The following is a 54,365-nucleotide window of genomic DNA, read 5'->3' as shown; positions in this document are numbered from 1 at the left end:
GGCAATCGGCGGGCGGCGTGCCTATCTGTGATCCGATCGTTCGCTCCGGAGATTGGAACATATGAAATCGGGACCCGTCGCCTTCCTTTTATGGCTTTTGTGCCTCGTCGGCTTCTGCGGCCTTCACCGCTTCTATACCGGGCGCATCTGGACCGGCCTGCTCTGGCTCTTCACGCTCGGCCTTCTCGGCATCGGCCAGATCATCGACCTGTTCCTGCTGCCCTCGATGGTGCGCCAGGCGAATCTGGAACGCCGCGTCGAAACGATGGAGGCGACGCGGCTGCGCTGATTTTTGATGAAACCATCGGGGCGAGCACCCGTTGGTTCCCTGACCGTTCAACGAGCAGAAGGGGATCATCATGTCCATCAGCCGTCGCGACGAAGAGCGCGCTCTCACCAGGGACGAGCGCGAGATCGTCACCAAGACCCATCACCCGGCCCTGCAGGAACTGGACGACAAGGAACTGTCCTCCGTCATCAAGCTCCTGCGTGAGCGCCGCGACAAGGCGAGCGGCGAAGTCCAGCGCCGCAAGCGCGAGATGCGCGGCAAGGCCGCTCCCAAGGGAAACGAGGCCGCGACGTCGGCATCCGGCAACAAGCTCAAGCTGGAGGTGCTGGCGACCGCCATGCGCCGGCTCAACGCCGAGCGCACCCGCCGGGAGGAAATGGGATCGCAGATCGAACTTGCCAGACGCGCGCTGACGCTGAAGCAGGCATCCGACGCCAAGGACGCGCCGAAAAACACTCGCCACGCCCGTAAGGGCATGCGCAAGGCAGCGTCCGAGCGTCGCCAAAATCTGGTGCGGCCGATGGAAACGGGCCGCCAGCGCAAGGCCGGCGCGGTCGCACAGGCCAAGCGCGACAGTCGCTGAAAGATCGGACTATCCGAAACGAAAAGGGCGCCGAAAGGCGCCCTTTTCAATTGGACTGGAGCGGGCCGTCAGAAGCGGTTGTCGTCGTCTTCGTCGGTATCGGTCGATTTCAGCGACGACAGCTTGGCGAAGACGGCATCGGCGTCCAGTTCGTCTTCGTCCCTGTTTTCGCGCACTTCCAGCGTCTCGGTCTCGCGTGCGGGAAGCAGCGTGCCGCCGGTCGGCTCGGCTGCCGGCAGGCCGCGCGAGGCTTTCTGGACCTCGAGGTCGAGATCGATCTGCGAGCAAAGGCCGAGCGTCACCGGGTCCATCGGCACCAGATGCGCCGAGTTCCAGTGCTTGCGCTCGCGGATCTGCTCGATCGTCGCCTTCGTGGTGCCGACGAGGCGCGAAATCTGCGCGTCCTTCAGTTCGGGATGATTGCGCACCAGCCAGAGGATCGCGTTAGGACGATCCTGACGCTTCGACAGCGGCGTGTAGCGCGGCGTGCGACGCTTGGTTTCGGGCACGCGAACCTTGGGTTCGGCCAGCTTGAGCTTGTAGTTCGTGTCGGCCTCGCCCTTGGCGATTTCCTCGCGCGTGATCTGGCCCGTCATCACCGGGTCGAGGCCCTTGATACCCTGCGCGGCCTCGCCATCGGCGATCGCCTTCACTTCGAGCGGGTGCAGCGTGCAAAAGGCGGCGATCTGGTCGAAGGACAGCGCGGTGTTGTCGACCAGCCAGACGGCCGTCGCCTTGGGCATGAGCAGGGTGTTGGCCATGAGATAAATCCTTCCTGTTCGCCCGCGGTCCCGGCCGCGGGCGGTGGGCAAAGCCACCGAATTGGGAAAATCAGCATTGCATATAACGGCATTTCGACCGGATCGCAACGCAAAGTGGTCCCGGATATGCGCGATGTTGTCGAGCCGGTACTGCCGGTCTAGCTTGAAGGCATGAGCGGATTGCTTGCCTTACTCGACGATGTGGCCGCGCTGGCGAAACTCGCCGCCGCGCAGGTGGACGACGTGGCCGCGCAGGCCGGCCGCGTCGGGGTCAAGGTCGCGGGTTCCGTGATCGACGACACCGCGAAGGCCGGCGCGAAGTCGCTCGGCGTCGTCATCGACGATACGGCCGTGACGCCGAAATACGTCCAGAACCTGCCGGCAGCGCGCGAATTGCCGATCGTCTGGAAGATCGCGCGCGGTTCCGTTTTCAACAAGCTCGTCATCCTGCTTCCCGCCGCGCTGCTGCTCGACACTTTCGCGCCCTGGCTGATGACGCCGCTTTTGATGCTCGGCGGCGCCTATCTTTGCTTTGAGGGGGCGGAGAAGGTCGCGCATCTGTTTTCCTCCCATGAGGAGGATCATGGCGACGAGCCTCGAACGCTCGATGCTGCAAAGCTGGAAGAGGAGCGCGTGGCCGGCGCGATCAAGACCGACTTCATCCTGTCGGCCGAAATCATGACCATCGCGCTGGCGGCGATCGAAGCGCAGGGCGTCGTCACGCGCGGCATCGTGCTCGCGCTGGTCGCCATCGGCATCACGGCGCTCGTCTATGGCGCGGTAGCGCTTCTGGTAAAGATGGACGATGCGGGACTGAAGCTGGCGCAGATCGGCCGGTTGTCGGCGACGCGGGCCTTCGGGCGCGGGCTGGTCAAGGCGATGCCGCGCATCATGAATGTGATTTCCACGGTCGGCACGGCGGCGATGCTGTGGGTCGGCGGGCAGATCGTCACGCATGGGCTGGCCGTGATCGGCTTTGGTGCGATCAGCCATTTCATCGAAAGCGTCGCGGCGAATGCCGCCCATTTCGTCGGGGCGGGCGAGGCGGCGGTGGAATGGATCGTCACCGCCGCGCTCGATGGCGTATTCGGACTGGCGCTCGGCCTTGCCCTCAACCCGTTGGTCGGCCGGGTTTTCGTCCCGGCCTTCAAATTGCTGCGCGGGAAGGCCTGAGCCTTCCCGCCGCCATGATCATCAGCCGGCCACCGCGATCAGGTCGGGCGCGGTGTCATGCCGGACGACGATGGCACTGCCGTCGCGCACATTGGCATGCAGATGGATGATGTCCTGATTGATCAGGCGGATGCAGCCGGACGAAATGGACCGGCCGATCGACCATGGCTGATGCGTGCCGTGGACGCGGTAGATGGTGTCGCGTCCGTTCTGGTGGATATAGAGACCACGCGCACCCATCGGGTTGGTGGCGCTCGGGTCCATGCCGCCATTGGCGATCGAATAGGGTTCGAGTTCGGGCTGGCGCGCGACCATGGAATCCGGCGGCGTCCAGCGCGGCCATTCGCGCCTATAGGCGATGACGGCGCGGCCCTGCCAGGAAAAGCCGTCACGTCCGACGCCGATGCCGTAGCGCATGGCGCGTCCGTTCGGGCGAACATGGTAGAGATATTTCTGCCCGGTCTCGACAATGAGCGTGCCGGGACGCTCCTCGGTTTCATAATCGACTTCGCGGCGCCACCATTCAGGGGCCATCTGCGACACGTCCACGGCCGGAACGTCGTACGGCTCCTCGGGCATCGCGTCATACATTGCAGGGCGAACCGGCGGCAGCGGTTCGGGTTCGGGTTGCGGCTCTGGTGTTGAAACGCAGCCGGCGAGTGCGAGCGAACCTGCACCCAGAAGAAGGAAACGGCGGTTCAGGCGCATCGGCAGGGCGTCCCCGGCGCTTGTGGAACGATCAGTCATTGTGTTGCCTCGAATGAAAACTGTGCCGCGTCATCGAAGCGACGCGACGGAAATGCTTGGGAGTGGACGAAGCGAGATCAGGCTCGGGGCGGACGTTCGATGCCCGATGGTCGTTTTGCGATCACCAGCCGTGCGTGCTTCGACGGGCTGTGGGTTTCGTCAGAAGCGGTGAAAGGGACGTCGATTCCGCGCGGAGCGATGGCCTGGATGCCGATGCACACGGCGATGGCGGACCCGTTCTCGCCGGGCGTGCGGGCACTTTCGGTCATCTCGACCAGTTTCTCCTGCAAGGCCCGGCATTTCGGGCCAACGCCATCCATCATCGCGATCGCCTGCGCCGGGACGACGAGCGTCAGGCAGCAGGCGATGGCAAGAAGGATGGGGCGCAGGCGGAACATAGTCGCGGGCTAGAAGCGGAAAGTGGCGAGAATGGCGCAAATGCGATTTCGCCGCCCGATATCGCAAATCGCGGTCATGTTAAGACCATGTCAGTTGCATTCATGCTACACTTTCGGGAAGGGACCGTTTGAGCATTTATGGACTGTCATGCGTACGCTATCGGCCTTATTCGGATTGAGCCTCATCGTCGTCGCCATCGCCATCGGCTGGTGGTCACCCGTCGAGCGCGAAGCGCCATCTCGCGAGGTCGCCGCGGTGCGGGTGGAGCCGGCGCCCGACGTTCCGACGCCTGAGGTTTCCGCGCCCGAAGCAACCGCCGCGATCGGTATCGAGCCGGTCGCCGAGGAGCCGGTTGCCGAGATTCCCGGCGACGTTTTCTACACGACCGCCAATGTGCGCATGCGCAGCGGACCGGCATCGAGCTTCAACATCGTATGGACCGCGCCGGCCGGTACCAGAGTTCATTCCGTGCAGGTCGACGGCAACTGGCATCTCGTGAAGGCCGGCGAGTACGAAGGTTGGATGTATGCGCGCTACATGCGCGAGGGGACGGCCACGCAATAGCGAAATCTTGTTTGCGGGGCACCGGCCAAAAAAAAGAGCCACGGGAAGCGGCTCTCAGGAGTTTAACAGGGAGGCGTCAAACGAAGTGGCCGAACCACTCGGTAAGAATCCAGAAGACTGGATGGCGTCAGTAAACACCCGTAAAGCTTAACGAACGGTAAAATTTTCAAAAACTTTACCGAAAATTCTCCCTGATCGTCGATTCAAAGACCCTTCGCCATTTCGCGCAGCCGGAATTTCTGGATTTTGCCGGTCGAGGTCTTCGGCACCTCGCAGAAGATCACCGTGCGCGGGCATTTGTAGCGCGCGATCAGCGTGCGGCAGTGATCGACGATCTCGTCCTCGGTGGCGGTGCGGCCGGGCTTGAGTTCGACATAGGCGACGGGCGTTTCGCCCCATTTGTCGTCGGCACGCCCGACGACGCCGCAGGAGGCGACGGCGGGATGCTTGTAGAGCGCGTCCTCCACCTCGATGGACGAAATGTTCTCGCCGCCGGAAATGATGATGTCCTTCGAGCGGTCCTTGAGCTGGATATAGCCGTCGGGGTGCATCACGCCGAGATCGCCGGAATGGAACCAGCCGCCCGCAAACGCCTCGTCGGTGGCTTTTTTGTTCTTCAGATAGCCCTTCATGACAATGTTGCCGCGGAACATGACCTCGCCGAGCGTCTCCCCGTCACGCGGGGTCTCCTGCATCGTTTCGGGGTTCATGACGGTCAACCCTTCGAGCGCGGCATAGCGCACGCCCTGCCGGGCCTTTTTCGTCGTGCGCGCGCCCTTGTCGAGGCCATCCCATTCGCCCTTCCATTCGTTGACGGTGGCCGGACCGTAGGTCTCCGTCAGCCCGTAGAGATGCGTGACGGCGAAGCCGGCGTCGGCCATGCCCGACAGCACCGCTTCGGGCGGCGGGGCGGCGGCGGTGTTGAAGGTGACGGTCTGCGGGAAATCGCGCTTGTCGGCTTCCTCCGCGTTCAAGAGCGTGGCCATGACGATCGGCGCGCCGCACAGATGCGTAACGGAATTATTGGCGATGGCGTCGTACATGGCTTTCGCGCGCACCCAGCGCAGACACACATGCGTGCCGATCTGAAGGGCGACCGTCCACGGAAAGCACCAGCCATTCGCGTGAAACATCGGCAGCGTCCACAGATAGACGCAGTGCTTGCCCATGCCGGCATGGATCGTGTTGGCGTAGCACATCAGCGCCGCACCGCGATGGCTGTAGACGACGCCCTTCGGGTTGCCGGTCGTGCCGGACGTGTAATTGAGCGAGATCGAATCCCATTCGTCGTCGGGAATCGACCACGCGAAAGCCGGGTCGCCGCCGGCAAGGAAAGCCTCGTAATCCTCGGTGCCGATACGCTCGCCCTTCGGATAGGGCGCATCGTCCGGATATTCGGGATCGTCGTAGTCGATGACGAGCGGCTTGACCTTTGCCAGCGTCAAAGCCTCGCCGACGACCTTCGCATGTTCGCGGTCGACGATCAGCACCTTCGTCTCTGCATGGTCGAGCTGGAACGCGATGGCGGCGGCGTCGAGACGCGTGTTCAACGAATGCAGAACCGCCTTGACCATCGGCACGCCGTAATGCGCCTCCAGCATCGGCGGCGTGTTCGACAGCATGACCGTGACCGTGTCGCCCTTGCCGATGCCGCGTTTGCCGAGCGCCGAGGCGAGCCGCAGCGAGCGCTCCCAGAAGGTCTTGTAGTCGATCCTTTGCATACCGTGGACGATGGCGAGATGATCGGGGAAGACCTTGGCGGCACGCTCCAGAAAGGTGATCGGCGTCAGCGGCTGGTGGTTTGCCGGATTCTTGTCGAGGTCCGTTTCATAAGGGTTCATGCGGTCTTATCCTCCCGAAATGCGGATCGAGAGAAAACCCGGCGCATGCGCACACGTCAAGCGGGCCAGACCAAAGCACTAAGCCCGTCATAGATGAGTTTGACCGCGACGACGAACACCATCGAATACATGAAGGGGTAGAAAGTTGCCGCGCTCATGCGCCTGACGATCCACGCGCCGGCGAAGGTCGCGATCGGGGCGAGCGGCATCAGGACGGCCGATGCGGCGAGGTTTTGCGCGTCGAACTGACCGAGCGCGAAATAGGGCACGAGCTTGATCGCGTTGACAATGGCGAAGAAGATGACGCTGGTGCCGACATAGACACGCGGCTCCTGGCCGAGCGCGAGCGCGTAGACCTGATAGGGCGGCCCGCCCGCATGGGCGACGAAGGACGTGAAGCCGCTGACAACGCCCCAAAAGCCGCCGCGCATTGGGCTGTGCCCGGCGCGGTGTTCGGCCCCGCCGAGCTTCGACGCCAGCCAGCGAAGGAAGAACACCAGCGCGACGATGCCGACGATGAGCCGCACCATCGCATCCGTCACCACCGCCGCGAGCAGCCAGCCGAGCGCGATGCCGATCACCGCGCCCGGCATCATGATGCGAAGTGTCGCCGTATCGCGGTTGCCACGCCACAGAAACAGCGACACGATGTCCATCAAAATGAGGATCGGCAGCAGGATCGCCGCCGCCTGCACCGGCGGCATGACGAGCGCCATCAGGGGCACGCCGATCAGCGCCGCCGCGCCGCCGAGCCCGCCCTTCGACAGGCCGACGAGAAAGACGGCGGGAAGCGCGGCGGCATAGAACCAGGGATCGGTGAGCAAGGCGGGCGTCTTCTTCTAGCTTCTGGTCAAGCGGTGTTGCATGGCTTATGCCCCAATGCCAACAAGATCGCGCGCCAGATCGGCGTCAACTGTCAAGAGAGTCCCGATGAGCGAATCCGTCCCGAACCGCTGCCGCCTCGTGCTGATCGCGCCTTCGGGCAGTGACGATGCCGCGCCGGTCGATATGGCGCTGGCCGGCGGCGACGTCGCCTCGATCATTTTGCCGCGCGGCGAGCGCAGCGACGAGGCGTATCAGTCCTTCGTCGACAAGGTGACGCCTCTCGCTCAAGGACGAGGCGTCGCGGTCATCGTCGAGGGCGATGCGCGGGTCGCCATGCGCGCCAAGGCGGACGGGCTGCATTTCGAAGGCTCGAAAGCCGACCTCGCCGACATGGTCGAACGCCATGGCGGAAAGATCATGGTCGGCACCGGCGGCGTGAAGACGCGAGACGACGCTCTGGAACTGGGCGAGACGCAGCCCGACTACATGTTCTTCGGCCGCTTCGGCTATGACGGCAAGCCCGATGCCCATCCGCGAAATCTATCGCTCGGTGAGTGGTGGGGCGAGATGGTCGCCGTGCCGTGCATCGTCATGGCGGGATCGTCGGACGAAAGCGTCCTGGCGGTTGCCGAAACGGGCGTGGACTTCGTGGCCGTGGAAAAGGCCGTCTTCGCCGAAGGCGATGCCGGGAACCGCGTTGCCGCGCTGAACGCGCTTCTGGACGAAAAGGCACCGCGCTTTGAAGACTAACCCGCTTTTCGCACTGTTTATCGCTGCCGCGATGACCGCTCCTGCCGTCGCGCAGGACGGCGGCGCGGTGACCGGACCGCAGGCATCCGAGGTCGCGCCGAGCCGCTTTGGAACCCGCGAGGCCGATCCAGCCTACGGCGCCTATCAGCGCGGGCTCTACATCACCGCGCTGCGCCTTGCGCTTCCACGCGCCGAAGAGGGCGACAGCGCGGCGCAGACGCTTGCCGCCGAAATCTACGCACGCGGCCTCGGCGTGCCCCGCAACGGCGCGGAAGCGGCGCGGTGGTATGAGGCGGCAGCCGAGCAGGACGTGGCCGAAGCCCAGTTTCAGACCGCCCTGATCCTTCTCGACGGCGACTTCCTGCCGCGCGACGAGGAGCGGGCCTTCGATCTGATGAAGGCGGCTGCCGACGCCGGCAACCCGACGGCGCAGTTCAACCTCGCCCAGATCCTGCTCGATCAGGGCGACGAGGCGGAAGCAGCCACCTATCTGGAACGCTCGGCCGAGACGGGCCTTGCCGACGCGCAATACGCGCTGGCGCTGGTCATCGCGAGCCGCGACGGCGACGATGCCGATTTCGAGACAGCGCGAGGCTGGCTCGTGCGCGCGGCGCACCAGAATTACGACACGGCACAGATCGAACTCGGCTCCTGGCTGGTCGAGGGCATTGGCGGCCTGCGCGACATGGAAACCGGCTTCGCCTGGATCGATCTGGCCGCGCGCGCCGGTAATGTCGCGGCGCGCAACCGCCTCGCCAAGCTCTACTGGGCCGGCATGGGCGTCGAGGGTGACCGGATCGCGGCGGCAGCCTGGTACATGCTCGCGCGGCAGGGCGGGCTGATCGATCCGATCATGGAGGATTTTCTCGTCGGCCTCAGCGACGACCAGATCGAGGCGGCGCGCACGCGCATGAGCGAACTGGAACAGGCGGGATCGGAAGCGGCAACGCTTGAAGAGCCCGCCGGCGGCGCGGCGGAAACGGAGCCTGCGTCTCTGGCCGATGGCGAGAACAACGAAGAGGTACAGCCCTGATAGACTTCGTATCTGGCCGGGCAAGGTCGATCCTTACCCGGCCAATCGATCTGAATTCGACTTACATACTCGTCATCAACGGGTCGGTCGCGCCCAGCACATAGAAACCGGCAAGCAGCAACAGGCCCGACAGAACCAGATAGTAGATCGTCGGAAGGATCGTGATGCGCAGGGTCGCTCCCTCCCGGCCCAGAAGTCCCACGGTTGCGGAAGCGGCCACGACGTTGTGAATGGCGATCATGTTGCCGGCGGCAGCGCCGACGGATTGGCCGGATACCATCAGCGCCGATGACAGCCCAAGCCCTTCGGCGACCGAGAACTGGAACTGGCTGAGCATCACGTTGCTGACGGTGTTGGAGCCGGCGAGAAACGCGCCGAGCGCGCCGACCGAAGGCGCGAAGAACGGGTAGACCGCCCCCACCTGCATCGAAACCCAGTCGGCGACGACGACGGGCATGCTCTCAAGTCCCTGCGTGTTGACGCCGGAATTGATCATGACACGGACCATCGGCACGGTGAAGATCAGGACGAAGCCGGCGCCGATCAACGTGTTCGCGCTTTCGCCCGTTGCGGTCATGAAGCGCGAGAACGACATCCGGTGCAGCACCAGCGTGATCAGGCAGATGATGACGAGAATACCGCCCGGCGAAAACAGAAGCGGGAAATCGCCTGAAATGCCTTCTTCGCCAAGAATGCCGCTGAAGGCGACGGTGGTCGTCTTCAACGCATCGCCGATCGCCGGCACCGTGCGGCTGATGACGAGGAAGATCGCCAGCAATACGTAAGGCGCCCATGCCAGAGCGAGCGGGATACGCTGCTGAGCGAGGTTGTCGAGCTTGATGTCGATCTTGCCGAACCAGTCCTGCGGCCATTGCGACGGCGGCGCGAAATCCCACGTATCGCGCGGAACGAGGAAACCGGCCCGCGCAGCGAGGGTCACGACCGCAAGACCGACGAGGCCACCGATGAGCGAGGGAAACTCCGCTCCGAGAAAATAGGCGGCGAGAACGTAAGGCACGGTCATCGCGAACGCGGCGAAGATGGCGAAGGGCAGGATGGACAACCCTTCCGTCCACGATTTTTTCTGCCCGAAGAACCGCGTCATGACCAAGATGAGGAAGAGCGGCATGAGCGTGCCGCAGATCGCATGCAGGAGGGCCACTTCCGAGGTGATGACGTGGAAGAAGGCTTCCCAGCTAGAACCGCCTTCCGTCAGGCGATCTCCGATCGCCTGACGGTCAAGACCGGTCTGCACGCCGACGATCAGAGGGGTGCCCACCGCGCCGAAGGAAACCGGCGTCGACTGGATCATGAGGCCGAACACCACCGCAGCGACGGCCGGAAAACCGACCGCGACCATCAGCGGCGCCGCGACCGCCGCAGGTGTGCCGAATCCGGATGCGCCCTCGATGAACGAGCCGAACAGCCAGGCGATGAGGATGACCTGCACGCGCCGGTCAGGACTGATCGTGGTGAAGCCCGCCCGAATCGTCGAGATCGCGCCCGAATGCTTGAGCGTGTTGAGAAGCAGGATTGCGCCGAAGATGATCCAGAGCAGTCCCGCCGTCTGCAACAGGCCCTGCAACGTGGACGCGACGATGCGGTTGGTGCTGACGCCCCAGAAGAATACGGCGATGACGACCGCCATCACATAGGTCAGCGGCATGACGAGGCGCGCAGGCAGCCTGAATCCGATCAGAAGAATACCCGCCGTCGCAATCGGCAAAAACGCCAGCAACGCAAGAAAGCCAGTCGACATTCCAAACTCCCCCCAGATTTCAAATATCCGCTCCCTCGCATCAGGAGAACAGATCCTACTCGCACAGGGAAAGCTCCTCCTTCCCCGCAGCCATCTTGCGTACAATATTTCAAATTACAAACGATATTGGCTGGCCTTTTAATATGTGGCGCCCCTGCCTTCTGAAAATTGTTTGATAACCGGCGCATGGCGGGCATAATTCAGATCCGCCTCATACGAAAGTTTAAGACCGCGCGGGATGCGATGGCGTGGCATCGGCCGGCCCTTGCCCCGGTCATGGATCACGCTCAATTCGGCCGTGCGGCCCGCCACCCTTGCCTGACGCGGCGTTTTATGGTCTTGGAAGCCGCAAATTCCGGCCGAACGGCCAACCCCAATCTTGCGAAAGACGATCATGGCGAAGATCAACGGCAATGAAATCCGTCCCGGCAATGTCATCGAGCACGATGGCGGGCTGTGGGTCGCGGTCAAGACCAATGCGGTCAAGCCCGGCAAGGGCGGCGCCTACAATCAGGTCGAACTGAAGAACCTGATCAACGGCACCAAGCTCAACGAGCGCTTCCGCGCCGCCGAGACCGTCGAGAAGGTCCGCCTCGAGCAGAAGGATTTCTCCTACCTCTACGAGCAGGGCGAGGCGCTGGTCTTCATGGACCAGGAGAGCTACGAACAGCTCGAACTCGACAAGGATTTCGTCGGTGAGCGCGCGGCCTTCCTTCAGGATGGCATGATCGTGACGGTCGAGCTTTACGAGGAAAAGCCGATCGGCATTTCGCTGCCGGACTATGTGACGCTCACCATCGCCGAGGCCGACCCGGTCGTCAAAGGCCAGACGGCAGCCTCGTCCTACAAGCCGGCGGTGATGGAAAACGGCGTGCGCGTCATGGTCCCGCCCTTCATTTCGTCGGGCGAGCGCATCGTCGTCGATACGAATGAGATCACCTACGTACGTCGCGCCGATTGAGGCGGCATAGCCGGTCCATGTCGGCCTGCAAATGGGCGGTTTCTGCGCTTCCGGTGCTCACGTACTGATGTACGCTCCGCTCCGGTTCTCGAACCCGACCATTTTCGGCTCGACCTGAACCGGCTCTCCTCGCCTCAACACCTTTTTCCGACGCGGCAGCGCAAAGGATTCAAAAATGGCACGTTCCGCCCTTCTCAACGTCATGGTCCAGGCCGCAATGAAGGCCGGGCGCTCGCTTGCCCGAGATTTCGGCGAGGTGCAGAATTTGCAGGTCTCGCTCAAGGGACCGGGCGACTATGTGAGCCAGGCCGACCGCAAGGCCGAGGAGATCATCCACGCGGAACTGTCGCGCGCGCGGCCGGGCTATTCCTTCCTGATGGAAGAGCGCGGCGCGATCGAGGGCGATGACGGCCAGCACACATGGATCGTCGACCCGCTCGACGGCACGACGAACTTCCTGCACGGCATTCCGCTCTTCGCGATCTCGATCGCGCTGGAGCGTCAGGGCCAGATCGTGGCCGCCGTCGTCTACAACCCGGCGATGGACGAGCTCTACACCGCCGAGCGCGGCGGCGGGGCGTTCATGAACGATCGCCGCTTGCGCGTCGCGGCGCGCTCGAAACTGTCCGATTGCGTCATCGCAAACGGCATTCCGCATCTGGGGCGCGGCCATCACGGCAAGGCGCTGGTCGATTTGCGCAACGTCATGGGCGAAGTGTCGGGCATCCGCCGCATGGGCGCGGCCTCGCTCGATCTCGCTTATGTCGCCGCCGGGCGTTTCGACGGATACTGGGAAGACGGTCTGGCTGCCTGGGACATGGCGGCCGGCCTGCTTCTGGTGCGCGAGGCGGGAGGCTTTGCTTCCGACCGCGACGGCGGGCAGGACGTTCTGGCAGGCGGATCGGTCGTCGCCGGCAACGAGCAAATCCACAAGACGCTGTTGAAGACGCTCGCCAAGCCGGTGTGATTCAGTCGGGCTCACGTCGTCATCCTCGGCCTTATGCCGAGGATCTGCGCCGATCCTTGAAGTATACGGCATGCGTGACGAATTCGACGTGACCAGATGCTCAGGGACAGGCCCGAGCATGACGGCTTTGCGGGTTTGACGACCTCGCCAATCCGAGGACGTAATCCGGCGATAGTTGGGCAATGCGTGCGAACTCGCGCACACATCCTTTCAATTTCGCCATGATTGCGTTTAAGGTCGTGACCGAATTTCAAGCGGCACGAATCCGGGGCACGCGGCATGGCCTTTCTGAGAACTCTGGGTGCTGACGACAGCGTCGACGACGCGGATTACGATCCGCGCGGCCTGTCCAGTCCCCAGGTCTTCCTGTTCTCGATGATCATCTTCCTGGTGATCGTCGGCTTCATCGCGGCGATCCTCTATCGCCAGATTTCGGCGGCCTTCCAGACCAATCCGGGCCTGAACGGCCTGATCTTCGGCGTGCTGCTGATCGGCATCCTGCTGGTCTTCGGGCAGGTGATCCGGCTGTTCCGCGAAATCCGCTGGGTCAATTCCTTCCGCGCCGGATCGGCCGAGACGGAGCCCGTGCTGCTCGCCCCGATGAAAGCGCTGCTGTCGCGTTCGACCACCATGGCGCTCTCGACCACGACGCTGCGCTCGATCCTCGATTCGATCGCCACCCGCCTCGATGAAAGCCGCGACATCTCGCGCTATTTGATCGGGCTTCTCGTCTTTCTCGGCCTGCTCGGCACCTTCTGGGGCCTGCTCCAGACCATCGGCTCGATCTCGACCACCATCCAGACGCTCGATCCGGGCACCGGCAGCCCGAGCGACACGCTCGCGACTTTGCAGGCGGGGCTTTCCGCGCCGCTGTCGGGCATGGGCACGGCGTTCTCGTCCTCGCTGTTCGGCCTGTCCGGTTCGCTGGTGCTCGGCTTCCTCGATCTTCAGGCGGGGCGCGCGCAGAACCGGTTCTATGTCGAACTCGAAAACTGGCTGTCGTCGGTCACCGATCTCGGCTCCGATCTGTCGGTCGTCGATCCGCTGAAGGCCAACTCGGCCGAGGAGATCAAGGCGATGTCGGAACGGCTGCGCCTGATGCAGGAACAGGGCGGCGGCGCGAACCCGCGCGTGGCGGCGGCGATGGCGAACCTTGCCGACGGCATCTCGGGACTGGTCAAGAACATGCGCTCCGAACAGCAGATGATGCGCGACTGGGTGGAGACCCAGGCGAACGAGCAGCGCGAGATGCGCGCCACGCTCGACCGCATCGCCGGCGCGCTCGAAAAGCAGGACCGGCACTAAATGGCGCTTGCGCGGGGCAGACGCAGTCAGCGTCATGTCGACTACTGGCCCGGCTTCGTCGACGCCCTGTCGACGCTGCTTCTGGCCATCATGTTCCTCTTGTCGGTGTTCGTGCTGGCGCAGTTCCTGCTTTCACAGGAGATCAGCGGACGCGATCAGGCGCTGGTCCGGCTCAACGCGCAGATCAACGAACTGACCCAGCTTCTGGCGCTCGAACAATCGAACACGCAGGACATGGAGGACGCGCTTTCCTCGCTCCAGGCGTCTTTGTCGCGGGCCGAGGGCGAGCGCTCGCGGCTCCAGCAATTGCTGGATGCAGGCGCTGGCGCAGGCGCCGAAACCGAGGCGCGGATCGGCTCGCTGACCGGCGAACTCGACGACGAACGCCAGATCTCGCAGCGCGCGCTTTCACAGGTCGAGCTTCTGAACCAGCAGATCGCCGCCCTGCGCAGCCAGATCGGCGCGCTGGAAGCTGCCCTCGACGTGTCCGAGGCGCGCGATCAGGAATCGAGCGCGCGGATCGCCGATCTCGGCCGGCGGCTGAACGTCGCGCTCGCCCAGCGCGTGCAGGAACTGAACCGCTATCGCTCGGACTTCTTCGGCCGGCTGCGTGAAATCCTCTCCGACCGCGAGAATATCCGCATCGTCGGCGACCGGTTCGTCTTCCAGTCCGAAGTCCTGTTTCCGGTGGGAGCCGACGTGATCAACCCGGCCGGCCAGCAGGAAATGACGACACTGGCCGGAGCGGTGCTCGATCTCCAGCGCGAGATACCGCCGGAAATCAACTGGGTATTGCGCGTCGACGGCCACACAGACAACGTGCCGCTGTCGGGCACGGGCCGCTTCCGCGACAATTGGGAACTGTCGGCCGCACGCGCCATCTCGGTGGTGAAGTTTCTCGTCGCGCAAGGCGTCCCGGCCGACCGGCTCGTCGCCGCCGGCTTCGGCGAATTCCAGCCGCTCGACACGGCCGACACCCCCGAAGCACGCGACCGCAACCGGCGGATCGAGCTGAAGCTGACGGAGAGATAGGCGCGGGAAACAGGCCACGTATCGGGGGGAGCGATTATGGACGCGGACGCAATCATCATCGGCGGCGGGCTGGCCGGGCTCGCGGCAGCCGCCGAACTCGGCGATCGTGGCAAGCGTGTGATCGTGCTTGAGCAGGAAGGGGCGAACTCGCTCGGCGGACAGGCCTTCTGGTCGCTCGGCGGGCTCTTCATGATCGATACGCAAGAGCAGCGGCGCATGCGCATTCGCGACAGCCGGGAGCTTGCCGCATCGGACTGGGCCGGATCGGCGGGATTCGACCGGGACGTGGATTTCTGGCCGCGACGCGTCGCCGACGCCTATCTCGACTTCGCTGCCGGCGAGATGCGCGCATGGCTTTACCAGATGGGCATGCGCTGGTTTCCGGTTGTCGGCTGGGCCGAGCGCGGCGGATCGCTCGCCACAGGTCACGGCAACTCCGTGCCGCGCTTTCACCTGACATGGGGAACCGGGCCGGGCGTGGTCGAACCGTTCGAAAAGCGCGTGCGCGCGCATGTCGATGCGGGGCGCATCGAATTGAAGTTCCGCCATCGCGCAAGCCGGCTGTTGAAGACGAATGGTGCCGTGACGGGCGTTGCCGGCGAGGTGCTGGCCCCATCCACGGTCGGGCGCGGCGCGCGATCCTCCCGCGAGGTGGCCAGCGACTTCGAACTATCTGCCGGGGCGATCATCGTCACCTCCGGCGGAATCGGCGGCGATCATGATCTGGTGCGGCGGAACTGGCCCGCAGACCGGCTCGGCCCCGCGCCGAAGACGATGGTTGCCGGCGTGCCGCACCATGTCGATGGGCGGATGATCGGCATCGCGCGCGAGGCGGGTGCCGCTATCATCAACGAGGACCGGATGTGGCACTACACGGAGGGCCTGAAGAACTGGAACCCGATCTGGCCGAACCACGGCATCCGCATCTTGCCCGGCCCGTCCTCACTCTGGTTCGACGCCTTCGGGACACGCCTCGAAGCACCGTGCATGCCCGGTTTCGATACGCTGGCGACGCTGAAGCGCATCCTCGCCACAGGGCGCGATCATTCCTGGTTCGTGCTGACGCAGAAGATCATCGAAAAGGAATTCGCGCTGTCGGGCTCCGAGCAGAACCCGGACCTGACCTCGAAGGAATGGACGCAGGTGGTGAAAAGCCGGCGTGGCAGGGGTGCGCCGCCGCCGGTCGAGGCGTTCAAGAGCAAGGGCGCGGACTTCGTCGTTTCATCCTCGCTCGGCGAACTCGTCGCGGGCATGAACCGGCTTATCGGCGAAGATCTGATCGACCACGGCCGGCTCGAGGCGCAGATCGCCGCGCGCGACCGGCAGATCGACAATCCCTTCGCCAAGGACGCGCAGGTGACCGCCATTCGCGGCGCGCGCGCCTATCTAGGCGACCGGCTGATCCGTACGGCGAAGCCGCACAGAATTCTCGATCCGGCGAACGGCCCGCTGATCGCGGTGCGGCTCAACATTCTGACGCGCAAGACGCTTGGCGGCATCCATACCGACCTCGACGGACGTGTTCTGGGCGCGAATGGAGAAGCGATGCAGGGCCTTTTCGCGGCTGGCGAGGCGGCCGGGTTTGGCGGCGGGGGCTATCACGGATACAACGCGCTCGAAGGCACCTTCCTCGGCGGCTGCATCTTTTCCGGCCGCAATGCGGGGCGCAAGGCAGCGGACTGAAAGAGACATCATGCAACTAACCAACAGCGACATCGCGGACCTGACAAAATGGCGGCAAAAGCTGCATCGGCAGCCCGAAATTTCCAACGAGGAGGAAAAGACGGCGCTGGAAGTCGTCTCCTTCCTGACGCCGACGGAACCGGACGAAATCCTGACCGGGCTCGGCGGACATGGCGTTGCCGCCGTTTACGACAGTGGCAAGCCGGGACCGACGCTGCTTTTCCGCTCCGAACTCGACGCGCTCCCGATCGAGGAACTCGGCAACGTACCGCACAAATCGGAAATACCCGGCAAGTCGCATATGTGCGGCCATGACGGTCACACGGCGATCCTCGCCGCGCTCGGCCGGGTATTCGGCCGCGAGCGTCCGGCGTCCGGCCGCGTCGTCCTGATGTTCCAGCCGGCGGAGGAAACCGGCGACGGGGCGGCTGGCGTCGTCGCCGATCCGCGCTACGGGACCATCCTGCCGAACTTCGCGTTTTCGCTGCACAATCTGCCGGGCGTGCCCTTCGGGCAAGTGCGTATCAGGGATGGCGTGGTGAATTGCGCCTCGCGCGGCATGCGGATCGAGCTGACGGGCAAAACCGCGCATTCCTCGATGCCCGAAACGGGCATTTCGCCGATGCAGGCCGTCGCCGATCTGATGCCGGCGCTTGCGGCGCTTGGCGGCGGGCGGTTCGATGAGGATGGGTTCGCCATGGTGACGGTGACGCATGCGACTATGGGCGAAGCGGTCTTCGGCATCGCGCCGGGCCATGCCGAAATCCGCGCGACGCTGCGCACCCGGCTCGACGGGCGCATGGCGGCTTTGTGCGAACAGGCCGAAGCGCTGGCGAAGGGCACGGCGGAACGGTCCGGTCTCGGGCTCAAGATCGATTATCACGAGATTTTCGTCGCCTCGCTGAATGCGCCGCAAGCCGCCGATCATCTGCGCCGCGCGATGGACGATGAGGGCATTGCGCATGACGACAAGGATTTGCCGATGCGCGCGTCGGAGGATTTCGGTGCATTCGGGCAGCGCGCGAAATCGGCGATGATGTTCCTCGGCGCGGGCGAGACGTACCCGCAGCTTCACAATCCCGACTACGATTTTCCCGACGATCTGATCCCGATCGGCGCACGGATATTCCTGCGCGCCGCGAAGAACATTCTGGGGTGACCGATGACCGCGCCACACATTCGACGGCTTGCCGCCGGTGACGAACCGCTCCTGCGCAAGCTGAACCGGCTCTTTGCAACCGCCTTCGACGACCCGGAGAGCTACGCTTCGAAGCCTCCCGCCGACACCTATCTTTCGGCTTTGCTCGCCAAGGACCACGTCATCGCGCTGGTCTTAACTGACGGCGCGGAGGTAATGGGCGGTCTCGTCGCCTACGAACTCGAAAAGTTCGAGCAGGAGCGGCGGGAAATCTACATCTACGATCTGGCGGTTCCCGAACAGCATCGTCGGCGGGGAATCGCGACGGCGCTGATCGACGAACTGCGCGAGATCGCGGCGCAGCGCGGTGCGTGGGTGATCTATGTGCAGGCCGACTACGGCGACGATCCCGCCGTCGCGCTCTACACCGGCCTCGGCACCCGCGAGGACGTGATGCATTTCGATATTCCGGTGAAGCGCTGAGGCGGCTCTACTTACTCCGCCGCGCCCCTGAACGCCTCCGCCCCGACGTCGAACTGAAGCCGCGCGAGGCGGGCGTAGACGCCGCCTTTGGCGACGAGGCTGGCATGCGTGCCTTCCTCGACGATGCGGCCGGCTTCCATGACGAGGATGCGGTCGGCTTTGAGGACGGTTGCCAGCCGATGCGCGATGACGAGCGTGGTGCGGCCCTTCATCAGACGTTCGAGGCCGTTCTGAACGAGGGTTTCGCTTTCGGCGTCGAGCGCCGAGGTCGCTTCGTCCAGAAGCAGGATCGGTGCGTCGCGCAGGATGGCGCGGGCGATGGCCACGCGCTGACGCTGGCCGCCCGACAGCGTGACGCCGCGCTCGCCGAGCGCGGTTTCGAACCCCTGGTCCAGATTTCGGATGAAAATGTCCGCATGTGCCTCGCGCGCGGCGGCTTCGATTTCCGCTTCCGAAGCGCCGGGGCGGCCGAAGCCGATATTCTCGGCCGCCGTCGCGGCGAAGATCGTCACATCCTGCGGCACGATGGCGATGCGCGCGCGCAGTTCGGCCGGGTCGGCCCGCGCGACATCGACGCCGTCCACCATGACCGTTCCGCTGTCGGGATCGTAGAAGCGCAAGAGCAGCGAGAAGAGCGTCGACTTGCCCGCGCCCGACGGGCCGACGATGGCGACGGTCTCGCCGGGCTGCACCTTGAAGGACAGATCGCGCAAGGCCGACTGGCCCGGCCGGACCGGATAGGAGAAACCGACATGCGAAAATGCGATCTCGCCGCGCGGCGGTACGGGCAGCGGAGCGGGGTTGGCGGGAACGGCGACCATCGGCTTTTCCGCCAGAAGCTCGGTCAGGCGTTCGGACGCACCCGCTGCCTGCGCCAATTCGCCCCAGACTTCCGACAGGGCGCCGAGCGCGCCCGCCGCGAACACAGCATAGAGCAGGAACTGCGACAACGTGCCGGCGCTCATGTCGCCCGACAGTACGTCGCGCGAGCCGAACCAGAGAACAGCCACGATGGAGGAAAAGATCGTCAGGATCGCGACGAAAGTCAGGAACGAGCGGGCGAAGACGGACAGCCGCGCCGCCTCGAAGGCTTCCTCGACGGCGTTGGAATAGCGGCCCGTGACCAGCGCTTCGTTGGTGAACGCCTGCAAGGTGCGCACCGAACCGATCTGCTCGGAGGCATAGGCGGTGGCGTGGGCGAGCGTGTCCTGAGCGTGGCGCGACTTGGCCCGCACCGATCGCCCGAACGCCATCAGTGGCAGGACGATCAGCGGGATCGCGGCGATGACGAGTGCCGACAGTTTCGGGCTGGTGATGACCATCATCGTCAGCGCGCCGGTGCATAGGATGATGTTGCGCAGCGCGACGGAGGCGGTCGCGCCGAGCGCGGATTTGATCTGCGTCGTATCGGCCGTCAGCCGCGAGACGATCTCGCCGGACTGGACCGTGTCGAAAAAGCCGGGCGAGAGCCGCGCGACATGGGCGAAGACGGCGCTGCGGATGTCCGAGACGACGCGCTCGCCAAGCGTGATGACGAAATAATAGCGCCCGGCCGACGCGGCCGCGAGAACGACTGCGATGACGATCAGCATGGAAAAATAATTGCTGATCAATTGCCCGTCATGCGGCGCGAAGCCATGATCGATCATGCGCCGAACGGCGAGCGGCAGGGTCAGCGTGGTCAGCGCGGCGAGCGACAGGAAGAACAGCGCACCCGCCATCTTGCCGCGATAGCGCGTCATGTAGGGAAGCATGGAGCGCAAAGGGCGCAGCGAGCGGCGTCGGGCGTCGATGTCCGTTTCTGCGCGTCGCATGGCGTCCTTCCGCTCGGCGTCCGTTTTTCGCGCGGCGCTCTTGTGATTCAATTTCGGCTCCTGTATAGGCCAGCCGACGTTTTCAGAAGCCCTAGACCCTGGCGGTTAAGGCTTCAAGTGCCCGGAGCGGGCGCAATCGCCGCAGGCATTGGCTCCGTGCTCCCCACATTACAGTTAGGAACAGGATCGATGAAAGCCGACATTCATCCCGATTACCACAACATCAAGGTCGTCATGACCGACGGAACCGAATACTTCACGCGCTCCACCTGGGGCTCGGAAGGCGACACGATGAACCTCGACATCGACCCGACCACGCACCCGGCCTGGACCGGTGGCCAGCAGGGCCTGATGGATCGCGGCGGCCGCGTCTCCAAGTTCAAGAACAAGTTCGCCAATCTGGGTATCTAATCCGGACGCGATTTTGCGATTGCGAAAAACCCGCCCTCGTGGCGGGTTTTTTTTATTGCGCCCGCTCCGCAATACCCTGCCCCGCCGCCCAGCCGGACGACCATGCCCACTGGAAATTGTAGCCGCCGAGCCAGCCGGTCACGTCAACTACTTCGCCGATGAAATAGAGGCCGGGCACGGTTTTCGTCTCCATCGTGCGTGAGTTGAGGCCGCCCGTATCGACGCCGCCGAGCGTGACTTCGGCCGTGCGGTAACCTTCCGAGCCGGCGGGAAACACCTCCCAGCCTTGCAGGACGCCCGCAATCTCGGTCAAACGCCGGTCGCTCGCCTCGCCCATCGTTCCGCTCCAGCCTTGCGCCTCGCAAAAATAGGCGGCGAGCCGCTTGGGCAGGATATCGCCGAGCGCGGTCGCGATCGCGCGGCGCGGGTTTTCGCGCTTGGACGCGATCAGCAGCGCGGCGATGTCGGCGGTCGGCAAGAGCGCGATACGGATGGGGTACGTTTCGCGCCAGTAGGATGAAATCTGCAGGATGGCCGGGCCGGACAATCCGCGATGCGTGAACAGCAGCGCCTCGTCGAACGCCGTTTTGCCGCTGGAAATCCGCGCGTCGCTTGCCACGCCCGCGATTTCGCGAAAGCCGGCAAGCACATCCTCGCCGAAGGTCAAAGGCACGAGCGCGGGGCGGGTCTCGGCCAAAGCGAGGCCGAATTGATCGGCGATTTTGTAGCCGAGCCCGGTCGCGCCCATCTTCGGGATCGACTTGCCGCCGCAGGCGACGACGAAATTCCGGCACGAGATTTTGGCAGCGCCATCGCCGCCGAGCGTGAGTTTAAACGCGCCGTCGCGATGCTCGACGCGTTCGAGCGTCGTCCTCAGCCGCAATTCGCAAGCCGCGCGCTCCATCTCGGCAAGCAGCATCGCGACGATTTCCTTCGAGGAGCCGTCGCAGAAAAGCTGGCCAAGCGTCTTTTCGTGCCAGGCGATGCCGTGGCGCTCCACGAGCGCGATGAAGTCTTGCTGCGTATAGCGGCCGAGAGCTGATTTGGCGAAATGCGGATTGGCCGAGAGGAAATTGCGCGCCGTGGTGCCAAGATTGGTGAAATTGCAGCGCCCGCCGCCGGAAATGCGGATTTTCTCGCCCGGCGATTTCGCATGATCGATGATGAGCACGGGCCCGCCCCGGGAAGCGGCATGCGCCGCGCACATCATTCCCGCAGCACCTGCGCCGAGGATCACCGTGTCGAAGGTTTCCGTGCGCATCTACCGGTCGGAGTGGCCGAGATCACGTTCCGGCCAGACCACGTCGCGCACGCGCTGCTTGAGAATTTTGGCTTCGGGAAAACCGCCATCCTCAGTCCGGTCCCAGATCGTCCGGCCGTCGAGTTCGATGACGAAGATGCCGCCCGTACCCGGCACGAGCGCGACCTCGCCGATATCCTGCCCGAAGGTAGAGAGGAGCTCCTGCGCCATCCACGCCGCACGCAACAGCCAACTGCATTGCGTGCAATAGGTGATGCGGATGGCCGGGCCGGTGCCCATCAGGCGGCCGACAATTTGGCGAGCGTCGCTTCGTCGACCTCGAAATTGGCATAGACGTTCTGCACGTCGTCATCGTCGTCGAGGACGCCGATGAGTTTCAGAATCGACTGCGCCTTTTCCTCGTCCACAGGCGTGCCGGTCTGCGGACGCCAGATCGGCTTGACGCTTTCGGCCTCGCCGAGCGCGCTTTCGAGCGCGGACGTCACGTCGCCGAAATCCTCGAAGGCGCAATAGATCGTGTGGCCGTCGGCATCGGACTGAACATCCTCCGCGCCGGCCTCGATCGCGGCTTCCATGACCTTGTCGGCGTCGCCGGCTTCCGGCTTGTAGAAAATCTCGCCGACGCGATCGAACATGAAGGCGACGGAGCCCGATTCACCCATCGCCCCGCCGGACTTGGTGAAGGCGGCGCGGACGTTGGAGGCGGTGCGGTTGCGGTTGTCGGTCAGCGCCTCGACAATGATTGCGACGCCGCCCGGACCATAGCCCTCGTAGCGCACTTCCTCGTAATTATCGCCATCGCCGACGGACGCCTTGTTGATGGCGCGCTGGATGTTGTCCTTGGGCATGGACTGCGCCTTGGCGTTCTGCACGGCCAGGCGCAGGCGCGGGTTCATGGCGGGATCGGGCGTGCCCATCTTGGCCGCGACGGTGATCTCGCGCGCTAGTTTTGAGAACATCTTGGAGCGCACCGCATCCTGGCGGCCCTTGCGGTGCATGATGTTCTTGAACTGTGAATGGCCTGCCATGGCACCCCTGTCGAAGCGGTTTTGATGTTTTGAATTGCCGGCGCTTATAGTGAAAAGCCGACGCAACGTCCAGAAGCGAGCTTTCAGGCGCTCGCGCAAACGTGAGATGGCGCGAGCGCCGGGCGGGTTACGCTGCGGCATCGCCGCCATCCCGGAGTTCGCCCATGCGCCGCGCCTTCGCCTGCCTCGCCTTCCTTCTTACAGCCGGCACGGCATGGGCGCAGGATGCACCCGTTCCGAGCCAGTGCATGGCGATAGCCAATGCATTTCCCGCCGTCACCTTCGCATCGTTCACGCAGGCGCAGGCTGAAGTCGAAACGGTGACGATCACCTATGCCGGGCATTCGACCTATGTGATCGAGACGCCTGCGGGCGTCAGGATCGCGACGGATTTCTCCGGCGCCTACGGTGCCGATCCGCTGCCCGACGTGATCACGATGAACCGCGCGCACGGGACGCATTTCACGCTCAGCCCCGATCCGGACATCGACCACGTCCTGCCCGGCTGGGGCGACGACGGGCAACCGGCCCGACACGCGGTGGTCGTGGACGACGTCTATATCCGCAACGTGCCGACCGACATCCTGCGCTGGGGCACTATCGAGGAAGGCGGCAATTCGATCTTCATTTTCGAGGTCGCGGGCCTGTGCATCGGCCATGTCGGGCACCTGCACCATGCGCTCGCACCCGAGCACTACGCCGCCATCGGCCGGCTCGACGTGGTGATGGTTCCGATCGACGGCGGCATGACGATGTCGCTGAACGACGTGTCGGAGATCACGACACGGCTGCAATCTTCCATCGTCCTGCCGATGCACCGCTTCTCGACGCCCATCTCGACCTTCGCCGCGATGATCGGCGAAGGTTTTGCGGTGGACTATCGGGAGGGGCGCTCACTGGAGGTTTCCGTGCGGTCGCTGCCGCGACGGCCGACGGTGGTGATTCTGGAAGGGGTTTGAGGCGTCCCGTTCGTCATGTAGGTCGAGGCGAAAACGCCGCCGATTACCCTGACAGTTTCGGCGCGCTTTCATCCGGCTTCGCTGCATGTCCGCCGCCCTTTCGGCGGCGCGCCAGCATGTTGAGGCCTTCGACCAGCGCCGAGAAGCCCATCGCGGCGTAGATGTAGCCCTTGGGCACATGGAAGCCCATGCCTTCGGCGATCAGCGTCATGCCGATCATCAACAGGAACGCCAGCGCCAGCATGACGATGGTGGGGTTCTTGGCGATGAAATTGGCAAGAGGCGTCGCGGCGATGAGCATCACCGTCACCGTGACGATGACGGCGATATACATGATCGCGATATGCTCGGTCATGCCGACGGCGGTGATGATGGAATCGACCGAGAAGACGAGGTCGAGCAGCAGGATCTGGAAGATCGCCGCGCCCATCGTATTCGTCGCGGTACGGCCGACGATGTCTTCCTTGTGGTCCTCGGGATCGACCGTGTGGTGGATTTCCTTGGTTGCCTTCCACACGAGGAACAGGCCGCCGACGAGAAGGATGATGTCCTTCCACGAGAACGGCTCGCCGAACAGCGTGAAGACCGGCTGGGTCAAGCCCACGATGAAGGCGACCGTGGCGAGCAGCAACAGGCGCATGATCAGCGCCGCGCCGATGCCGAGCCGGCGCGCGCGTTCGCGTTGATGCTCGGGCAATTTGTTCGACAGGATCGAGATGAAGATGAGGTTGTCGATGCCCAGGACGACTTCGAGCGCGATCAGGGTTGCGAGCGCGACCCAGGCGGCCGGATCGTTCACCCAGTCGAAATAACCGGCAAGCCATTCCATTTTGAAAGCCCCAGCCGCAGGAAATCGGGTGCGGTGCCCGGATCAAAGCGTATGTGGCGGAAGAGGATGAAACGTCAACTCACAGGACATTTCCGAGGAACGGGATGACGTGAATGCGGGGGGATTTGGCGATCCGGGCTTGCCGAGCTAGGTTTCGAACGCCGAACGCGCACGCGAGGAAACGGCATGGACGAATTCGAAATCTATTGCGCGAACAAGACCGTGGAAGAGCGCGAGGCGCTCACGCCCGTTCGCGACCTTGTCCTGCAAACGCTGCCCGATTTGACGGAGGGGCGTGTTCATTTCTACCTTGCCCACTTCGTCGCGAGCCTACCCGTCGTAAAGCTGCATGTCGACGCCAAAGGAAAGGCGAACATGACATTTGCGACCGGCAGCGAGTTGAACGACCCGGGGAAAATATTGAAAGGCAAGAGCCTGTCCCGAACGATCAAGATCAAGTCGGCGACTTATCTCGACAAGCATCGCGCAGGGATCGCCGATCTAATTACCGAGGCATATGCGCTGCTAAAAAGCCGCGACAACGGCTCGGGCCGCCGCGCGTGCTCGGCCCCGACCAGCCGAGTCCCTGAACGTCAGTTCCAGAATGCGGGAACCGTCTCTTCGAGCCTGGGGCCGAGCCTGAGCGGCGCGATCTTTTCGGCCAGGCCGGTGCGATCGGAAATGTCGACGCCGACGCCGCAGATGGTGGCCGGGCCGGAGGCGGCCTCCATGCGCCCCTTCGGCACCTTGGAAAGAAACCGGTTGAGCGGCTCCTCCTTGTCCATGCCGAGCGAGGAATCGTAGTCGCCGCACATGCCGGCATCGGTGAGATAGGCCGTGCCGCCGTTCAGAATCTGGTGGTCGGCGGTCGGATGGTGCGTGTGCGTGCCGACGACGAGGCTGGCGCGCCCGTCGACGAAATGGCCGAAGCACATCTTTTCAGATGTCGCCTCGGCGTGGAAGTCGATGACCACGGCATCGGCCTGTTCGCCGAGCGGGCAGGCGGCGAGTTCCTCCTCGGCGCATTTGAACGGATCGTCGAGCTCCGGGTGCATGAAGACCCGGCCCATGATGTTGGAGACGAGGACGCGCGCACCGTTCTTCGCCATGTAGAGGCCGGTGCCGCGGCCGGGCGTGCCCTTGGGAAAATTGGCCGGGCGCAGGAAGCGCTCCTCGTGCGCGGCGAATTGCAGCGCCTCGCGCTGGTCCCAGACATGATTGCCGGTGGTAACGACATCCGCGCCGGCATCGATCGTCGAATGGAAGATGTCTTCCGTGATGCCGAAACCGCCGGCGGCGTTCTCGCCGTTGACGATCACGAAATCGAGCCGGAAGTCTGAAATCAGACCTGGCAGGCGTTCCCAGACCGCCGTGCGGCCCGACCGTCCCACCATGTCGCCAAGGAAAAGAAGTCGCATGCCCCCCTATAGACCATGATGGCGAAAAGTGGGAACCGGTTTTCGGACGACATCATAGTCGAACTTATTTTGCCGCATATCTGCGACTGCATCATGCTCCGAGCGGCTGAGGAAAGGCGCGCAACCCGCTTTCGGTGAGGATTTCGCCAAGCTGTACGTCATGTGGCTGCTCGGGCACCTCATCGACCTCCTGGCAATCGAAGGCGATGGCGACGAGGCGAGGCGTGTGTCCGTTCGCCTGCATGCGCTCGATGGCACGGTCGTAATAGCCCGCTCCGTAGCCTATGCGGTGGCCGCGCGCATCGAAGGCGGCGAGCGGCACGAGCATCAGTTCGGGGGTGAGTTCGGGTGCATCGGGACCCGGCCCCCATGTGCCGAACCCCATGTCGATCATCTCGCCGCCGCGTTTCAGTTCGCGAAAGACGATCGTCTGCTTGTCGATGATGGCGGGCAGGCAAAGCCGCACGCCCCGATCGGCAAGCGCGGCCATCAGGGGGCGCACATCGACCTCCGAGCGCATCGGCCAGAAACCGGAAACGACCATGCCCGGCGTCGTTGCGAGCCGATCGGCGGCGCGGGCCATGGAAATCGACGCCTCGATCCGCCATTGCGGCTCCAGCCCGTCCCGTCGGGCCAGCGCTTCCACACGCAGCGCCTTCTTCAGTTCACGATGGTTCATATGGATGCCCCTCCCGCCGGTCCTGCAAACTAGCCTGCAAAACCCTAACGGAAGGGTACGAAAGACGGTTGCGAAGGAAAAGCGGCGAACCACGACAACCGGTGGAGAGGTTCGATCCCGGGTGCCTACAAAGTAGGTGGGCGCCGTGTGTCCGAGCCCACGAGCCCGGCCAGGGACAGCTCCCTAGAGATCAGTAAGGCCCCGAGAATTAAGTTACTCCTGTCGGGAAGCACAGAACGCCATGCCCAATATAGGCCGCCCCGGGCGCGGACGCCAGAGCGACGCGTCGTTAAGTACTCGCATCTCGATTTCCATATCCGCTCATTCACGAACGCGCGAGAGGACGGGCGACACATCGTTCACCGAAAGCGCCATTATCAGCCGGCTAGCGTCAACCTAGATGTCTGGAACCGGACCCAACGATCCGGTTTCGAACCGGGCATCCTCCCAAGCTCCGCTTCGAAGAAAAGCAGATAAAGGACTTCAATCATGAACCGCATTCTTCTCGCTTCCGCTCTCGTGCTCGGTGTTTCGGGCGCAGCGATGGCCCAGCAGGCTCCCTACGTAATCGGTGATTTCTCCCCCGCCGTCGAGCGGTCGCTGAATCCGGGCGCCAAGGCCGAGCGTAACGTCTCGAACGTCGACACCACGACGACCGCCTCGATCACGACGCGTCAGAGCGACGTGAGCACGAACGCCGACCAGTCGACGGTCAACAACGTCTCGATCCCGCTGGAATATGGCGGCCGCTAAAACCGGTCCGCATATCGGCATTCCAAACCCCGTGGCGTTTGCGCCGCGGGGTTTTACGTTTGTGCCTGCTTGCATGCGCGCCGACGCGTCCTTAGGGTCGCCCCGATCTATCGCCACGGAGTTCGCGCATGCGTTTCGAAGGGACATCGTCCTATGTCGCCGACAAGGATCTGATGGTTGCGGTCAATGCCGCGATCGCGCTGGAGCGCCCGCTTCTGGTCAAGGGCGAGCCCGGCACCGGCAAGACGGAACTCGCCAAGCAGATCGCATCGTCGCTCGGCCTCGACCTTCTCGAATGGCACGTCAAGTCGACCACGAAGGCGCAACAGGGACTCTACGAATACGATGCCGTCTCGCGCCTTCGCGACAGCCAGCTCGGCGACGCGCGCTTCAACGATATTTCGAACTACATCAAGCACGGCAAATTGTGGGAAGCGTTTTCGGCCCCCGCCAAGGTCGTGTTGCTGATCGACGAGATCGACAAGGCCGACATCGAATTCCCGAACGACCTTTTGCAGGAACTCGACAAGATGGAGTTCCATGTCTACGAGACCGGCCAGACCGTGCGGGCGGTCAATCGCCCGATCGTCATCATCACCTCGAACAACGAAAAGGAACTGCCGGACGCTTTCCTGCGCCGCTGTTTCTTCCACTATATCCGCTTTCCCGAGGCCGAGACGCTGGGAAGAATAGTCGAGGTTCACTATCCGGGGATCAAGCAGGAGCTCGTCCGCGCGGCGCTGACGCAGTTCTACGAGGTGCGCGAGGTGCCGGGGCTGAAGAAGAAGCCCTCGACCTCCGAGGCGCTCGACTGGATCCGGCTGCTGGTATCCGACGACATCGACCCGGCGGACTTGAGGGCCGACCCGAAAAACGCTCTGCCCAAGCTGCACGGCGCATTGCTCAAGAATGAACAGGACGTGCACCTGTTCGAACGGCTGGCCTTCATGGCGCGCCGGCAGGGGTAGTCGTGCTTACCAATGCGCGTGCGCGCCTTCCCTCACAATCTGGCGTAATGGTTTGTGCCCGTTGCCGGGTTTGACTTCCAGCCCCGCCGTGACACCGTTTCCATTTGAACAGGGGACACCGTGCAATGGCGACGAGCGATGTGACGATCCGGCGGATCGAGGCGGCTGATGAGACGGAATGGCGGCGTTTGTGGACCGCCTATCTGGAATTCTACGAGACGAGCGTTCCCGAGGACGTCTACCGAACCACCTTTGCCCGGCTTCTCGGCGACGGCGAGTTCGAACCGAATGGCTTTATCGCATCGAAGAATGGCAGTCCCGTCGGCCTGGTGCATTACATCCAGCACCGCACCTGCTGGTCGCAGAAGAACAATTGCTATCTACAGGACCTTTATGCCGATCCGGACGCGCGCGGAACGGGCATCGGGCGCGCGCTGATCGAGGCAGTCTATGAAGAGGCTGACCGGCTCGGTCTCGCCAACGTCTACTGGCTGACGCAGGAGCATAATGCGACGGCGCGCCAGCTTTACGATCGCGTGGCGCGGAACACGAAATACATCCGCTACATGCGCTGAACGAAAACGGCCCCCGAAATGGGGGCCGTTTTGCTGTTACTCAGCCGGGGCCGGCTGTGTCGCCGGAGCTTCGTCGGCAGGAGCCGGCGCGGTATCGCCGCCTGCCGGAGGCGTCGTCTCGGCGGGAGCTGTGGTGGCCGGGGCCTCGGTCGCCGGTTCGGTCGTGGCGGCCGGCGGAACTGCGCCATCCGTCGTCGCGGCCGGCTCTTCCGTCACCGCGCCATCCGGTGTGACGGCGGTATCGGTTGCAGGCGTCCAGTTCATGAACACAAGAAGGGCAACGACGATCGCGGCGGCAATGACGCCAAGGACGAGCGCATTCGAGCCGCCACGGGTGTTGTTGACAACCACCGTTTCGGCGGGTCTGGGCGCGCCGGTCACTGGATCGATGCGCGGCCTGCCGGCCGGATCGTGGGGATCTGTCGGGTTCGGCGAAACGGGGTCGCGGTCACGAGGGTCGGCCATGGTTCTGGCTCCTAAAGACATAAATCGTGATGGATAAACGTCCCTGAACCCACACGGTTCCGTGAGCGCCTATCGCGAGGAAATCGGCGTCACCTCGAAGCCCGCCTCGCGCAGGAGCGCGACGACACCTTCCTCGCCCGGAAGATGAAGCGCGCCGACGGCGACGAAGGCGTCGCCCGCGTCCAGATACGCCTTTACACGGTCTGCCATCGTTCGGTTGCGATCGGTGATGACCGATTGCTCGAAGCCGGCGATGGCGATGGCGTCATCCTCACCGCCCGGCAGCACCGCCTTGAAAAGCGGCCAGAAAAGTCCGGGTTCGCCGCGCTGGTGGATGACGATCATCGTTTCGATGATGTCGTCCACCCCGTCGCCGAGCGCGAGCGTGTCGACCAACGCGCGTATATGAAAATCGAGCGGCAGCGCCGCCATCGCGCCGAGTTGTTCGGCAGTGGTCTCAAGCCCCTCGACCTTCATTTCCGCTTCGCCGGCCCGGGTCGCGAGCGCGACGTCCAGAATTTCGTCGCCGGCAGCCTCGCGCGCCCGTTCGCATTCCGGCAGCACGACCATCGCCGCGATGATCCACGGCTTCATTTTGTCGAGCGAAGCGAGCGACAAGCCCCGCGCCTGCAAGGCGGTTTCGACCCTCTCGCGATCGTCTTCGCCAAGGAGCGAGGACAGCGTCGTCCGGTCGGTGAACATCGTCAGCTCGGGATTCTGCGCCATCGCGGCCATCATGGCGGCGGGGTCCAGAATGTCGGTCGTCTCGATGACGAGCACGCGCGCGGCGTCGAATGCCTTTTGAGCATCGGGCGGCAGCGTCGTGATGCGCGGATCGGTAACGTGCATCGTGCCGTAAAGATGCGACACCGCACCTGCGGGCGTTTCGATCCGCCACAGCATCGCCTCGCCGTTGACGCTCGCATCAGCCTCGCTACGCAGGCTTTGCCAGGCATCGGGGTCGTCGCGTTCCATCGCGGCGAGCATGTCGGTTCCGGTGCAGACAGGCTCGGCGCGCGCCGATGTCAGCGCCAAGACGAGAATGAGGACGAAGCTGGAGAATACGAGCGTCGTCAGCGCCGCGATCAACCGCAGGGCCGCCTCGGCAATACGGTCGGGATGGATCGTCATGCGGCACTCCTTCGCCCGCGCGGATGGGCCTTGTCGTAGATTTCGAGAAGCCGCGCCGAATCGACACCGGTATAGATCTGCGTGGTCGAAAGGCTGGCATGGCCCAAAAGTTCCTGGATCGCGCGCAGATCGCCGCCGCGCGCCAGAAGATGCGTCGCAAAGGAATGGCGCAGCGCGTGCGGCGTCGCGGTGTCGGCAAGGCCGAGCGCGGAGCGCATCTTCTTCATTTCGCGCTGGATGATGGCTGCGGCAAGCGGCCCGCCCTTCGCGCCGCAGAAAAGCGGCTTGTCCGCGTCGAGATGATAGGGGCAGAGCCGGCGATATTCGCCGATGGCGGCGAGCGCTGCCGGCAGGACCGGCACGAGTCGCGTCTTGCCCCCCTTGCCGATGATCCGCAGGATCGTCTCGGAGGCGTCGGACAGGTCGCCGCCGGTCAGGCCGAGCGCTTCGGAAATCCGCAGGCCGCAGGCATAAAGCAGCGTCAGGACGGCCGCATTGCGCGCGGCGATCCATGGTTCCTCGGCAAGCTGCCCGCCGCTCGAAACGACACGGCGTGCATCCGCCGCGGTCAGCGGCTTGGGCAGCGATTTCGGCTGTTTGGGCGAGCGCATCGCCGATGCGCCGGCCGAATTGACGAGGCCGCGCCGTTCGAGGAAGCGCAGCAGCGAGCGGATGCCGGCAAGTCCGCGCCCGAGCGTGCGTGCCCCTGCGCCATCGTTGCGGCGCGACGCTAGATAGGCGCGCAAATCCGCCGGGCGTAAATCCGCGATGTCGGATATGGCGGGCGGCGCGGCGAGATGCGCGGTCAGGAACCGGAAGAACTGGCGCGTGTCGCGTTCATAGGCTTCGACGGTCAGCGCGGCGAGCCGGCGCTCGAAGCTGAGCGATTTCAGCCACTCCTCGCGGGCGGTCTGAAGGTCGGGCCTGGCGATGACGAGAAATTCGGACATGGCCCATCTTCGCCTTGCAAGGTTGACAGGCGATGAAGGGCGGCGTTTGAAGCGTGCGATCGATGAAAGGTCGCAACATGAGCGAAAAAGTACTGATGGCGGTGATCGGCGCGCCGCACGGCGTGCGCGGCGAGGTGCGGGTAAAGACCTTCACCGGCGATCCGCTGGCGCTCGGCGATTACGGGCCGCTGTTCGACGCGGCGGGCAAGAGCTACACGATCCTCGATCTGCGGCCGTCGAAGACTGTCGTGGTCGCGAAGATCAGGGAAATCGGATCGCGCGAGGCAGCCGAGGCCGCGAACGGCACCGAGCTGTTCGTTTCGCGGGCCGCGCTGCCGAACGATCTCGACGAGGACGAATTCTACCAGGCGGACCTGATTGGGCTCGCCGCCGTCGACGATGCCGGCGCGCGTCTCGGCACGGTCAAGGCGATGCACGATTTCGGCGCGGGCGACATTCTGGAACTGACGCTGGCGACCGGCGGCACGGTGCTGATCCCGTTCACGAAGGCCGCCGTGCCGCGCGTGGCCGTCGCCGAAGGGCGGATCGAGATCGACGCCCATGCGGCCGGGCTGGTCGGCGGCGATGACGACGGACCGGACGAATGACCTTCCGCGCGACCGTCCTGACGCTTTACCCGGAGATGTTTCCCGGCCCGCTCGGCCTGTCTATGTCCGGTCGGGCGTTGGAAAAAGAAATCTGGGCGCTGGAGACGGTGCAGTTGCGTGATTTCGCGACCGACCGGCATCGCACGGTCGACGACACGCCTGCCGGCGGCGGCGCGGGCATGGTGCTCAAGGCCGATATCGTCGCGAAGGCCGTGGATCACGCTTCGCCCGTAGGCGACGAGCGCCCGCGCCTCCTGATGAGCCCGCGCGGCAAGCCGCTCACGCAGCCGCGTGTGCGCGAGCTTTCCGGCGGGCCGGGCGTGATGATCCTGTGCGGCCGCTTCGAGGGCGTCGACCAGCGCGTGATCGATGCGCGGGGCCTCGAGGAAGTTTCGATCGGCGACTACATCCTGTCGGGCGGCGAACTCGCCGCGCAGGTGCTTCTCGATGCGGTCGTGCGGCTTCTGCCCGGCGTCATGGGCAACGTGGCCTCCGGCGAGGAAGAAAGCTTCGAAAGCGGCCATCTGGAACACCCCCATTATACCCGCCCCGCCGATTTCGAGGGCATGCCGATCCCGGACGTGCTGACCTCAGGCAATCACGGCAGGATCGCCGCCTGGCGGCGCGAGCGGGCGCTCGACCTCACCGCCGAGCGGCGGCCGGACCTGATCGAGAAAATGACGCGCAAGACGTGACAAACCGCGCAAAGGCGTGTATGAGCGCCCCCGAGCCCGGATGTACGGTCCGGACCCGACAACAATTACTGACCATCGCTCCTGCCTTCCGGTTTTGCCGGTTCGCATAGTTCCACGGTCCAACGCGACTGGGGGAACGAGAGCCGAGCGCTCTGGCTGTTCGAAGAACAAGAAGAGGATACCGCGATGGACATCATCCGTCAGCTCGAGGCCGAACAGGCCGCCAAGATCGAAGAAAAGCGCACGCTCCCCGAATTCCAGCCGGGCGACACCGTCCGCGTCCAGGTGCGCGTCACCGAAGGCACGCGTACCCGCGTCCAGGCTTATGAAGGCGTGTGCATCGCGCGTTCGGGCGCCGGCCTCAACGAGAATTTCACGGTTCGCAAGATTTCCTACGGCGAAGGCGTGGAGCGCGTGTTCCCGATCTATTCGCCGCTGGTCGAGGGCGTCGAAGTCGTGCGCCGTGGCAAGGTGCGCCGCGCCAAGCTCTATTATTTGCGCGATCGTCGCGGCAAGTCGGCTCGCATCGTCGAGAATACCGGCGTGCGCGCCCGCAAGCTGAACGACGCCGAGCGTGAGGCCGCCGCCGCAGAGCGCGCCAAGCGCGAAGCCGAGAAGGTCGCCGCCGCCCAGGCGCTCGCCGCCGAAAAGGCCGCGCAGGACGCGGACACCAACGCGTAAGCGCGACGCGATATCGAATTGCCGGAACGGGCGCGGGATCATTTCCGCGCCCGTTTTGCGTTGCGTGTCCACCAGTATGGCGCGCTATCGGACGTGTCACGCATAATCATGACTGCTTTTGTCATGTTTTGCTTGCCTGTCGGAAAAGCCGCGTTAATGTGCCGCCGAAATCCACGATGGAGTTTGGCATGCACGAATATGAACGCAGGCAGGATCAGGCGCGCGAGCACATCCGCGCGACCATCATGAACGAATTCTGCGAGGTGATGCGCACGACCGGCCTGCCGCCGATGGTCGTCATGCGGCTGGCCGCACAGTCCGTGGGCAATATCTATCGCGAGATCGCCGCCGCCCATCGCGGCATCGAGCCCTGCCCGTGCGGATGGCAGCCGGTCGAGGCATCCGATATCGAGGTGTTGATCGCGGCCTTGCGCTGCGCGGCGCGGCCCGCACCACAAGTCACCGACTTGGGCGCAATGCGCGCCGCCGGCACCGCCTGAGGCCAGCCTGTCGCTTAAATGCCCGCCAGCTTCGATGGCGAGGCATGGATTCCTGGGACGAGCACAGGAATGACGATTGCATTGGTATCGATGCAAGCCTTGCGAAGCCGACGACTGGCATCGACCTCTCGGCCGTCATTCCTGTGCTCGTCACAAGAATCCAGGCCTCGCCATTCCAAACTGCAAAAACGGAGACGGCCAAAACACCTTCCCGCTTGCGGTCAAGCGGCGTCGCGGATTATGATTAACAAATCATGAAGACGCTCTCGATTGACATTCGCAAGGCCGACCCGCACGACGCGGAAGCGATCGCCGGCGTGCATCATGATGCCTGGGTCGGCGCCTATGCCGGCCTCATACCGCACACGGCCCTGAATTCCATGCTGTCCCGCAGGGGCGTGCAATGGTGGGAAAAGGCGATCCGCCGCGCCGCCAGCGTGCTGGTGGTCGAGATCGACGGCGACGTGGTCGGCTACGCCACACTCGGCCGCAACCGCGCGCGCGACCTGCCTCAGGACGGCGAGATCTACGAATTGTACCTCCTGCCCGAATATCAGGGCATCGGGCTCGGCACCCGCCTGTTCAAGGCCGCACGCGACCGGCTGAAGGCGCATGGCCTGACCGGGCTCGTCGTCTGGGCGCTGGAGGAGAACGAAGGCGCGCGCGCCTTTTACGAGGGCGCGGGCGGACGCGATGTTGCCGAAGGCGTCGAGATTTTCGACGAAAAGGCGCTGCGCAAGGTCGCCTATATCTGGAACTGATCCGCCGGATCGTCCCTTTCCATTGCAATGCAGCATTATCCGCGCTAACGCCTCTCGCAATCTCGAAACTTGCGAACAGGAATAAAATATGCGCCTCGACGCCATCTCCATCGGCGACAATCCGCCGGAAGACGTCAACGTCCTCATCGAAGTGCCGGCCGGCGGCCAGCCGATCAAATACGAGATGGACAAGGATGCGGGCGTGCTCGTCGTCGACCGCTTTCTCTACACCCCGATGCGCTATCCCGGCAATTACGGCTTCGTGCCGCACACGCTGTCGGAGGACGGCGACCCGATCGACGTCCTGATCTGCAACACCCGCGAACTGGTACCCGGCTGCGTCATCAATGTGCGCCCGATCGGCGTTCTGATCATGGAGGACGACGGCGGCAAGGACGAGAAGATCATCGCAGTGCCGTCGCCGCATGTGACGCGCCGCTACGAGAACGTCTTCAACCACACCGACCTGCCGGAGATCACGCTCAAGCAGATCGAGCACTTCTTCGAGCACTACAAGGATCTGGAGCCCGGCAAATGGGTCAAGATCGGCGGCTGGCAGGGTGCCGAAAAGGCCCGCGCCATGATCGTCGAAGCGATCGAGCGCGCCAAGGCGAAGGGCTGACACCGATCCGGGAGGCATCGTTGACGCAGAACATCTACGACGACGACGCCTTCCTGCAGGGCTATTGCCAACTGCCACGTTCCGTCCATGGGCTCGATGGCGCACCGGAATGGCCTTCCATGCGTGCGCTTCTGCCGCCCATTGACGGCTTGTCCGTCGTCGATCTCGGCTGCGGCTTCGGCTGGTTCTCGCGCTGGGCCGCAACGGCCGGCGCGAGCCGTATTCTCTCGCTCGACATCTCGCGGAACATGCTGGCGCACGCGCGGGCGCAAACATCGAGCGCGGCGATCGAATACGAGATTGCCGACCTCGAAACCCTCGACCTTCCGGATCGGGCATTCGACCTCGCCTACTCCTCGCTCGCCTTTCACTATGTCGCGGATTTCGGTCGGCTGGCACGAACGGTCCACCGAAGCCTGAAGCCGGGTGGGTCGTTGGTCTTCAGCATCGAACATCCCATCAACACCGCGCCCTCCACGCCCGGCTGGAGAAAAGACGGCGACGGCCGCGCCATCTGGCCGCTCGACGGCTATTTCCGGGAGGGACTTCGTCGCAATCACTGGTTCGTGGACGGCGTCGAGAAATACCATCGCACGCTCGGCACGACGTTCTCGGCACTGACCGGCGCCGGTTTCGACATCGATCATTTGGAGGAATGGCGGCCGAGCGCTGCACAGATCGCCGCCCATCCCGAATGGGAACAGGAACTCGACCGTCCCATGTTCCTTTTGATGCGCGCGAAGCGCTCAGCCTGAAACCAGAGCCCTTATCGCCGGATCGGCGATGACGCGCTCGTCCGACGCGCAATCGAAATCGCGTGTGGTCTCGTCAGCCAGTTGCCGGGCTTCCTCGTTGGCCTGTGCGTTTCCGGTCGCCATGACGAAGCCGACGAAACATCCCGTCCGGTCCTTGATGGTCGCAACCTTGCTGACGGCGAGGATTTCGAGATCGCGCGCTCCCTCCTCGCCGGTGCTGGCGAACCAGCGCTGAATGGCGGCGAACGGTGCTTCCGTGCGCTCCTGCCGGTCGATGCGCCATTCGATCCGGGAACCTGGACGATTGAAAGGGTGGAACCCCGCCTGGCGCGGCATGTCGCCTTCCGGCGGAAAGCCGTAAAAGGCGGTGTAGCGCAAATCGGTGTAGGCGAGGATGACGGGGTAGCCCTGATAGCCGGCGCAGACGAGGTCCGCCCAGTCGCCTTCGCCTGGCTCCGAGCCGCGATAGGCCGTGCAGTCGTCATAGCCGTCGAATTCCGTGTATTCGGAGACGATTTCGGCGCGAGCGACGGTGGCGCACAGAAGGCTTGCGGCGATGAGAAGAGCGCGCATCATGACAGCCGTACCCCTGCCTTTTCCATCTCTCCGATCATCGCCGCCAGCGAGCCGCCGAGATCGATGGCGCGACAGGCTTCCATCGCGACAGTGACCGAAAAGCCGAGCCGCACGGCGTCGAGCGCCGAATAGGCGACGCAGAAATCGGTGGCGAGGCCGACGAGCGTCAGTTTCGAAATGCCGCGCTCCTTCAGATAGCCGCCGAGCCCGGTCGGCGTCTTGCGGTCGTTCTCGAAAAAGGCGGAATAGGAATCGATGCCGGGGCGAAAGCCCTTGCGCACGATCAGTTCGGCGCGCGTCCACTCGAGTTCGGGATGAAAAGCGGCGCCCTTCGTGCCCTGGACGCAATGGTCGGGCCACAGCGTCTGCGGCCCGTAATCGGCCTCGACCGTCTCGAACGGGGTCTTTCCGTTATGACGCGAGGCAAAGCTCGAATGGCCGGCGGGGTGCCAGTCCTGCGTCAGGATTACATGCGGGGTCGCCTCGATCATACGGTTGACGACCGGCACGATCTCTTCGCCGCCCTCGACGGCGAGCGCGCCGCCGGGGCAAAAATCGTTCTGCACGTCGATGACGATCAACGCTTCCTCGGCCATGCCTGTCTCCTCTTGTGCGACGGGCCGCACCGTAACGGCAGGGCGGTGACGCGGCAATCTTTTCGGTTCCAACGTCACCCGATGCTGGCTAGGGTCGGCGCGACACAACGGAGCCCTTCATGCCCATCCTCAACCGCGTCAGCGACATGTATGACGAAATCGCCTTCTGGCGGCGGCATCTGCACCAGCACCCCGAAATCGGCTTCGAGGTGCATCAGACGGCCGAATTCGTCGCGCGGCGGCTGGAGGAATTCGGCGTAAACGAAATCCATCGCGGCGTCGGGCAGACCGGCGTGGTCGCCGTCATTCGCGGCCGCCATGGCGACGGCCCCGCAATCGCGCTGCGCGCCGACATGGACGCGCTGCCGATCGTGGAGGCGGGCGGCCAGCCCCATGCCTCGACGATCGAAGGCGCGATGCATGCCTGCGGCCATGACGGGCATACGGCCATGCTGCTCGGCGCGGCGAAATACCTGGCCGAGACGCGCAATTTCAAAGGAAACGTCGTGCTCGTGTTCCAGCCGGCGGAAGAAATCGGCAGCGGCGCGCGCGCGATGATCGAGGACGGCCTGTTCGACCGGTTCGGTATCTCCCATGTCTACGGGATGCACAACATGCCCGGCATTCCCGTCGGCGACATCGCGCTGAAGCGCGGTGCGATCATGGCGGCGTCGGCCAAGTTCACCATCCGGATCCACGGGCGCGGCGGGCACGCGGCGCGGCCGCACACGACCATCGATCCGATCGTCGTGGGCGCGCAGATCGTCGGCGCATTGCAGACCATCGTGTCGCGCACGGTCGACCCGATCGCACCCGCCGTCGTGACCGTCACGAGATTCGCGGGCGGCACCGCCGACAACATCATTCCCGAAGCGATCGAATTATGGGGCACGGCGCGGGCGCTGTCGATGGCGGACGCGCGCCACATCGAAGAGCGCGTCACCGCCATCGCGACGAAGACCGCCGAAGCTGCCGGCGCGCGCGTGGAAGTGGACTACAACCAGTCGATCCCCGTCACCGAAAACGATACCGACGAGGCGGCGTTTTGCACGCGCATCGCCCGCGAGGTCGTCGGCGACGCGCGCGTCGATGCCGAGACGGTTCCGGTGATGGCCGGCGAGGATTTCTCGCACATGCTGGACCGCAGGCCCGGAACGCTGGTCTTCCTGGGCAACGGCGCGTCGGCGGGTCTTCACCATCCCGCCTATGATTTTTCCGACGAGGCGATACCGGCGGGCGTCAGCTACTGGATCAGGCTGGTCGAAGGAAAGCTCTCACCATGAGCCAGGACGACAACGACAAGCGCGAATCGCGCCGCATCATCAACCGCGTCGGACAGGAAACCGAAGCCACCATGGCGCAGCGCGTGCGCGACCACATGGAGGGGCGAGACGCGGACCAGAACGACTGGGCTGAGGTCTGGGGCACACGGATCGGCCGCGCCATGGGCGTCGTGATCCTGCTGATCCTGTTGTGGTCCTTGTTCTCCATCATCACCGGCGGCTGAGAGCGGCATGACGAAGCCCGCAATCATCGTGATTTCCAGCCATGTCGTGCGCGGCACGGTCGGTAACCGTGCCGCCGTCTTCGCGCTGGAAGCGCTCGGCTTTCCGGTCTGGGCGGTGCCGACCGTGACCTTGCCCTGGCATCCGGGCCATGGACCGGCAACGCGGATCGTGCCGCCCGGCGAGGCGTTCGCGGCCCTCCTTGCCGATCTCGAGCGCGCGCCGTGGCTGGGCGAGGTCGGCGGTGTCCTGACGGGGTATCTCGGCGATGCCGTACAGGCTGGGCCGGTCGCACGGCTGATAAAGGCGGTGAAGGCGAAGAACCCCGCCGCGCTGCATGTCTGCGATCCGGTCATCGGCGACCGGGGCGGGCTCTATGTGCCCGAAGCGACCGCCGAGGCGATCCGCGACATGCTGCTGCCGCTGGCCGACATCGCAACGCCGAACCGCTACGAACTCGACTGGCTGGCGGGTAGCGTGTCCACCGACCGCGCGACAATGATCGAAGCTGCAAGAAGCGCCGGCCCGGCCGCGATGGTCGTCACATCCGCCCCGGCCGGCGATGGCCGTATCGGCAATCTTCTGGTCGAAGCCGGTGGTGCGTGGCTCGCCGCCCATGATGTGATCGAGCGCCCGCCGAACGGTCTCGGCGACATGACCGCCGCACTCATTCTCGCGCATCGCCTCGATGGACTCGCCCCGCGTGAGGCGCTGGCAAAAACGACGGCGAGCGTCTTCGACTGCCTCGCCGCCGCCGTATCGCGCGGCAGCGACGAACTGATGCTGGAGACCGACGCCGAACTCCTGCGCAAGCCGCGCACGCAGCCGGAAACGGTTTCGCTCTAGATGCCGATCTGCGTCGGCGTCGATGGCTGCAAGGCAGGCTGGATCGCGGTCAGCCGCAACAATGGCGGCGAAATCGAAACCCGCATCCATCGGACATTCGAGGCGCTGGTCGCACACTATCCACATGACGCCATCATCGCCGTGGACATGCCGATCGGCCTGCCGGACCGTATCGAGGGCGGCGGACGCGGCCCGGAAATGCTTGTTCGCAAGCATCTGGGGCAGCGCCAGTCGAGCGTATTCTCCATTCCCTCCCGCGCGGCCGTTTACGCGGCGACCGATCCGTTCACGACGCTCGACAAATGGTACGACGACCACCGCAAGGCGAGCGGGATCGCCAAAGCGACGTCCATTCCGCCGCGCGGGGTTTCCATTCAAGCCTTCGCGCTTTTCGCCAAGATCAGGGAGATCGATGCGCTGCTGATCGCGTGGCCCGATCTGCAGGGCCGCATTATCGAATCCCATCCCGAAGCGGCGTTCTGGCGGCTCAACGGCGAGCAGCACATGGCTTTGCCGAAGAAGGTGAAGGGTCGCGTCAGCCCGGCAGGCATGGACGAGCGGCGCGTGCTTCTGGCGCGGTGCGGCATCGACCGTGCCGCGCTCAAAGCGCCCTGCCCGCGCGGCGCGGGCGCCGATGACTTCCTCGACGCCTGCGCGGTGTTTCTGGTTGCCGAGCGCTTCGCGGCGGGCAAGGCGGTGCCGTTTCCAGATCCGCCCTTGAAAGACGCGCACGGTGTTCAGATCGCCATCTGGACGTGAGCTGGCTTTGTGCGCCCTCCCTCGCTTCGCAGGGGGGATCGAGGTTTCATGCAAGATACTGCGCAAATAGCCGTTGATGACGCGGATTTTTCCGCCTAATCCAGACCCATGACCCATCTGCCGGAAAGCCTTCTCGCGGGCTATCGCGAATTTATGGACGGTCGCTACGAAAGCGAACGCTACCGCACTCTCGCCACGGAAGGGCAGAAGCCCGAGACGATGGTGATCGCCTGCTGCGACAGCCGCGCCGCGCCCGAGACGATCTTCAACGCCAATCCGGGCGAATTGTTCGTCGTGCGCAACGTCGCCAATCTCGTGCCTCCCTACGAGCCGGACGACAAGCGGCACGCGACTTCGGCGGCACTCGAATTCGCGGTGCAGGCGCTCAGGATCAAGCATATCGTGGTGCTCGGCCATGGCCGCTGCGGCGGCATCTCAGCAGCGCTCAACCCGATGCTTGAACCGCTTTCGCCGAGCGATTTCATCGGTCAGTGGATGAGCCAGATTTCGGCGGCCGCACAGGCTGTAGCCGGCAACGACGCGATGACCCAGTCGGAACGTCAGACGGCGCTGGAGCGCATCTCGGTACGCCTGTCCCTGCAGAACCTGCGCAGCTTCCCCTATGTCGCGGCGCTCGAGGACGGCGGAAAGCTTTCGCTCCACGGCGCGTGGTTCGACATCTCGTCGGGCGAGTTGTGGGCGATGGACCCGGCGACCGGCGATTTCGAGCGCCCGGCCTGATGGCTACTCGGCCGGCGGCACGGGGGGCTGCGTGATGACCGTGCGTGCCAGCGCCGGTTCGGGATAGCGGCTCCACAGATACCAGGACAGGATCGCGAAGAACCCCATGCCGGGGATGACGGTGCTGATGCCGGTGATCGGATCGCCGACCAGAGCGGCGATCACGCCGCCGGCAAGACCGCCGCCCATTTGGAGAAACCCGCTGAGCGAAGCCGCGGCACCCGCCATGTGCGGATAGGGCGCGAGCGCCGCGGTGGACATGGCCGGCATGACGAAGGCGATGCCGAACGCATAGACGCCGACCGGCCCCATCACCCACAAAAAGCTCGGCTCGACGATGTGCAGCCCCACGAAGAGCAGCAGGCTGCCGACCGCGATGAACCACAGGCCGGGCCTGACCAGACGATAAGCGCTGTGGCGGCCCATCAGCCGCCGCATCACGACGGAGCCGAGGAAGAACGCTCCCGACTGCATCAGCATGCCGATGCCGAACTGCGTCGGCGTGAGGCCGACACGATCCATCAGCACGAAGGGAAGCAGCGTCGCCAGCGTATAGAGCGCACCGACGGACCCGCCGAGGACGAGGCTCGACCACATGAAATAGCCGCTGGTGGCGAGCGCGCGGTAAGAGCGCAACAGCGCGCGCGGCTTGATGCGCGAGGGATCGCGCACGACCGTTTCCGTCATCGCGAACTTGACCATCAAGATGATCGCGACGCCGAAGAGAAGCATGAAGGCGAAGATCGAGTGCCAGCCGAAAAGCTCGGTCGCCACGCCGCCGATGGTCGGCGACAGCGCCGGCCCGATGCCGAGGATCATGCCGATGAGGTTCATGATCCGCGCCGAACGCTCGCTTGTGAAGAGGTCGCGCACGATGGCGCGCGCGATGGCGACGCCGACGGCGGCGCCCACGCCCTGGATGAACCGTGAGGCGATCAGAAGTTCGATGGTCGGCGCGAGGATGGCGGCGACGGTCGCCACGAGATAGATGCCCATGAAGGCGATGGTGACGGGCTTGCGCCCATAGCCGTCCGACAAGGGGCCGCAGACGAGCTGCGCGAAGGCGAAGCCGGCGAAATAGAGCGACAGGGTCATCGCCACCGCAGCATCGGTCGTGCCGAACGCGTTGACGATTTCGGGCATCGCCGGCGTGAACAGGGCCATCGAGATCGGCCCGATGGCGACCAGCATCGCGCCGATGATCGACACGCGCAATTCGCTCATGACCGGCGCGGGGGCGACGGGCTGTGTCGTCTGCACGTTCATTCGGCAGCGCTCCGCGCTTCGATCCGCGCATCCGAAAAATTGCAGCGAACGATCTTGAGAGCGGCCAGAACGCGGTCCCAATCCTGCGGCGCGATGCCTTGCGAAGCGCTTTCACGCGTTTCCTTGCCGAACATCACCACCTGATCGAGAATGGCGTCGGCGGCGTCGGTCAGCGCGACGAGCTTGGCGCGGCGGTCGGTCGGATCGGGCAGGCGCTCGATCAGGCCGCGCGCCTCCAGCCGGTCGACATAATCGGATACGGTCATCGCCTCGATGCCGATGCGCGCGGCCAGAACCGTCTGGCGCACCTGGCCTGCACGCGCCGCCTGCACGAGCAGCCGCACCTCGCCTGGCGTCAGGTCCATGCCGGACGCGGCGATGCGTCGGTCCATATCGGTGCGCAGGAGGCGCGCAATATCGGTAACGAGAAAGCCGAAGCTTTCGGGGTCGATGGTGCGGGACATGATGATAAGACAACCTTATTATCCGTCCGACTTAGTATCCTCGCCCGACATCGTCAAGAAGCGGCGCGTTGCGATGCCGCTTTCGTCGTCCTAAATGTGCGTGATCACTTCCAGCCCGAGGATTTCCATGACGGCCACGATCGATCTCGCCACCCATAAGCTGACCAATTGGACCGGCCCGCTCGGCCTGCCTGCCTTCGAGGCGATTTCCGACGACGATTTCGGGCCGGTCTTCGAAGCGGCGCTGGCCGCGCATATGGCCGAGATCGACGCGATCGCGGGCGCTGCGGGCAAGGCGACGATCGAAAACACGCTGGCGGCCCTCGAACTTTGCGGAAAGCCGCTCGGCCGCGTTTCAGCGGTGTTCTGGTGCAAGGCCGGCGCGGACACCAACCCGGCGATCCAGAAGATGGAGCGCGAGATTTCGCCGAAGATGGCGCGGCATTTCTCCGCCATCAACATGAACGCGGCGCTCTTTGCCCGGGTCGACGCACTTTACGAAAAACGCGCCGCGCTCGGCCTCGACGCTGAAACGAAGCGTGTTCTGGAAAAGACCTGGAAGCATTTCGTCAAAGCCGGCGCGAAGCTCGACGATACGGCCAAGGAGCGCCTCGGCGCGATCAACGAGGAACTCGCCGGGCTTGGCACGCAGTTCGGCCAGAACGTGCTCGCCGACGAGGCCGAGTGGGCGCTGTTCCTCGATGCGTCCGACCTCGACGGTGTGCCGGAATTTCTGAGGGACGCGATGGCCGAGGCCGCCGCCGCGCGCGGCAGGCAAGGCCAGTTCGCCGTGACGCTGTCGCGCTCGATCTACGAGCCCTTCACGACCTATTCGACGCGCCGCGACCTGCGCGAAAAAGCCTGGCGCGGCTTCACCGCGCGCGGGGAAAAGACCAACGCCGATCTCGTCAAGCGCACGCTGGCGCTGCGGGCCGAAAAGGCGAAACTGCTCGGCTATGACAGCTACGCCGCGCTCAAGCTCGACGACACGATGGCGAAGACGCCCTCCGCCGTGCTTGGCTTGCTCGAACCCGTCTGGGAAAAGGCGCGGGCGCGTGCCGCCGAGGACCAGCGCGAACTGGAACGTCTCGCGGCTGCGGCGGGCGCGAACGACGCCTTCGCCGCGTGGGACTGGAGGCATTATGCCGAGAAACTGCGCGCCGAGCGCTACGCTTTAGACGATGCGGAGATGAAACCTTATCTCCAGCTCGACCGGATCATCGAGGCCGCGTTCGACGTCGCGACGCGGCTTTTCGGCGTCACTTTCGAGGAGAAGAAGGGCGTTGCGGGATGGCATCCCGACGTGCGCGTTTTCGAGGTGAAGAATGCGGACGGCTCGCACCGCGCGACTTTCCTCGGCGATTATTTCAACCGCGCGTCGAAGCGCTCGGGCGCGTGGATGAGTTCGCTGCAATCGGGCTACCGGCTGAATGGCGGCCAAACGCCGATCATCTACAACGTCATGAATTTTGCCAAGCCGCCGAAGGGCGAACCGGCGCTCCTGTCGATGGACGACGCGCGCACGCTGTTCCATGAATTCGGCCACGCGCTGCACGGCATGCTGACCGACGTGACATGGCCGTCCGTTTCGGGAACGTCCGTCTCGCGCGACTTCGTGGAACTGCCATCGCAGCTTTACGAGCACTGGCTGACCGTGCCGGAAATCCTGAAAGCACACGCCGTGCATTATCGCACCGGCAAGCCGCTCCCGCAGGACCTTCTGGACAAGATGCTGGCGGCGAAGAATTTCGGCCAAGGATTCGCGACGGTCGAGTTCACCGCTTCGGCGCTGGTCGACATGGCCTATCATGCCGAAGCCCAGGCCCCCGCCGACCCGGCCGCTTTCGAAGCCGAGACGCTGGCGCGGCTCCAGATGCCGGACGCCATCGCCATGCGCCACCGCACACCGCAATTCCTGCATGTGTTTTCGGGCGACGGCTATTCTGCCGGCTATTATTCCTACATGTGGTCTGAAGTGCTCGACGCCGACGCGTTCGCGGCGTTCGAGGAAACCGGCAACCCGTTCGACCCGGCGATGGCGGGGATGCTGCGCAAATATATCTATTCGGCAGGCGGCTCGAAGGACCCGGAGGAGCTTTACACCGCGTTCCGGGGTCGCATGCCGACGGCGGAGGCGATGATGGAGAAGCGCGGTTTGAGTTGAAGGGAAGCCCCTCACCCGGCTGCTGCGCAGCCACCCTCTCCCCATGGGGAGAGGGGAAACAGCGTCACGGCAGGCGCTCTTCTTCCCTTTGGGGAGAAGGTGGCCCGAAGGACCGGATGAGGGGTAGAGTTCGCGAAACCTACATATGCAGCGGCTTGAAGAAGGTGCCGAGCGCGGCTTCCTTGACCGCTTCCGACATGGTGGGATGCGCGTGGCAGGTGCGCGCCAAATCTTCCGACGAGCCGCCGAATTCCATCAGCACCGCCGCTTCGTGGATCATCTCGCCCGCGCCGAAGCCGACAATGTGGACGCCGAGAACGCGGTCGGTGGTGGCATCCGCCAGCACCTTCACGAACCCGTCCGTGGCGAGCATGGCACGCGCGCGGCCGTTCGCCGAGAACGGGAACTTGCCGGCCTTATAGGCGATCCCGGCCTTTTTCAGTTCCTCCTCGGTCTTGCCGACCGACGCGACTTCGGGGCTGGTGTAGACGACGCTCGGGATGACTTCGTAATTCACATGGCCTGCCTGCCCGGCGAGGATTTCGGCGACCGCGACGCCCTCGTCCTCGGCCTTGTGGGCGAGCATCGGCCCGGCGATCACGTCGCCGATGGCGTAGATGCCTTCGACGGAGGTGCACCAGTGATCATCCGTCTTGATTCGGCCGCGCTCGTCGAGCGCAACGCCTGCGGCGTCGAGGCCGAGGCTTTCCACATGCGGTTTGCGGCCAGTGGCGACGAGGACGACATCGGCTTCGAGCGTCTCGGCGTCACCGCCCTTCACCGGCTCGAAGGTGACGGTCGCGCCCTTCTTCGCCTTTTCGACGCCGGTGACCTTCGCGCCGAGCTTGAACTCGATGCCCTGCTTGCCCAGCATGCGCTGGAACTGCTTGGAGACCTCGCCATCCATGCCGCCGAGGATCGTGTCGAGATATTCGACCACAGTGACCTTCGCGCCGAGACGTGCCCAGACCGAGCCGAGTTCGAGACCGATGACGCCGCCGCCGACGACGATCATGCGCTCCGGCACTTTGGACAATTCAAGCGCGCCGGTGGATGAGACGATGACCTTCTCGTCGAACTTCACGTCGACGCCGGGAATGCCGGCGACGTCCGAGCCGGACGCGATGACGATGTTCTTCGTCTGAACCGTCTTTTCCTCGTCGCCCTCGGCGGTGACGACGACCGTGCCCGTGCCCGCGACCTTGCCGGTACCGTGCAGCCAGTCGATCTTGTTCTTCTTGATCAGGAATTCGAGGCCCTTGACGTTGGCGTCGACCGTCGCGGTCTTGTGGCCGAGCATCTTTTCCAGATTCAGCTTCGGCGCGCCGACCTCGATGCCGAGATCGGCGAACTGGTGGTCGATTTCCGCGAACTTCTCCGAAGCGTGGAGCAGCGCCTTGGACGGGATGCAGCCGATATTGATGCAGGTACCACCCGGCGTCGCGCGCTTTTCGACCAGCCCGACCTTGAGGCCGAGCTGCGCGGCCTTGATGGCACAGACATAGCCGCCCGGGCCGGCTCCGATGACGACGAGATCGTAAGGGGTCGGGTTCGTATCGGACATGGGTCTCAAAAGCCTTTTTGCGATTAGAAGAAAAAGCGGATCAGCATCAGGAGAAGGCCGAGCATCGAGACGAGCCAGACCATGCTGCGCCAGCGCGGCACGCCGGCAAGGTAAAGCGGAAGATAGACGATGCGGGCGAGAAACCAAATCACGGCGCCGATCGCGCCGATGCCACCCGTGGAACCGGTTACCGCAAGGCCGAGCGCAAGCGCGATGAAGGCCGGCCAGGTTTCCTTGAAATTGTCGAGAGCGCGCTGGGCACGGCCTGCCTTGTCGCCGAGCGGCGCGGGGACGCCGTCACGCGGGCCGGCATTCCAGTCCATCCCGCGCTCGCGCGTGGCGAAATGTCCCTGAAGGCTCGTATGGACGATCAGAAGGACGACCGAGAGGCCCAGAATGACGAGTTCAAGCGGAAGCGCGCCGTCCATCTTCGATCCTCATGGTTTGCGGCGGCGGGCATATCGCCCGCCAGCGCCATTGGGCGTCGATCACAGATCGAGAACGAGACGCTCGGGGTCTTCCAGCGTTTCCTTGACACGCACGAGAAACGTCACGGCTTCCTTGCCGTCGACGATGCGGTGATCGTAGGACAGCGCCAGATACATCATCGGGCGGATGACGATCTGTCCGCCGACGACAACCGGCCGCTCCTGGATCTTATGCATGCCGAGAATGCCAGACTGCGGCGCGTTGAGGATCGGCGTCGACATGAGCGAGCCGTAGACGCCGCCATTCGAGATGGTGAAAGTGCCACCCTGCATGTCGGCCATGCCGAGCTTGCCGTCGCGCGCAGCTAAGCCAAGGCGGCCGATTTCCTTCTCGATCTGCGCGATCGACATTTGGTCCGCATCGCGCACGACCGGCACGACGAGGCCCTTTTCGGTGCCGACGGCGACGCCGATATGGGCGAAGTTCTTGTAGATGATGTCGGTGCCGTCGATCTCGGCATTGACGGCGGGGATCTCGGCGAGCGCATGCGTGACCGCCTTGGTTAAGAAGCCCATGAAGCCGAGCTTCACGCCGTGCTTCTTCTCGAACAGGTCCTTGTACTTCGAACGCAGATCCATCACCGGCTTCATGTCCACCTCGTTGAAGGTGGTGAGCATGGCGGCCGAGTCCTGCGCGTCCTTGAGGCGGCGCGCGATGGTCTGGCGCAGGCGCGTCATCTTCACGCGCTCCTCGCGGGACGCATCGTCACCGGAGGACGGCGCACGCGCGGCCTGCGGTGCCTCGGCCTTGGCAGCCGGGCCTTTCGCAATCGCGTCCAGCACGTCGCCCTTGAGCACCTGTCCGCGCTTGCCCGAACCCGAGACCTGATCGGCCGAAACGTTCTTTTCCGCCATCAGCTTGGCGGCGGACGGTGCGGCCGGCATGTCGCCGGACTTCGCCGGAGCAGCTTCCGCCTTGGCGGGCGCAGGCTTGGCTTCCGCCTTCTTCTCTTCCGGCTTCGCCGGCGCAGGGGCTGCACCCGAACCTTCGCCGATCATGCCCAGAAGCGCGCCGACCTCGACGGTCTCACCCTCCTGAACGGTGATCTCGGCGAGCGTGCCGGCGGCGGGTGCGGGAACCTCGATCGTGACCTTGTCGGTTTCCAGTTCAACGATCGGCTCGTCGGCGGCGATCGCCTCACCGGCCTTCTTGAACCACTTGCCGATGGTCGCTTCGGAGACGGATTCACCCAGAGTGGGGACGCGGATTTCGGTTGCCATCTTCTTTTCCGTTGCCTGTTCTTTGGTGATTTCTATTCGCCGCCGCCGAGCGCGTCTTCGAGAAACGCTTCAAGCTGCGCCAGATGCTTGGACATGAGACCCGTTGCCGGCGAGGCGGAGGCCGGACGGCCTGTGTAACGTACGCGCGGATGCTTGGCTCCGATATGCCCGAGCACCCATTCGACATAAGGCTCGATGAACGTCCACGAACCCATGTTCTTGGGCTCTTCCTGGCACCAGACCATCTCGGCGTTCTTGAAGCGCGAGAGTTCGTTGATCAGCGCCTTGGCCGGGAACGGGTAGAGCTGCTCGACGCGCAGGAGGTAGATGTCGTCGATGCCGCGCTTCTCGCGCTCTTCGTAAAGGTCGTAATAGACCTTGCCCGAGCACATCACGACGCGGCGGATCTTCGAATCCTTGACGAGCTTGATCGGCTGGTCGCCGAGATATTGCGCGTCGTCCCATAGGAGCCTGTGGAAGGAACTTTCGCCCGACAGTTCCGACAGCGTCGAGATCGCGCGCTTGTGGCGCAGGAGCGATTTCGGCGTCATCAGGATCAGCGGCTTGCGGAAATCGCGCTTCAACTGGCGTCGCAGAATGTGGAAGTAGTTCGCCGGCGTCGTGACGTTGGCGACCTGCATGTTGTCTTCAGCACACATTTGCAGGAAGCGCTCGAGGCGCGCCGAGGAATGCTCCGGCCCCTGCCCCTCATAGCCATGCGGCAGAAGGCACACGAGGCCCGACATGCGCAGCCACTTGCGCTCGCCGCTGGAGATGAACTGGTCGAACACGACCTGAGCGCCGTTGGCAAAATCGCCGAACTGGGCCTCCCAGAGCGTCAGCGCCCGGGGCTCCGCAAGCGAGAAGCCGTATTCGAAGCCGAGGACGGCTTCTTCCGAAAGCATCGAATTGATGACTTCGTAATTCGCCTGCTGCGGGCCGAGATTGTTGAGCGGAATGTAGCGGTTCTCGTCCTTCTGGTCGTAAAGCACCGTGTGGCGCTGCGAGAAGGTGCCGCGCTCCGAATCCTGACCCGACAGGCGGATCGGGTTGCCGTCCATGAGGATCGCGCCGAATGCGAGCGATTCGGCCGTCGCCCAGTCGATGCCCTCACCCGAATTGATCGCCTTGCGGCGGTTGTCGAGGAAGCGCTGTATCGTGCGGTGGACTTCGAAATCGGCCGGAACCTCGGTCAGCTTCTTGCCGATTTCCTTGAGCGACTTGACCGGCATGGCGGTCTTGCCGCGGCGCTGCTCGTCCTGATTGTCGGCCGTGCGCAGGCCGGACCACGCACCGTCCAGCCAATCGGCCTTGTTGGGGCGGTAGGCCTGACCGGCCTCGAATTCTTCCTCGAGGCGAGCGCGCCAGTCGGCGCGCAGCTTGGCAACCTCGTCCTCGGTGAAGACGCCTTCGGAGACGAGCTTCTTCGAATAGAGATTGACGACGGTCTCGTGGCTACGGATCGCCTTGTACATGATCGGCTGGGTGAAGCCCGGCTCGTCGCCTTCATTGTGGCCGAAGCGGCGGTAGCAGAACATGTCGATGACGACCGGCTTGTGGAATGTCATCCGGTATTCCATCGCGATCTTGGCCGCGTAGACGACGGCTTCCGGATCGTCGCCGTTGACGTGGAAGATCGGCGCCTCGATCATCTTCGCCACGTCCGACGGATAGGGCGAGGAGCGCGAGAAGCGCGGATTGGTGGTGAAGCCGATCTGGTTGTTGATGATGAAATGCAGCGTACCGGCGACACGGTGCCCCTTGAGGCCCGAAAGGCCCAGGCACTCGGCCACGACGCCCTGCCCGGCGAAGGCGGCGTCGCCGTGCAGCAGCAGCGGCAGCACCTTGGCGCGGTCTTCCGACGGAACGACGTCCTCACGCGTGCGGCCGAAGATCTGGTCCTGCTTGGCGCGCGCCTTGCCCATCACCACGGGGTTGACGATTTCGAGGTGCGACGGGTTCGCCGTCAGCGACAGGTGAACCTTGTTGCCGTCGAACTCGCGGTCGGACGATGCGCCGAGGTGGTACTTCACGTCGCCCGAACCTTCCACGTCGTCCGGCGCGAAGGAGCCGCCCTTGAACTCGTGGAAGATGGCGCGGTGCGGCTTTTGCATGACCTGGCTGAGCACATTGAGACGACCGCGGTGGGCCATGCCCAGCACGATCTCCTTGAGGCCCATCGCGCCGCCGCGCTTGACGATTTGCTCCAGCGCCGGGATCAGCGCTTCGCCGCCGTCGAGGCCGAAACGCTTGGTGCCCTTGTATTTGACGTCGATGAACTGCTCGAAGCCTTCCGCCTCGACCAGCTTCGACAGGATCGCCTTTTTGCCGTTGGCAGTGAATTCGATGCCCTTGTCCGGCCCCTCGATGCGCTCCTGGACCCACGCCTTTTCGACCGGATCGGAAATGTGCATGAACTCGACGCCGATGGTCGAGCAATAGGTGCGCTTGAGGATATCGACCATCTCGCGAACGGTCGCGAATTCGAGGCCGAGCACATTGTCGATGAAGATCGGGCGGTCCCAGTCGGCTTCGGTGAAGCCGTAGTTCTCCGGCGACAGCTCGTTATAGTCTTCTTTCTCTTCCGCGAGGCCCAGCGGGTCGAGATTCGCGTGGAGATGGCCGCGCATGCGGAAGGCGCGGATCATCATGATGGCGCGGACGGAATCGCGCGCCGCCTGCTGGACCTGCGCATCCGTCATTGGTGCCGCGTCGGCGGCAGCCTTGCCCTTCAGCTTCTTGTCGAAATGCTTTTCGACCGTGCCCCAATCGCCGTCAAGCGCAGAGACGAGCTCACCATTGGCCGTCAGTGGCCAGTTCTTCTTTTCCCACGATGCGCCCGCGGCATTCTTGCGAACGTCGTCGGCATCGTCCTTCAGGGCTGCGAAGAAATCGCGCCATTCGGCATCGACCGCGTTCGGATTGTCCTGCCAGGCGGCGTAGAGCTCGTCGATATAGGCGGCATTGCCGCCATATAGAAACGAGGTGAGCGCTGCCTGGTCGTTGGCCTGGTCCTGACGTGCCATCTTAATCAATCTCGGAGCTGTCGCTCCGTCTCCTGGTTTGAGGGGAGTAGGGCAGTAAGTGAGTAGGGGAATAGGGCAACAAGATGCCGGATTTCCCCTAATGACCTAATGCCTTACTCCCTTATTCCCTTTTTTCAGCCTTTGAGCGCTTCGACCAGCGTCTGGCCGAGGCGTGCCGGCGAGGGCGAGACGCGGATGCCCGCTTCTTCCATCGCCGAAATCTTGTCTTCCGCGCCGCCCTTGCCGCCCGAAATGACGGCGCCGGCATGGCCCATCGTGCGTCCGGCTGGAGCCGTACGGCCCGCGATGAAACCGGCCATCGGCTTCTTCCGGCCGCGCTTGGCCTCGTCCTTGAGGAACTGCGCGGCGTCTTCTTCCGCCGAGCCACCGATTTCGCCGATCATGATGATCGACTTGGTTTCATCATCGGCCAGGAACATTTCCAGGATGTCGATGAACTCGGTGCCCTTGACCGGATCGCCGCCGATGCCGACGGCCGTCGTCTGGCCGAGGCCCTCATTGGTGGTCTGGAAGACCGCCTCATAGGTAAGCGTTCCCGAGCGCGACACAACGCCGACCGACCCTTTGCGGAAGATCGAGCCGGGCATGATGCCGATCTTGCACTCGTCGGGCGTGACGAGGCCGGGGCAGTTCGGGCCGATCAGGCGCGACTTCGACCGGTCGAGGCGTGCCTTGACCTTGACCATGTCCATGACCGGAATCCCTTCGGTGATGCACACGATCAGCTCCATCTCGGCCTCGATGGCCTCGATGATGGCCGCCGCCGCACCTGCCGGCGGAACATAGACCACCGATGCGGTCGCGCCGGTGCGTTCCTTGCCCTCGGCGACCGACGAGAAGATCGGAAGCGTCTCGCCCTTGGCGCCGCTCCAGTTCTCGCCGCCCTTCTTCGGGTGGATGCCGCCGACCATCTGCGTGCCGTGATAGGCGAGCGCCTGCTCGGTGTGGAACGTGCCGGTCTTGCCGGTGAGGCCCTGGACGAGAACCTTGGTGTCTTTGTTGATGAGAATCGACATGAATGTAAGGTCCTATCCGTTAGCCGTTAACGGCGGCGACGATCTTCTTCGCCGCATCGTCGAGATCATCGGCAGCCGTGATGGCAAGGCCGGATTCATTGAGGATTTTCTTGCCGAGCTCGACATTGGTGCCTTCGAGGCGCACGACCAGCGGCACCTTCAGCCCGACTTCCTGAACGGCGGCAACGACGCCTTCGGCGATGACGTCACACTTCATGATGCCGCCGAAGATGTTGACGAGGATGCCCTCGACCTTCGGGTCGGCGGTGATGATCTTGAAGGCCGCAGCAACCTTGTCCTTGCCCGCGCCGCCGCCGACATCGCAGAAATTCGCCGGCTCCTTGCCGTAGAGCTTGATGATGTCCATCGTCGCCATGGCAAGGCCCGCGCCGTTGACCATGCAGCCGATATTGCCGTCGAGCGCCACATAGGCGAGGTCCCACTTGGAGGCCTCGATCTCCTTGGCGTCTTCCTCGGTTTCGTCGCGCAGTTCCTTGATGTCGTCGTGGCGGAACAGCGCGTTGCCGTCGAACGACACCTTGGCGTCGAGAACGCGCAGGCGGCCGTTTTCCATGACGATCAGCGGGTTGACCTCAAGCAGCGCCATGTCTTTCTCGGTGAAGGCCTTGTAGAGGATCGGGAACAGCTTTTCGCCGTCCTTCGCCGCTTCGCCGTCGAGCTTCAGCGCCGCGTTGATCTTCGACACGTCAGCGGTCGTCACGCCCGCTTCCGGGTCGATCGCGACGGTGACGATCTTTTCCGGCGTGTCGTGGGCGACGGCCTCGATGTCCATGCCACCTTCCGTCGAAACGACGAAGGCGACGCGGCCGACCGCGCGGTCGACGAGGATGGAGAGGTAAAGCTCGCGGTCGATATCCGCGCCGTCCTCGATATAGAGGCGGTTGACCTGCTTGCCGGCGTCTCCGGTCTGCGCCGTGACGAGCGTGTTGCCGAGCATGTCCTTGGAATGCGAGACGACTTCCTCGATCGACTTGGCCAGCCGCACGCCGCCCTTGGCCTCGGGCGACAGTTCCTTGAACTTGCCCTTGCCGCGTCCACCGGCATGGATCTGGCTCTTCACCACATAGAGCGGGCCGGGAAGCTGCTTGGCGGCCGCCTCGGCTTCCTCGACCTTGAGGATCGCGACGCCTTCGGCGACCGGCGCACCGTAGGATTTCAGGACCTGCTTGGCCTGATACTCATGAATGTTCATGTCGGGAAATCCTTGATTATTTCAGGTTCGGGGCGATTTCGGCGCAGGCATCGCAAAGGCCCTTCACCGATTCCACCGACTTGTCGAACATCTTCTGTTCGGCCTTGTTCAGATCGATCTCGATCACGCGCTCGATGCCGCCCGCGCCGATGACGCTCGGCACGCCGACATACATGTCCTTGACGCCGTACTGGCCGTCGAGATGGGCCGCGCAGGGCAGGACGCGCTTCTTGTCCTTGAGATAAGCTTCGGCCATTTGGACCGCCGAGGAGGCCGGCGCGTAATAGGCCGAACCGGTCTTCAAGAGGCCGACGATCTCCGCGCCGCCGTCACGGGTGCGCTGGACGATCTGGTCGAGCTTCTCCTGGCTGGTCCAGCCCATCTTGACGAGGTCGGGCAGCGGGATACCGGCAACCGTCGAATAACGCGTCAGCGGGACCATCGTGTCGCCATGGCCGCCGAGCACGAACGCCGTGACGTCCTCGACCGAAACCTTGAACTCTTCGGCGAGGAAATAGCGGAAACGCGCCGAGTCCAGCACGCCGGCCATGCCGACGACGTGGCTCTTTGGGAGCCCCGAGAATTTCTGCAAAGCCCAGACCATCGCATCGAGCGGGTTGGTGATGCAGATGACGAAGGCGTTCGGGGCATATTTCTTGATGCCCGCGCCGACCTGTTCCATCACCTTCAGATTGATGCCGAGAAGATCGTCGCGGCTCATGCCCGGCTTGCGCGGCACGCCG

General features: G+C 64.1%; 60 protein-coding genes, 1 other RNA gene and 1 pseudogene (1 of these 62 only partly in view). 32 read left to right on the top strand and 30 right to left on the bottom strand.

The features are described 5' to 3' along the window. Positions 1-61: 61 nt before the first annotated feature. Together GTW25_RS09855 and GTW25_RS09850 are read left to right on the top strand one after the other, a co-directional pair. Positions 62-289, top strand: a complete 228-nt coding sequence (locus tag GTW25_RS09855; protein WP_252911920.1) for an NINE protein — start codon at positions 62-64, stop codon at positions 287-289. Positions 290-359: 70 nt separating this feature from the next. Continuing rightward, positions 360-872, top strand: a complete 513-nt coding sequence (locus GTW25_RS09850; RefSeq protein ID WP_252911919.1) for a hypothetical protein — start codon at positions 360-362, stop codon at positions 870-872. 68 nt (positions 873-940) lie between these two features. On the opposite strand, the gene GTW25_RS09845 is transcribed toward GTW25_RS09850, so the two are convergent. Further along, on the bottom strand, positions 941-1,633 hold the full coding sequence (locus GTW25_RS09845; RefSeq protein ID WP_252911918.1) for a DUF1013 domain-containing protein: 693 nt from the start codon (positions 1,631-1,633) through the stop codon (positions 941-943). A gap of 171 nt (positions 1,634-1,804) precedes the next feature. Between GTW25_RS09845 and GTW25_RS09840 the strand changes: the two genes are divergently transcribed. Next, positions 1,805-2,806 carry a DUF808 domain-containing protein gene (locus GTW25_RS09840; protein WP_252911917.1) on the top strand — a complete coding sequence of 334 codons (1,002 nt, stop codon included), beginning with the start codon at positions 1,805-1,807 and terminating at the stop codon, positions 2,804-2,806. 21 nt (positions 2,807-2,827) lie between these two features. Here GTW25_RS09840 and GTW25_RS09835 read toward each other — a convergent pair whose 3' ends face one another. Further along, positions 2,828-3,553 (bottom strand): L,D-transpeptidase, encoded by a 726-nt coding sequence (locus tag GTW25_RS09835; protein WP_252911916.1) that lies wholly within the window; start codon positions 3,551-3,553, stop codon positions 2,828-2,830. A 77-nt stretch (positions 3,554-3,630) separates the two neighbouring features. After that, positions 3,631-3,951, bottom strand: a complete 321-nt coding sequence (locus tag GTW25_RS09830) for a hypothetical protein (RefSeq protein ID WP_252911915.1) — start codon at positions 3,949-3,951, stop codon at positions 3,631-3,633. A 148-nt stretch (positions 3,952-4,099) separates the two neighbouring features. Here GTW25_RS09830 and GTW25_RS09825 point away from each other — a divergent pair, with 148 nt between their 5' ends. Continuing rightward, a complete protein-coding gene (locus GTW25_RS09825; protein WP_252911914.1) occupies positions 4,100-4,516 on the top strand; it encodes an SH3 domain-containing protein in 417 nt (138 codons plus the stop codon). Positions 4,517-4,719: 203 nt separating this feature from the next. On the opposite strand, the gene GTW25_RS09820 is transcribed toward GTW25_RS09825, so the two are convergent. Then, complete coding sequence (locus GTW25_RS09820) at positions 4,720-6,357, bottom strand: acyl-CoA synthetase (protein ID WP_252911913.1); 1,638 nt, start codon at positions 6,355-6,357, stop codon at positions 4,720-4,722. Positions 6,358-6,413: 56 nt separating this feature from the next. Continuing rightward, positions 6,414-7,181: a sulfite exporter TauE/SafE family protein gene (locus GTW25_RS09815; RefSeq protein ID WP_252911912.1), complete on the bottom strand. Its 768-nt coding sequence runs from the start codon at positions 7,179-7,181 to the stop codon at positions 6,414-6,416. 106 nt (positions 7,182-7,287) lie between these two features. On the opposite strand from GTW25_RS09815, the gene GTW25_RS09810 reads away from it, so the two are divergent. Both GTW25_RS09810 and GTW25_RS09805 read left to right on the top strand, forming a co-directional pair. After that, the gene (locus GTW25_RS09810) at positions 7,288-7,932 is read left to right on the top strand and encodes a thiamine phosphate synthase (RefSeq protein ID WP_252911911.1); all 645 of its coding nucleotides are present in this window, start codon (positions 7,288-7,290) and stop codon (positions 7,930-7,932) included. A gap of 31 nt (positions 7,933-7,963) precedes the next feature. Further along, positions 7,964-8,965 (top strand): tetratricopeptide repeat protein, encoded by a 1,002-nt coding sequence (locus GTW25_RS09805; protein WP_252911910.1) that lies wholly within the window; start codon positions 7,964-7,966, stop codon positions 8,963-8,965. 61 nt (positions 8,966-9,026) lie between these two features. On the opposite strand, the gene GTW25_RS09800 is transcribed toward GTW25_RS09805, so the two are convergent. Both GTW25_RS09800 and GTW25_RS09795 read right to left on the bottom strand, forming a co-directional pair. After that, positions 9,027-10,724: an L-lactate permease gene (locus GTW25_RS09800; RefSeq protein ID WP_252911909.1), complete on the bottom strand. Its 1,698-nt coding sequence runs from the start codon at positions 10,722-10,724 to the stop codon at positions 9,027-9,029. 138 nt (positions 10,725-10,862) lie between these two features. After that, positions 10,863-11,138 (bottom strand): hypothetical protein, encoded by a 276-nt coding sequence (locus tag GTW25_RS09795; protein ID WP_252911908.1) that lies wholly within the window; start codon positions 11,136-11,138, stop codon positions 10,863-10,865. On the opposite strand from GTW25_RS09795, the gene efp reads away from it, so the two are divergent. The 7 genes from efp (at position 11,119) to GTW25_RS09760 (ending at position 18,293) form a co-directional block, all read left to right on the top strand. After that, a complete protein-coding gene (gene efp / locus GTW25_RS09790; RefSeq protein ID WP_252911907.1) occupies positions 11,119-11,685 on the top strand; it encodes an elongation factor P in 567 nt (188 codons plus the stop codon). The genes GTW25_RS09795 and efp overlap by 20 nt on opposite strands. 175 nt (positions 11,686-11,860) lie before the next feature. Continuing rightward, positions 11,861-12,652 (top strand): inositol monophosphatase family protein, encoded by a 792-nt coding sequence (locus GTW25_RS09785; RefSeq protein WP_252911906.1) that lies wholly within the window; start codon positions 11,861-11,863, stop codon positions 12,650-12,652. A 279-nt stretch (positions 12,653-12,931) separates the two neighbouring features. Further along, positions 12,932-13,957 carry a MotA/TolQ/ExbB proton channel family protein gene (locus GTW25_RS09780; protein ID WP_252911905.1) on the top strand — a complete coding sequence of 342 codons (1,026 nt, stop codon included), beginning with the start codon at positions 12,932-12,934 and terminating at the stop codon, positions 13,955-13,957. Beyond that, positions 13,958-14,989 (top strand): peptidoglycan -binding protein, encoded by a 1,032-nt coding sequence (locus tag GTW25_RS09775; protein WP_252911904.1) that lies wholly within the window; start codon positions 13,958-13,960, stop codon positions 14,987-14,989. It abuts the gene before it with no gap. A 33-nt stretch (positions 14,990-15,022) separates the two neighbouring features. Beyond that, positions 15,023-16,672 carry an FAD-binding dehydrogenase gene (locus GTW25_RS09770; RefSeq protein ID WP_252912058.1) on the top strand — a complete coding sequence of 550 codons (1,650 nt, stop codon included), beginning with the start codon at positions 15,023-15,025 and terminating at the stop codon, positions 16,670-16,672. A 10-nt stretch (positions 16,673-16,682) separates the two neighbouring features. Beyond that, positions 16,683-17,831, top strand: coding sequence for an amidohydrolase (locus tag GTW25_RS09765; RefSeq protein WP_252911903.1), 1,149 nt, complete (start codon positions 16,683-16,685; stop codon positions 17,829-17,831). Between the two features lie 3 nt (positions 17,832-17,834). After that, positions 17,835-18,293 carry an AAC(3)-I family aminoglycoside N-acetyltransferase gene (locus tag GTW25_RS09760; protein ID WP_252911902.1) on the top strand — a complete coding sequence of 153 codons (459 nt, stop codon included), beginning with the start codon at positions 17,835-17,837 and terminating at the stop codon, positions 18,291-18,293. 11 nt (positions 18,294-18,304) lie between these two features. Here GTW25_RS09760 and GTW25_RS09755 read toward each other — a convergent pair whose 3' ends face one another. Continuing rightward, on the bottom strand, positions 18,305-20,107 hold the full coding sequence (locus GTW25_RS09755) for an ABC transporter transmembrane domain-containing protein (protein WP_252911901.1): 1,803 nt from the start codon (positions 20,105-20,107) through the stop codon (positions 18,305-18,307). A 189-nt stretch (positions 20,108-20,296) separates the two neighbouring features. Here GTW25_RS09755 and rpmE point away from each other — a divergent pair, with 189 nt between their 5' ends. Further along, positions 20,297-20,518, top strand: a complete 222-nt coding sequence (gene rpmE / locus GTW25_RS09750) for a 50S ribosomal protein L31 (protein WP_252911900.1) — start codon at positions 20,297-20,299, stop codon at positions 20,516-20,518. A 52-nt stretch (positions 20,519-20,570) separates the two neighbouring features. Here the strand turns inward: rpmE and GTW25_RS09745 are convergent, their stop codons facing one another. The 3 genes from GTW25_RS09745 to GTW25_RS09735 are packed head-to-tail and all read right to left on the bottom strand — an operon-like array spanning position 20,571 to position 22,807. Then, positions 20,571-21,779 carry a BaiN/RdsA family NAD(P)/FAD-dependent oxidoreductase gene (locus GTW25_RS09745; protein WP_252911899.1) on the bottom strand — a complete coding sequence of 403 codons (1,209 nt, stop codon included), beginning with the start codon at positions 21,777-21,779 and terminating at the stop codon, positions 20,571-20,573. Continuing rightward, positions 21,780-22,058 (bottom strand): Rdx family protein, encoded by a 279-nt coding sequence (locus GTW25_RS09740; protein ID WP_252911898.1) that lies wholly within the window; start codon positions 22,056-22,058, stop codon positions 21,780-21,782. It lies immediately after the preceding gene. Next, positions 22,058-22,807 carry a YebC/PmpR family DNA-binding transcriptional regulator gene (locus tag GTW25_RS09735; RefSeq protein WP_252911897.1) on the bottom strand — a complete coding sequence of 250 codons (750 nt, stop codon included), beginning with the start codon at positions 22,805-22,807 and terminating at the stop codon, positions 22,058-22,060. Before GTW25_RS09735 ends, GTW25_RS09740 begins: the two co-directional genes overlap by 1 nt. A gap of 164 nt (positions 22,808-22,971) precedes the next feature. Here GTW25_RS09735 and GTW25_RS09730 point away from each other — a divergent pair, with 164 nt between their 5' ends. Further along, positions 22,972-23,766: an MBL fold metallo-hydrolase gene (locus tag GTW25_RS09730; RefSeq protein WP_252911896.1), complete on the top strand. Its 795-nt coding sequence runs from the start codon at positions 22,972-22,974 to the stop codon at positions 23,764-23,766. A gap of 43 nt (positions 23,767-23,809) precedes the next feature. On the opposite strand, the gene GTW25_RS09725 is transcribed toward GTW25_RS09730, so the two are convergent. Beyond that, a complete protein-coding gene (locus tag GTW25_RS09725) occupies positions 23,810-24,595 on the bottom strand; it encodes a TerC family protein (RefSeq protein ID WP_252911895.1) in 786 nt (261 codons plus the stop codon). Positions 24,596-24,742: 147 nt separating this feature from the next. After that, positions 24,743-24,898 carry a hypothetical protein gene (locus GTW25_RS09720; RefSeq protein WP_252911894.1) on the bottom strand — a complete coding sequence of 52 codons (156 nt, stop codon included), beginning with the start codon at positions 24,896-24,898 and terminating at the stop codon, positions 24,743-24,745. On the opposite strand from GTW25_RS09720, the pseudogene GTW25_RS20680 reads away from it, so the two are divergent. After that, positions 24,878-25,051: pseudogene (locus GTW25_RS20680) on the top strand (hypothetical protein); the annotation flags it as partial. The gene GTW25_RS09720 and the pseudogene GTW25_RS20680 overlap by 21 nt on opposite strands. Before the next feature lie 137 nt (positions 25,052-25,188). Here GTW25_RS20680 and GTW25_RS09715 read toward each other — a convergent pair. The 3 genes from GTW25_RS09715 to ssrS all read right to left on the bottom strand — a co-directional run bounded on the left by GTW25_RS09715 (position 25,189) and on the right by ssrS (position 26,933). Beyond that, positions 25,189-26,013 (bottom strand): TIGR00282 family metallophosphoesterase, encoded by an 825-nt coding sequence (locus GTW25_RS09715; protein WP_252911893.1) that lies wholly within the window; start codon positions 26,011-26,013, stop codon positions 25,189-25,191. A 91-nt stretch (positions 26,014-26,104) separates the two neighbouring features. Next, positions 26,105-26,692: a 5-formyltetrahydrofolate cyclo-ligase gene (locus GTW25_RS09710; protein WP_252911892.1), complete on the bottom strand. Its 588-nt coding sequence runs from the start codon at positions 26,690-26,692 to the stop codon at positions 26,105-26,107. An 82-nt stretch (positions 26,693-26,774) separates the two neighbouring features. Continuing rightward, positions 26,775-26,933: non-coding RNA, 6S RNA (gene ssrS, locus GTW25_RS09705), on the bottom strand. A 248-nt stretch (positions 26,934-27,181) separates the two neighbouring features. On the opposite strand from ssrS, the gene GTW25_RS09700 reads away from it, so the two are divergent. The 3 genes from GTW25_RS09700 (at position 27,182) to GTW25_RS09690 (ending at position 28,988) form a co-directional block, all read left to right on the top strand. Beyond that, the gene (locus GTW25_RS09700; RefSeq protein ID WP_252911891.1) at positions 27,182-27,445 is read left to right on the top strand and encodes a hypothetical protein; all 264 of its coding nucleotides are present in this window, start codon (positions 27,182-27,184) and stop codon (positions 27,443-27,445) included. A 128-nt stretch (positions 27,446-27,573) separates the two neighbouring features. After that, positions 27,574-28,413 (top strand): AAA family ATPase, encoded by an 840-nt coding sequence (locus GTW25_RS09695; RefSeq protein WP_252911890.1) that lies wholly within the window; start codon positions 27,574-27,576, stop codon positions 28,411-28,413. 125 nt (positions 28,414-28,538) lie between these two features. Continuing rightward, a complete protein-coding gene (locus GTW25_RS09690) occupies positions 28,539-28,988 on the top strand; it encodes a GNAT family N-acetyltransferase (protein ID WP_252911889.1) in 450 nt (149 codons plus the stop codon). A 36-nt stretch (positions 28,989-29,024) separates the two neighbouring features. On the opposite strand, the gene GTW25_RS09685 is transcribed toward GTW25_RS09690, so the two are convergent. The 3 genes from GTW25_RS09685 to GTW25_RS09675 form a co-directional block, all read right to left on the bottom strand. Then, positions 29,025-29,453 carry a hypothetical protein gene (locus GTW25_RS09685; RefSeq protein WP_252911888.1) on the bottom strand — a complete coding sequence of 143 codons (429 nt, stop codon included), beginning with the start codon at positions 29,451-29,453 and terminating at the stop codon, positions 29,025-29,027. 69 nt (positions 29,454-29,522) lie between these two features. Next, positions 29,523-30,584: a TraB/GumN family protein gene (locus tag GTW25_RS09680; RefSeq protein WP_252911887.1), complete on the bottom strand. Its 1,062-nt coding sequence runs from the start codon at positions 30,582-30,584 to the stop codon at positions 29,523-29,525. Further along, the gene (locus GTW25_RS09675; RefSeq protein ID WP_252911886.1) at positions 30,581-31,534 is read right to left on the bottom strand and encodes a tyrosine recombinase XerC; all 954 of its coding nucleotides are present in this window, start codon (positions 31,532-31,534) and stop codon (positions 30,581-30,583) included. Before GTW25_RS09675 ends, GTW25_RS09680 begins: the two co-directional genes overlap by 4 nt. Before the next feature lie 77 nt (positions 31,535-31,611). Here GTW25_RS09675 and rimM point away from each other — a divergent pair, with 77 nt between their 5' ends. The 7 genes from rimM to GTW25_RS09640 all read left to right on the top strand — a co-directional run bounded on the left by rimM (position 31,612) and on the right by GTW25_RS09640 (position 36,156). Further along, positions 31,612-32,142, top strand: a complete 531-nt coding sequence (rimM, locus tag GTW25_RS09670; RefSeq protein WP_252911885.1) for a ribosome maturation factor RimM — start codon at positions 31,612-31,614, stop codon at positions 32,140-32,142. Then, complete coding sequence (gene trmD, locus GTW25_RS09665) at positions 32,139-32,837, top strand: tRNA (guanosine(37)-N1)-methyltransferase TrmD (protein WP_252911884.1); 699 nt, start codon at positions 32,139-32,141, stop codon at positions 32,835-32,837. The genes rimM and trmD overlap by 4 nt, the downstream gene beginning before the upstream one ends. Before the next feature lie 186 nt (positions 32,838-33,023). After that, positions 33,024-33,518, top strand: coding sequence for a 50S ribosomal protein L19 (gene rplS / locus GTW25_RS09660; protein ID WP_252911883.1), 495 nt, complete (start codon positions 33,024-33,026; stop codon positions 33,516-33,518). A gap of 188 nt (positions 33,519-33,706) precedes the next feature. Continuing rightward, the gene (locus tag GTW25_RS09655) at positions 33,707-34,018 is read left to right on the top strand and encodes a hypothetical protein (RefSeq protein WP_252911882.1); all 312 of its coding nucleotides are present in this window, start codon (positions 33,707-33,709) and stop codon (positions 34,016-34,018) included. 254 nt (positions 34,019-34,272) lie between these two features. Beyond that, positions 34,273-34,779, top strand: a complete 507-nt coding sequence (locus GTW25_RS09650; protein WP_252911881.1) for a GNAT family N-acetyltransferase — start codon at positions 34,273-34,275, stop codon at positions 34,777-34,779. Between the two features lie 88 nt (positions 34,780-34,867). Further along, positions 34,868-35,401: an inorganic diphosphatase gene (ppa, locus tag GTW25_RS09645; protein ID WP_252911880.1), complete on the top strand. Its 534-nt coding sequence runs from the start codon at positions 34,868-34,870 to the stop codon at positions 35,399-35,401. A gap of 20 nt (positions 35,402-35,421) precedes the next feature. Then, positions 35,422-36,156, top strand: coding sequence for a class I SAM-dependent methyltransferase (locus GTW25_RS09640; protein WP_252911878.1), 735 nt, complete (start codon positions 35,422-35,424; stop codon positions 36,154-36,156). Here GTW25_RS09640 and GTW25_RS09635 read toward each other — a convergent pair. Then, entirely contained in the window at positions 36,148-36,732 is a 585-nt protein-coding gene (locus GTW25_RS09635) for a hypothetical protein (RefSeq protein WP_252911876.1), read from the bottom strand. The two genes, GTW25_RS09640 and GTW25_RS09635, sit on opposite strands and share 9 nt — an antisense overlap. Next, positions 36,729-37,328, bottom strand: a complete 600-nt coding sequence (gene pncA / locus GTW25_RS09630; RefSeq protein WP_252911875.1) for a bifunctional nicotinamidase/pyrazinamidase — start codon at positions 37,326-37,328, stop codon at positions 36,729-36,731. Before pncA ends, GTW25_RS09635 begins: the two co-directional genes overlap by 4 nt. 119 nt (positions 37,329-37,447) lie before the next feature. Between pncA and GTW25_RS09625 the strand changes: the two genes are divergently transcribed. From GTW25_RS09625 to GTW25_RS09605, 5 genes are all read left to right on the top strand, one after another. Then, a complete protein-coding gene (locus tag GTW25_RS09625) occupies positions 37,448-38,611 on the top strand; it encodes a M20 aminoacylase family protein (protein WP_252911874.1) in 1,164 nt (387 codons plus the stop codon). Then, the gene (locus GTW25_RS09620) at positions 38,608-38,835 is read left to right on the top strand and encodes a hypothetical protein (protein WP_252911873.1); all 228 of its coding nucleotides are present in this window, start codon (positions 38,608-38,610) and stop codon (positions 38,833-38,835) included. Before GTW25_RS09625 ends, GTW25_RS09620 begins: the two co-directional genes overlap by 4 nt. A gap of 7 nt (positions 38,836-38,842) precedes the next feature. Next, positions 38,843-39,679, top strand: coding sequence for a pyridoxal kinase PdxY (gene pdxY, locus GTW25_RS09615; RefSeq protein ID WP_252911872.1), 837 nt, complete (start codon positions 38,843-38,845; stop codon positions 39,677-39,679). Continuing rightward, positions 39,680-40,438: a DUF429 domain-containing protein gene (locus tag GTW25_RS09610; RefSeq protein ID WP_252911871.1), complete on the top strand. Its 759-nt coding sequence runs from the start codon at positions 39,680-39,682 to the stop codon at positions 40,436-40,438. A 108-nt stretch (positions 40,439-40,546) separates the two neighbouring features. Then, entirely contained in the window at positions 40,547-41,179 is a 633-nt protein-coding gene (locus tag GTW25_RS09605) for a carbonic anhydrase (RefSeq protein ID WP_252911870.1), read from the top strand. Between the two features lie 3 nt (positions 41,180-41,182). Here GTW25_RS09605 and GTW25_RS09600 read toward each other — a convergent pair whose 3' ends face one another. After that, positions 41,183-42,445: a multidrug effflux MFS transporter gene (locus tag GTW25_RS09600; RefSeq protein WP_252911869.1), complete on the bottom strand. Its 1,263-nt coding sequence runs from the start codon at positions 42,443-42,445 to the stop codon at positions 41,183-41,185. After that, the gene (locus tag GTW25_RS09595; RefSeq protein ID WP_252911868.1) at positions 42,442-42,909 is read right to left on the bottom strand and encodes a MarR family winged helix-turn-helix transcriptional regulator; all 468 of its coding nucleotides are present in this window, start codon (positions 42,907-42,909) and stop codon (positions 42,442-42,444) included. The genes GTW25_RS09600 and GTW25_RS09595 overlap by 4 nt, the downstream gene beginning before the upstream one ends. 127 nt (positions 42,910-43,036) lie before the next feature. Here GTW25_RS09595 and GTW25_RS09590 point away from each other — a divergent pair, with 127 nt between their 5' ends. Beyond that, complete coding sequence (locus GTW25_RS09590) at positions 43,037-45,073, top strand: M3 family metallopeptidase (protein WP_252911867.1); 2,037 nt, start codon at positions 43,037-43,039, stop codon at positions 45,071-45,073. Between the two features lie 139 nt (positions 45,074-45,212). Here GTW25_RS09590 and lpdA read toward each other — a convergent pair whose 3' ends face one another. The 7 genes from lpdA to mdh all read right to left on the bottom strand — a co-directional run. After that, complete coding sequence (gene lpdA, locus GTW25_RS09585; RefSeq protein WP_252911865.1) at positions 45,213-46,637, bottom strand: dihydrolipoyl dehydrogenase; 1,425 nt, start codon at positions 46,635-46,637, stop codon at positions 45,213-45,215. Positions 46,638-46,660: 23 nt separating this feature from the next. Beyond that, positions 46,661-47,065 (bottom strand): MAPEG family protein, encoded by a 405-nt coding sequence (locus GTW25_RS09580; protein WP_252911863.1) that lies wholly within the window; start codon positions 47,063-47,065, stop codon positions 46,661-46,663. Between the two features lie 60 nt (positions 47,066-47,125). Then, positions 47,126-48,346, bottom strand: a complete 1,221-nt coding sequence (gene odhB / locus GTW25_RS09575) for a 2-oxoglutarate dehydrogenase complex dihydrolipoyllysine-residue succinyltransferase (RefSeq protein WP_252911862.1) — start codon at positions 48,344-48,346, stop codon at positions 47,126-47,128. A gap of 32 nt (positions 48,347-48,378) precedes the next feature. After that, on the bottom strand, positions 48,379-51,372 hold the full coding sequence (locus GTW25_RS09570) for a 2-oxoglutarate dehydrogenase E1 component (protein WP_252911860.1): 2,994 nt from the start codon (positions 51,370-51,372) through the stop codon (positions 48,379-48,381). A 134-nt stretch (positions 51,373-51,506) separates the two neighbouring features. Beyond that, entirely contained in the window at positions 51,507-52,409 is a 903-nt protein-coding gene (gene sucD / locus GTW25_RS09565) for a succinate--CoA ligase subunit alpha (RefSeq protein WP_252911858.1), read from the bottom strand. Between the two features lie 19 nt (positions 52,410-52,428). Further along, complete coding sequence (gene sucC, locus GTW25_RS09560) at positions 52,429-53,622, bottom strand: ADP-forming succinate--CoA ligase subunit beta (protein ID WP_252911856.1); 1,194 nt, start codon at positions 53,620-53,622, stop codon at positions 52,429-52,431. Positions 53,623-53,638: 16 nt separating this feature from the next. Continuing rightward, positions 53,639-54,365: the 3' portion of a malate dehydrogenase gene (mdh, locus tag GTW25_RS09555; RefSeq protein WP_252911854.1), read on the bottom strand. It continues 236 nt past the right edge of the window; only the last 727 of its 963 coding nucleotides appear in the window; the start codon falls outside the window, past its right edge — the gene reads right to left on this strand; the stop codon is at positions 53,639-53,641.

The sequence above is a fragment of the Aliihoeflea aestuarii genome, from assembly GCF_024105665.1.
Lineage (GTDB): Bacteria > Pseudomonadota > Alphaproteobacteria > Rhizobiales > Rhizobiaceae > Aliihoeflea > Aliihoeflea aestuarii.
The sequence above is the reverse complement of the archived record's forward strand: the minus strand, read 5'-3'. Positions and strand labels throughout refer to the sequence as shown.

Excerpts from the sequence above, each read along its gene's own strand:
- GTW25_RS09625 (WP_252911874.1), top strand. The coding sequence starts at position 37,448 with ATGCCCATCCTCAACCGCGTCAGCGACATGTATGACGAAATCGCCTTC.
- sucD (WP_252911858.1), bottom strand. The coding sequence starts at position 52,409 with ATGTCGATTCTCATCAACAAAGACACCAAGGTTCTCGTCCAGGGCCTC.
- GTW25_RS09730 (WP_252911896.1), top strand. The coding sequence starts at position 22,972 with ATGCGCCGCGCCTTCGCCTGCCTCGCCTTCCTTCTTACAGCCGGCACG.
- GTW25_RS09595 (WP_252911868.1), bottom strand. The coding sequence starts at position 42,909 with ATGTCCCGCACCATCGACCCCGAAAGCTTCGGCTTTCTCGTTACCGAT.
- GTW25_RS09610 (WP_252911871.1), top strand. The coding sequence starts at position 39,680 with ATGCCGATCTGCGTCGGCGTCGATGGCTGCAAGGCAGGCTGGATCGCG.
- GTW25_RS09835 (WP_252911916.1), bottom strand. The coding sequence starts at position 3,553 with ATGACTGATCGTTCCACAAGCGCCGGGGACGCCCTGCCGATGCGCCTG.
- lpdA (WP_252911865.1), bottom strand. The coding sequence starts at position 46,637 with ATGTCCGATACGAACCCGACCCCTTACGATCTCGTCGTCATCGGAGCC.
- GTW25_RS09690 (WP_252911889.1), top strand. The coding sequence starts at position 28,539 with ATGGCGACGAGCGATGTGACGATCCGGCGGATCGAGGCGGCTGATGAG.
- GTW25_RS09810 (WP_252911911.1), top strand. The coding sequence starts at position 7,288 with ATGAGCGAATCCGTCCCGAACCGCTGCCGCCTCGTGCTGATCGCGCCT.
- GTW25_RS09740 (WP_252911898.1), bottom strand. The coding sequence starts at position 22,058 with ATGGGCACCGGCCCGGCCATCCGCATCACCTATTGCACGCAATGCAGT.
- GTW25_RS09785 (WP_252911906.1), top strand. The coding sequence starts at position 11,861 with ATGGCACGTTCCGCCCTTCTCAACGTCATGGTCCAGGCCGCAATGAAG.
- GTW25_RS09675 (WP_252911886.1), bottom strand. The coding sequence starts at position 31,534 with ATGTCCGAATTTCTCGTCATCGCCAGGCCCGACCTTCAGACCGCCCGC.
- GTW25_RS09820 (WP_252911913.1), bottom strand. The coding sequence starts at position 6,357 with ATGAACCCTTATGAAACGGACCTCGACAAGAATCCGGCAAACCACCAG.
- GTW25_RS09715 (WP_252911893.1), bottom strand. The coding sequence starts at position 26,013 with ATGCGACTTCTTTTCCTTGGCGACATGGTGGGACGGTCGGGCCGCACG.
- GTW25_RS09635 (WP_252911876.1), bottom strand. The coding sequence starts at position 36,732 with ATGATGCGCGCTCTTCTCATCGCCGCAAGCCTTCTGTGCGCCACCGTC.
- efp (WP_252911907.1), top strand. The coding sequence starts at position 11,119 with ATGGCGAAGATCAACGGCAATGAAATCCGTCCCGGCAATGTCATCGAG.
- pncA (WP_252911875.1), bottom strand. The coding sequence starts at position 37,328 with ATGGCCGAGGAAGCGTTGATCGTCATCGACGTGCAGAACGATTTTTGC.
- GTW25_RS09855 (WP_252911920.1), top strand. The coding sequence starts at position 62 with ATGAAATCGGGACCCGTCGCCTTCCTTTTATGGCTTTTGTGCCTCGTC.
- pdxY (WP_252911872.1), top strand. The coding sequence starts at position 38,843 with ATGACGAAGCCCGCAATCATCGTGATTTCCAGCCATGTCGTGCGCGGC.
- GTW25_RS09650 (WP_252911881.1), top strand. The coding sequence starts at position 34,273 with ATGAAGACGCTCTCGATTGACATTCGCAAGGCCGACCCGCACGACGCG.
- GTW25_RS09760 (WP_252911902.1), top strand. The coding sequence starts at position 17,835 with ATGACCGCGCCACACATTCGACGGCTTGCCGCCGGTGACGAACCGCTC.
- GTW25_RS09780 (WP_252911905.1), top strand. The coding sequence starts at position 12,932 with ATGGCCTTTCTGAGAACTCTGGGTGCTGACGACAGCGTCGACGACGCG.
- GTW25_RS09605 (WP_252911870.1), top strand. The coding sequence starts at position 40,547 with ATGACCCATCTGCCGGAAAGCCTTCTCGCGGGCTATCGCGAATTTATG.
- GTW25_RS09845 (WP_252911918.1), bottom strand. The coding sequence starts at position 1,633 with ATGGCCAACACCCTGCTCATGCCCAAGGCGACGGCCGTCTGGCTGGTC.
- rpmE (WP_252911900.1), top strand. The coding sequence starts at position 20,297 with ATGAAAGCCGACATTCATCCCGATTACCACAACATCAAGGTCGTCATG.
- GTW25_RS09830 (WP_252911915.1), bottom strand. The coding sequence starts at position 3,951 with ATGTTCCGCCTGCGCCCCATCCTTCTTGCCATCGCCTGCTGCCTGACG.
- GTW25_RS09840 (WP_252911917.1), top strand. The coding sequence starts at position 1,805 with ATGAGCGGATTGCTTGCCTTACTCGACGATGTGGCCGCGCTGGCGAAA.
- odhB (WP_252911862.1), bottom strand. The coding sequence starts at position 48,346 with ATGGCAACCGAAATCCGCGTCCCCACTCTGGGTGAATCCGTCTCCGAA.
- GTW25_RS09850 (WP_252911919.1), top strand. The coding sequence starts at position 360 with ATGTCCATCAGCCGTCGCGACGAAGAGCGCGCTCTCACCAGGGACGAG.
- GTW25_RS09590 (WP_252911867.1), top strand. The coding sequence starts at position 43,037 with ATGACGGCCACGATCGATCTCGCCACCCATAAGCTGACCAATTGGACC.
- GTW25_RS09765 (WP_252911903.1), top strand. The coding sequence starts at position 16,683 with ATGCAACTAACCAACAGCGACATCGCGGACCTGACAAAATGGCGGCAA.
- GTW25_RS09600 (WP_252911869.1), bottom strand. The coding sequence starts at position 42,445 with ATGAACGTGCAGACGACACAGCCCGTCGCCCCCGCGCCGGTCATGAGC.
- rplS (WP_252911883.1), top strand. The coding sequence starts at position 33,024 with ATGGACATCATCCGTCAGCTCGAGGCCGAACAGGCCGCCAAGATCGAA.
- GTW25_RS09580 (WP_252911863.1), bottom strand. The coding sequence starts at position 47,065 with ATGGACGGCGCGCTTCCGCTTGAACTCGTCATTCTGGGCCTCTCGGTC.
- GTW25_RS09825 (WP_252911914.1), top strand. The coding sequence starts at position 4,100 with ATGCGTACGCTATCGGCCTTATTCGGATTGAGCCTCATCGTCGTCGCC.
- rimM (WP_252911885.1), top strand. The coding sequence starts at position 31,612 with ATGAGCGAAAAAGTACTGATGGCGGTGATCGGCGCGCCGCACGGCGTG.
- GTW25_RS09800 (WP_252911909.1), bottom strand. The coding sequence starts at position 10,724 with ATGTCGACTGGCTTTCTTGCGTTGCTGGCGTTTTTGCCGATTGCGACG.
- GTW25_RS09805 (WP_252911910.1), top strand. The coding sequence starts at position 7,964 with ATGACCGCTCCTGCCGTCGCGCAGGACGGCGGCGCGGTGACCGGACCG.
- GTW25_RS09745 (WP_252911899.1), bottom strand. The coding sequence starts at position 21,779 with ATGCGCACGGAAACCTTCGACACGGTGATCCTCGGCGCAGGTGCTGCG.
- GTW25_RS09655 (WP_252911882.1), top strand. The coding sequence starts at position 33,707 with ATGCACGAATATGAACGCAGGCAGGATCAGGCGCGCGAGCACATCCGC.
- GTW25_RS09620 (WP_252911873.1), top strand. The coding sequence starts at position 38,608 with ATGAGCCAGGACGACAACGACAAGCGCGAATCGCGCCGCATCATCAAC.
- GTW25_RS09720 (WP_252911894.1), bottom strand. The coding sequence starts at position 24,898 with ATGAACACGCCCCTCCGTCAAATCGGGCAGCGTTTGCAGGACAAGGTC.
- GTW25_RS09570 (WP_252911860.1), bottom strand. The coding sequence starts at position 51,372 with ATGGCACGTCAGGACCAGGCCAACGACCAGGCAGCGCTCACCTCGTTT.
- GTW25_RS09755 (WP_252911901.1), bottom strand. The coding sequence starts at position 20,107 with ATGCGACGCGCAGAAACGGACATCGACGCCCGACGCCGCTCGCTGCGC.
- GTW25_RS09695 (WP_252911890.1), top strand. The coding sequence starts at position 27,574 with ATGCGTTTCGAAGGGACATCGTCCTATGTCGCCGACAAGGATCTGATG.
- GTW25_RS09775 (WP_252911904.1), top strand. The coding sequence starts at position 13,958 with ATGGCGCTTGCGCGGGGCAGACGCAGTCAGCGTCATGTCGACTACTGG.
- GTW25_RS09710 (WP_252911892.1), bottom strand. The coding sequence starts at position 26,692 with ATGAACCATCGTGAACTGAAGAAGGCGCTGCGTGTGGAAGCGCTGGCC.
- GTW25_RS09725 (WP_252911895.1), bottom strand. The coding sequence starts at position 24,595 with ATGGAATGGCTTGCCGGTTATTTCGACTGGGTGAACGATCCGGCCGCC.
- GTW25_RS09685 (WP_252911888.1), bottom strand. The coding sequence starts at position 29,453 with ATGGCCGACCCTCGTGACCGCGACCCCGTTTCGCCGAACCCGACAGAT.
- GTW25_RS09700 (WP_252911891.1), top strand. The coding sequence starts at position 27,182 with ATGAACCGCATTCTTCTCGCTTCCGCTCTCGTGCTCGGTGTTTCGGGC.
- GTW25_RS09735 (WP_252911897.1), bottom strand. The coding sequence starts at position 22,807 with ATGGCAGGCCATTCACAGTTCAAGAACATCATGCACCGCAAGGGCCGC.
- sucC (WP_252911856.1), bottom strand. The coding sequence starts at position 53,622 with ATGAACATTCATGAGTATCAGGCCAAGCAGGTCCTGAAATCCTACGGT.
- GTW25_RS09680 (WP_252911887.1), bottom strand. The coding sequence starts at position 30,584 with ATGACGATCCATCCCGACCGTATTGCCGAGGCGGCCCTGCGGTTGATC.
- trmD (WP_252911884.1), top strand. The coding sequence starts at position 32,139 with ATGACCTTCCGCGCGACCGTCCTGACGCTTTACCCGGAGATGTTTCCC.
- ppa (WP_252911880.1), top strand. The coding sequence starts at position 34,868 with ATGCGCCTCGACGCCATCTCCATCGGCGACAATCCGCCGGAAGACGTC.